Source organism: Nocardia neocaledoniensis, assembly GCF_003182135.1.
Classification (GTDB): domain Bacteria; phylum Actinomycetota; class Actinomycetes; order Mycobacteriales; family Mycobacteriaceae; genus Nocardia; species Nocardia neocaledoniensis.
Map to the genome: position 1 here is coordinate 166,096 of NZ_QGTL01000012.1, position 55,135 is coordinate 221,230.

General features: G+C 70.1%; 59 protein-coding genes (2 of these 59 running past the window's edge). 25 read left to right on the plus strand and 34 right to left on the minus strand.

From position 1 onward, the window contains the following. Window positions 1-357 carry the 5' portion of an SDR family oxidoreductase gene (locus DFR69_RS27180; protein WP_110040483.1) on the minus strand. The gene continues 345 nt to the left of window position 1, outside the view, so only the first 357 of its 702 coding nucleotides appear in the window; the start codon lies at window positions 355-357; its stop codon lies beyond the left edge, outside the window. Between the two features lie 125 nt (window positions 358-482). Between DFR69_RS27180 and DFR69_RS27185 the strand changes: the two genes are divergently transcribed. After that, the gene (locus DFR69_RS27185) at window positions 483-1,106 is read left to right on the plus strand and encodes a TetR/AcrR family transcriptional regulator (protein ID WP_110040484.1); all 624 of its coding nucleotides are present in this window, start codon (window positions 483-485) and stop codon (window positions 1,104-1,106) included. On the opposite strand, the gene DFR69_RS27190 is transcribed toward DFR69_RS27185, so the two are convergent. Continuing rightward, window positions 1,061-1,267, minus strand: coding sequence for a LuxR C-terminal-related transcriptional regulator (locus tag DFR69_RS27190; RefSeq protein WP_110040485.1), 207 nt, complete (start codon window positions 1,265-1,267; stop codon window positions 1,061-1,063). The genes DFR69_RS27185 and DFR69_RS27190 overlap by 46 nt on opposite strands. 82 nt (window positions 1,268-1,349) lie before the next feature. Beyond that, on the minus strand, window positions 1,350-2,327 hold the full coding sequence (locus DFR69_RS27195) for a helix-turn-helix transcriptional regulator (protein ID WP_167456416.1): 978 nt from the start codon (window positions 2,325-2,327) through the stop codon (window positions 1,350-1,352). 62 nt (window positions 2,328-2,389) lie between these two features. On the opposite strand from DFR69_RS27195, the gene DFR69_RS27200 reads away from it, so the two are divergent. Next, window positions 2,390-2,881 carry a pyridoxamine 5'-phosphate oxidase family protein gene (locus DFR69_RS27200; RefSeq protein WP_110040487.1) on the plus strand — a complete coding sequence of 164 codons (492 nt, stop codon included), beginning with the start codon at window positions 2,390-2,392 and terminating at the stop codon, window positions 2,879-2,881. Between the two features lie 78 nt (window positions 2,882-2,959). Here DFR69_RS27200 and DFR69_RS27205 read toward each other — a convergent pair whose 3' ends face one another. Together DFR69_RS27205 and DFR69_RS34640 are read right to left on the minus strand one after the other, a co-directional pair. Then, window positions 2,960-3,769 (minus strand): isocitrate lyase/PEP mutase family protein, encoded by an 810-nt coding sequence (locus tag DFR69_RS27205; RefSeq protein WP_110040488.1) that lies wholly within the window; start codon window positions 3,767-3,769, stop codon window positions 2,960-2,962. A 29-nt stretch (window positions 3,770-3,798) separates the two neighbouring features. Further along, entirely contained in the window at window positions 3,799-4,704 is a 906-nt protein-coding gene (locus tag DFR69_RS34640; protein ID WP_167456417.1) for a hypothetical protein, read from the minus strand. 65 nt (window positions 4,705-4,769) lie between these two features. On the opposite strand from DFR69_RS34640, the gene DFR69_RS35610 reads away from it, so the two are divergent. After that, a complete protein-coding gene (locus DFR69_RS35610) occupies window positions 4,770-5,504 on the plus strand; it encodes an ArsR/SmtB family transcription factor (RefSeq protein WP_110040491.1) in 735 nt (244 codons plus the stop codon). A gap of 77 nt (window positions 5,505-5,581) precedes the next feature. On the opposite strand, the gene DFR69_RS27225 is transcribed toward DFR69_RS35610, so the two are convergent. The 3 genes from DFR69_RS27225 to DFR69_RS27235 are packed head-to-tail and all read right to left on the minus strand — an operon-like array spanning window position 5,582 to window position 7,385. Then, on the minus strand, window positions 5,582-5,818 hold the full coding sequence (locus tag DFR69_RS27225) for a hypothetical protein (protein WP_146229435.1): 237 nt from the start codon (window positions 5,816-5,818) through the stop codon (window positions 5,582-5,584). 24 nt (window positions 5,819-5,842) lie between these two features. After that, entirely contained in the window at window positions 5,843-7,042 is a 1,200-nt protein-coding gene (locus DFR69_RS27230; RefSeq protein WP_110040493.1) for an RNA polymerase sigma factor, read from the minus strand. Between the two features lie 4 nt (window positions 7,043-7,046). After that, the gene (locus tag DFR69_RS27235) at window positions 7,047-7,385 is read right to left on the minus strand and encodes a YciI family protein (protein WP_110040557.1); all 339 of its coding nucleotides are present in this window, start codon (window positions 7,383-7,385) and stop codon (window positions 7,047-7,049) included. A 153-nt stretch (window positions 7,386-7,538) separates the two neighbouring features. Between DFR69_RS27235 and DFR69_RS27240 the strand changes: the two genes are divergently transcribed. From DFR69_RS27240 to DFR69_RS27275, 8 genes are all read left to right on the plus strand, one after another. Beyond that, window positions 7,539-8,765: a cation:proton antiporter gene (locus DFR69_RS27240; RefSeq protein WP_110040494.1), complete on the plus strand. Its 1,227-nt coding sequence runs from the start codon at window positions 7,539-7,541 to the stop codon at window positions 8,763-8,765. Between the two features lie 27 nt (window positions 8,766-8,792). Next, window positions 8,793-9,851, plus strand: a complete 1,059-nt coding sequence (argC, locus tag DFR69_RS27245; RefSeq protein WP_110040495.1) for an N-acetyl-gamma-glutamyl-phosphate reductase — start codon at window positions 8,793-8,795, stop codon at window positions 9,849-9,851. Continuing rightward, a complete protein-coding gene (gene argJ / locus DFR69_RS27250; protein WP_110040496.1) occupies window positions 9,848-11,074 on the plus strand; it encodes a bifunctional glutamate N-acetyltransferase/amino-acid acetyltransferase ArgJ in 1,227 nt (408 codons plus the stop codon). Before argC ends, argJ begins: the two co-directional genes overlap by 4 nt. Continuing rightward, entirely contained in the window at window positions 11,071-11,958 is an 888-nt protein-coding gene (argB, locus tag DFR69_RS27255) for an acetylglutamate kinase (RefSeq protein ID WP_110040497.1), read from the plus strand. Before argJ ends, argB begins: the two co-directional genes overlap by 4 nt. Further along, window positions 11,955-13,157 (plus strand): acetylornithine transaminase, encoded by a 1,203-nt coding sequence (locus DFR69_RS27260; RefSeq protein WP_110040498.1) that lies wholly within the window; start codon window positions 11,955-11,957, stop codon window positions 13,155-13,157. Before argB ends, DFR69_RS27260 begins: the two co-directional genes overlap by 4 nt. Continuing rightward, on the plus strand, window positions 13,154-14,086 hold the full coding sequence (gene argF, locus DFR69_RS27265; RefSeq protein ID WP_110040499.1) for an ornithine carbamoyltransferase: 933 nt from the start codon (window positions 13,154-13,156) through the stop codon (window positions 14,084-14,086). The genes DFR69_RS27260 and argF overlap by 4 nt, the downstream gene beginning before the upstream one ends. A gap of 34 nt (window positions 14,087-14,120) precedes the next feature. Further along, a complete protein-coding gene (locus tag DFR69_RS27270) occupies window positions 14,121-14,627 on the plus strand; it encodes an arginine repressor (protein WP_110040500.1) in 507 nt (168 codons plus the stop codon). A gap of 109 nt (window positions 14,628-14,736) precedes the next feature. After that, window positions 14,737-15,945: a Fic family protein gene (locus DFR69_RS27275; protein WP_110040501.1), complete on the plus strand. Its 1,209-nt coding sequence runs from the start codon at window positions 14,737-14,739 to the stop codon at window positions 15,943-15,945. A gap of 186 nt (window positions 15,946-16,131) precedes the next feature. On the opposite strand, the gene DFR69_RS27280 is transcribed toward DFR69_RS27275, so the two are convergent. Genes DFR69_RS27280 through DFR69_RS27325 form a run of 10 tightly spaced genes read right to left on the minus strand, consistent with a single transcriptional unit; the run spans window position 16,132 to window position 25,602 of the window. Beyond that, window positions 16,132-16,488: a hypothetical protein gene (locus DFR69_RS27280; RefSeq protein ID WP_146229436.1), complete on the minus strand. Its 357-nt coding sequence runs from the start codon at window positions 16,486-16,488 to the stop codon at window positions 16,132-16,134. 19 nt (window positions 16,489-16,507) lie between these two features. Then, window positions 16,508-17,113, minus strand: coding sequence for a hypothetical protein (locus tag DFR69_RS27285; protein ID WP_146229437.1), 606 nt, complete (start codon window positions 17,111-17,113; stop codon window positions 16,508-16,510). Between the two features lie 23 nt (window positions 17,114-17,136). Continuing rightward, window positions 17,137-18,333 (minus strand): MCE family protein, encoded by a 1,197-nt coding sequence (locus DFR69_RS27290; protein WP_110040504.1) that lies wholly within the window; start codon window positions 18,331-18,333, stop codon window positions 17,137-17,139. Next, the gene (locus tag DFR69_RS27295) at window positions 18,330-19,406 is read right to left on the minus strand and encodes an MCE family protein (protein WP_110040505.1); all 1,077 of its coding nucleotides are present in this window, start codon (window positions 19,404-19,406) and stop codon (window positions 18,330-18,332) included. The genes DFR69_RS27290 and DFR69_RS27295 overlap by 4 nt, the downstream gene beginning before the upstream one ends. Beyond that, window positions 19,403-20,479 (minus strand): MCE family protein, encoded by a 1,077-nt coding sequence (locus DFR69_RS27300; RefSeq protein ID WP_110040558.1) that lies wholly within the window; start codon window positions 20,477-20,479, stop codon window positions 19,403-19,405. Before DFR69_RS27300 ends, DFR69_RS27295 begins: the two co-directional genes overlap by 4 nt. After that, window positions 20,476-21,495 carry an MCE family protein gene (locus DFR69_RS27305; protein WP_110040559.1) on the minus strand — a complete coding sequence of 340 codons (1,020 nt, stop codon included), beginning with the start codon at window positions 21,493-21,495 and terminating at the stop codon, window positions 20,476-20,478. Before DFR69_RS27305 ends, DFR69_RS27300 begins: the two co-directional genes overlap by 4 nt. Further along, window positions 21,492-22,514: an MCE family protein gene (locus DFR69_RS27310; protein WP_110040506.1), complete on the minus strand. Its 1,023-nt coding sequence runs from the start codon at window positions 22,512-22,514 to the stop codon at window positions 21,492-21,494. The genes DFR69_RS27305 and DFR69_RS27310 overlap by 4 nt, the downstream gene beginning before the upstream one ends. 1 nt (window position 22,515) lies before the next feature. Further along, window positions 22,516-23,880, minus strand: coding sequence for an MCE family protein (locus DFR69_RS27315; protein ID WP_110040560.1), 1,365 nt, complete (start codon window positions 23,878-23,880; stop codon window positions 22,516-22,518). 9 nt (window positions 23,881-23,889) lie between these two features. Beyond that, window positions 23,890-24,750, minus strand: a complete 861-nt coding sequence (locus DFR69_RS27320; protein WP_110040507.1) for an ABC transporter permease — start codon at window positions 24,748-24,750, stop codon at window positions 23,890-23,892. Further along, window positions 24,751-25,602 carry an MlaE family ABC transporter permease gene (locus tag DFR69_RS27325; RefSeq protein WP_110040561.1) on the minus strand — a complete coding sequence of 284 codons (852 nt, stop codon included), beginning with the start codon at window positions 25,600-25,602 and terminating at the stop codon, window positions 24,751-24,753. Between the two features lie 167 nt (window positions 25,603-25,769). On the opposite strand from DFR69_RS27325, the gene DFR69_RS27330 reads away from it, so the two are divergent. Next, a complete protein-coding gene (locus DFR69_RS27330; protein ID WP_244198483.1) occupies window positions 25,770-26,447 on the plus strand; it encodes a TetR/AcrR family transcriptional regulator in 678 nt (225 codons plus the stop codon). A gap of 10 nt (window positions 26,448-26,457) precedes the next feature. Here the strand turns inward: DFR69_RS27330 and DFR69_RS27335 are convergent, their stop codons facing one another. The 4 genes from DFR69_RS27335 to DFR69_RS34655 form a co-directional block, all read right to left on the minus strand. Next, the gene (locus DFR69_RS27335) at window positions 26,458-27,261 is read right to left on the minus strand and encodes an aldose epimerase family protein (RefSeq protein WP_110040509.1); all 804 of its coding nucleotides are present in this window, start codon (window positions 27,259-27,261) and stop codon (window positions 26,458-26,460) included. Between the two features lie 49 nt (window positions 27,262-27,310). Beyond that, on the minus strand, window positions 27,311-27,466 hold the full coding sequence (locus tag DFR69_RS34645; RefSeq protein ID WP_167456418.1) for a hypothetical protein: 156 nt from the start codon (window positions 27,464-27,466) through the stop codon (window positions 27,311-27,313). 76 nt (window positions 27,467-27,542) lie between these two features. Then, on the minus strand, window positions 27,543-27,680 hold the full coding sequence (locus DFR69_RS34650) for a hypothetical protein (protein ID WP_167456419.1): 138 nt from the start codon (window positions 27,678-27,680) through the stop codon (window positions 27,543-27,545). Window positions 27,681-27,711: 31 nt separating this feature from the next. Continuing rightward, window positions 27,712-27,852: a hypothetical protein gene (locus DFR69_RS34655; RefSeq protein WP_167456420.1), complete on the minus strand. Its 141-nt coding sequence runs from the start codon at window positions 27,850-27,852 to the stop codon at window positions 27,712-27,714. Between the two features lie 279 nt (window positions 27,853-28,131). Here DFR69_RS34655 and DFR69_RS27340 point away from each other — a divergent pair, with 279 nt between their 5' ends. From DFR69_RS27340 to DFR69_RS27350, 3 genes are all read left to right on the plus strand, one after another. Beyond that, on the plus strand, window positions 28,132-29,334 hold the full coding sequence (locus DFR69_RS27340; RefSeq protein ID WP_110040510.1) for an argininosuccinate synthase: 1,203 nt from the start codon (window positions 28,132-28,134) through the stop codon (window positions 29,332-29,334). A gap of 160 nt (window positions 29,335-29,494) precedes the next feature. Next, window positions 29,495-30,916 carry an argininosuccinate lyase gene (argH, locus tag DFR69_RS27345; protein ID WP_110040511.1) on the plus strand — a complete coding sequence of 474 codons (1,422 nt, stop codon included), beginning with the start codon at window positions 29,495-29,497 and terminating at the stop codon, window positions 30,914-30,916. A gap of 58 nt (window positions 30,917-30,974) precedes the next feature. Beyond that, window positions 30,975-31,298, plus strand: a complete 324-nt coding sequence (locus DFR69_RS27350) for a DMT family transporter (protein WP_110040512.1) — start codon at window positions 30,975-30,977, stop codon at window positions 31,296-31,298. Window positions 31,299-31,304: 6 nt separating this feature from the next. Here DFR69_RS27350 and ilvA read toward each other — a convergent pair whose 3' ends face one another. Together ilvA and DFR69_RS27360 are read right to left on the minus strand one after the other, a co-directional pair. Beyond that, window positions 31,305-32,525: a threonine ammonia-lyase gene (ilvA, locus tag DFR69_RS27355; RefSeq protein ID WP_110040562.1), complete on the minus strand. Its 1,221-nt coding sequence runs from the start codon at window positions 32,523-32,525 to the stop codon at window positions 31,305-31,307. A gap of 98 nt (window positions 32,526-32,623) precedes the next feature. Continuing rightward, a complete protein-coding gene (locus tag DFR69_RS27360; RefSeq protein ID WP_110040513.1) occupies window positions 32,624-33,802 on the minus strand; it encodes a serine hydrolase domain-containing protein in 1,179 nt (392 codons plus the stop codon). A 107-nt stretch (window positions 33,803-33,909) separates the two neighbouring features. Here DFR69_RS27360 and DFR69_RS27365 point away from each other — a divergent pair, with 107 nt between their 5' ends. The 3 genes from DFR69_RS27365 (at window position 33,910) to DFR69_RS27375 (ending at window position 36,936) form a co-directional block, all read left to right on the plus strand. After that, entirely contained in the window at window positions 33,910-34,632 is a 723-nt protein-coding gene (locus tag DFR69_RS27365; RefSeq protein WP_110040514.1) for a GntR family transcriptional regulator, read from the plus strand. Window positions 34,633-34,717: 85 nt separating this feature from the next. Further along, window positions 34,718-36,208: an NCS1 family nucleobase:cation symporter-1 gene (locus DFR69_RS27370; RefSeq protein WP_110040515.1), complete on the plus strand. Its 1,491-nt coding sequence runs from the start codon at window positions 34,718-34,720 to the stop codon at window positions 36,206-36,208. Further along, window positions 36,208-36,936, plus strand: coding sequence for an aspartate/glutamate racemase family protein (locus tag DFR69_RS27375; protein ID WP_110040516.1), 729 nt, complete (start codon window positions 36,208-36,210; stop codon window positions 36,934-36,936). Before DFR69_RS27370 ends, DFR69_RS27375 begins: the two co-directional genes overlap by 1 nt. 3 nt (window positions 36,937-36,939) lie before the next feature. On the opposite strand, the gene DFR69_RS27380 is transcribed toward DFR69_RS27375, so the two are convergent. The 5 genes from DFR69_RS27380 to DFR69_RS27400 form a co-directional block, all read right to left on the minus strand. Then, window positions 36,940-37,308: a hypothetical protein gene (locus DFR69_RS27380; RefSeq protein WP_244198484.1), complete on the minus strand. Its 369-nt coding sequence runs from the start codon at window positions 37,306-37,308 to the stop codon at window positions 36,940-36,942. 181 nt (window positions 37,309-37,489) lie between these two features. After that, entirely contained in the window at window positions 37,490-38,047 is a 558-nt protein-coding gene (gene idi, locus DFR69_RS27385) for an isopentenyl-diphosphate Delta-isomerase (RefSeq protein WP_110040564.1), read from the minus strand. 5 nt (window positions 38,048-38,052) lie between these two features. Continuing rightward, a complete protein-coding gene (locus tag DFR69_RS27390) occupies window positions 38,053-38,928 on the minus strand; it encodes a geranyl diphosphate 2-C-methyltransferase (RefSeq protein ID WP_110040517.1) in 876 nt (291 codons plus the stop codon). Beyond that, entirely contained in the window at window positions 38,925-40,175 is a 1,251-nt protein-coding gene (locus DFR69_RS27395; RefSeq protein WP_244198485.1) for a family 2 encapsulin nanocompartment cargo protein terpene cyclase, read from the minus strand. Before DFR69_RS27395 ends, DFR69_RS27390 begins: the two co-directional genes overlap by 4 nt. Before the next feature lie 30 nt (window positions 40,176-40,205). Next, the gene (locus DFR69_RS27400) at window positions 40,206-41,612 is read right to left on the minus strand and encodes a family 2B encapsulin nanocompartment shell protein (protein ID WP_110040519.1); all 1,407 of its coding nucleotides are present in this window, start codon (window positions 41,610-41,612) and stop codon (window positions 40,206-40,208) included. 338 nt (window positions 41,613-41,950) lie between these two features. Here DFR69_RS27400 and DFR69_RS27405 point away from each other — a divergent pair, with 338 nt between their 5' ends. Both DFR69_RS27405 and DFR69_RS27410 read left to right on the plus strand, forming a co-directional pair. Next, a complete protein-coding gene (locus DFR69_RS27405; protein WP_110040520.1) occupies window positions 41,951-42,736 on the plus strand; it encodes a bestrophin-like domain in 786 nt (261 codons plus the stop codon). Between the two features lie 129 nt (window positions 42,737-42,865). After that, the gene (locus DFR69_RS27410) at window positions 42,866-45,826 is read left to right on the plus strand and encodes an AMP-binding protein (protein WP_110040521.1); all 2,961 of its coding nucleotides are present in this window, start codon (window positions 42,866-42,868) and stop codon (window positions 45,824-45,826) included. Between the two features lie 42 nt (window positions 45,827-45,868). Here the strand turns inward: DFR69_RS27410 and rffA are convergent, their stop codons facing one another. Both rffA and DFR69_RS27420 read right to left on the minus strand, forming a co-directional pair. Next, a complete protein-coding gene (gene rffA, locus DFR69_RS27415; RefSeq protein WP_110040522.1) occupies window positions 45,869-47,005 on the minus strand; it encodes a dTDP-4-amino-4,6-dideoxygalactose transaminase in 1,137 nt (378 codons plus the stop codon). Continuing rightward, window positions 47,002-48,012: a glycosyltransferase gene (locus DFR69_RS27420; RefSeq protein ID WP_110040565.1), complete on the minus strand. Its 1,011-nt coding sequence runs from the start codon at window positions 48,010-48,012 to the stop codon at window positions 47,002-47,004. Before DFR69_RS27420 ends, rffA begins: the two co-directional genes overlap by 4 nt. Window positions 48,013-48,268: 256 nt before the next feature. On the opposite strand from DFR69_RS27420, the gene DFR69_RS27425 reads away from it, so the two are divergent. Genes DFR69_RS27425 through DFR69_RS27435 form a run of 3 tightly spaced genes read left to right on the plus strand, consistent with a single transcriptional unit; the run spans window position 48,269 to window position 51,153 of the window. Then, window positions 48,269-50,479: a glycosyltransferase family protein gene (locus tag DFR69_RS27425; protein ID WP_110040523.1), complete on the plus strand. Its 2,211-nt coding sequence runs from the start codon at window positions 48,269-48,271 to the stop codon at window positions 50,477-50,479. Continuing rightward, the gene (locus tag DFR69_RS27430) at window positions 50,476-50,919 is read left to right on the plus strand and encodes a GtrA family protein (RefSeq protein ID WP_110040524.1); all 444 of its coding nucleotides are present in this window, start codon (window positions 50,476-50,478) and stop codon (window positions 50,917-50,919) included. The genes DFR69_RS27425 and DFR69_RS27430 overlap by 4 nt, the downstream gene beginning before the upstream one ends. A gap of 9 nt (window positions 50,920-50,928) precedes the next feature. Beyond that, window positions 50,929-51,153, plus strand: coding sequence for a Trm112 family protein (locus DFR69_RS27435; protein WP_110040525.1), 225 nt, complete (start codon window positions 50,929-50,931; stop codon window positions 51,151-51,153). Here the strand turns inward: DFR69_RS27435 and DFR69_RS27440 are convergent. Continuing rightward, the gene (locus DFR69_RS27440) at window positions 51,137-52,345 is read right to left on the minus strand and encodes an MFS transporter (protein ID WP_110040526.1); all 1,209 of its coding nucleotides are present in this window, start codon (window positions 52,343-52,345) and stop codon (window positions 51,137-51,139) included. The two genes, DFR69_RS27435 and DFR69_RS27440, sit on opposite strands and share 17 nt — an antisense overlap. Before the next feature lie 98 nt (window positions 52,346-52,443). On the opposite strand from DFR69_RS27440, the gene DFR69_RS27445 reads away from it, so the two are divergent. Next, complete coding sequence (locus DFR69_RS27445; RefSeq protein WP_110040527.1) at window positions 52,444-53,364, plus strand: LysR family transcriptional regulator; 921 nt, start codon at window positions 52,444-52,446, stop codon at window positions 53,362-53,364. A gap of 69 nt (window positions 53,365-53,433) precedes the next feature. Then, window positions 53,434-54,240, plus strand: coding sequence for a class I SAM-dependent methyltransferase (locus DFR69_RS27450; protein ID WP_110040528.1), 807 nt, complete (start codon window positions 53,434-53,436; stop codon window positions 54,238-54,240). A gap of 4 nt (window positions 54,241-54,244) precedes the next feature. Here the strand turns inward: DFR69_RS27450 and DFR69_RS27455 are convergent, their stop codons facing one another. Together DFR69_RS27455 and DFR69_RS27460 are read right to left on the minus strand one after the other, a co-directional pair. Next, entirely contained in the window at window positions 54,245-54,880 is a 636-nt protein-coding gene (locus tag DFR69_RS27455) for a TetR/AcrR family transcriptional regulator (protein ID WP_110040529.1), read from the minus strand. Window positions 54,881-54,895: 15 nt separating this feature from the next. After that, window positions 54,896-55,135: the 3' portion of an ABC transporter permease gene (locus DFR69_RS27460; protein ID WP_110040530.1), read on the minus strand. The gene runs 525 nt beyond the window's last position; only the last 240 of its 765 coding nucleotides appear in the window; its start codon lies off the right edge, out of view; its stop codon occupies window positions 54,896-54,898.

The window sequence follows — 55,135 nt, forward strand, 5'->3', positions numbered from 1 at the left end:
CGCGGCCAGGATCGGCGCGAAGGCCTGGATCACCCGCAGCGGCCCGAAGACGTTGGTGTCGAAAGTGGCGATCACGTCGGCGATGTCGCCGCTCAGCAGGGGCGCGGGCAGGAGCACGCCCGCGTTGTTGATCAGGATGTCGACATCGCCCGCGGTCGCGGCGAGCGCGGTGACCGAGGCGGGGTCGGTCACGTCGAGCGGTACCGGGACGATCCGGGAATCGCTGTCGGGTTGTGGGTTTCGCGCGGTCGCGTACACCTTGGCGGCGCCGCGCCGGAGCAGCTCCTCGGCGAACGCGCGCCCGAGTCCCCGTTGTCCGCCCGTCACCAGCGCGACCGATCCGGCGATCGTGGTCATGGAATTCCCTTCGTAGACCTGTCCGAGATTTAGATTATGGACATCATCTATTCGGATGCGCAAGACTTGTCCGTACCGATCGCATGCCGCGCCAGGCGGGTGCGAGCCGTCCGGAAGGAGACCTCATGGCGCGGGCGTCCCGTGCGCAAGCCGAGTCGCATCGGCGCGAGATCGTCGACGCGGCGGCGGCCCGGGTGCGCGAGTGCGGGGTCGACGGCCTCACGGTTCCGGAGATGATGGCCGCCGCCGGACTCACCCACGGCGGCTTCTACCGGCACTTCAGCTCCAAATCCGACCTGGTCGTGCAGGCCTGCGCGGCGGCCTACGCCGAGAAGATCCGCGACATGGACGAGATCCGCGCGGAGAGTCCCGACGGTCCGTCGGCGCGGGAGACGTTCATCGAGCGCTACCTGTCGACCATGCACCGTGATCACCCCGGACGCGGCTGCGGCATCGCGGCCACCGCCGCGGACGCCGCGCGCGCACCGGCAGGCAGCCCGCTGCGCGGCGCCTACCTCGAGGGACTCGAGAACATGGTCGCGAAACTGGCCGAGTTCGGCGCGGACCCCGGCGCCGACGACACGGCGGCACTGCTCGAGGTCTCCCTGATGGTGGGCGCGTTGACCCTGGCCAGAGCGGGAGCCGACGACGAGGCGCGCTCGGCGCGAATTCTCCAGGTGGCCAAGGACTTCCTCCTCGGCGATCAGTCCGGCGCCGCAGCGTCTCCCCGGGTCGACCCGGCCTCGTAGGCCACGATCGCCGCCTGGACCCTGTTGTCCGGATCCAGGCGCCGCAGGATCGCGCCGACGTGGAACTTCACCGTCGCCTCCGCGAGAAACAGTGCGACCGATGTGGCGTTGGACAGCCCGCGCCCTGCGACAGCGGCTGCCGCGAGGAGGGCGCGATGCATGGTGTCGACCGTAGGAGGCGCGGCGACGGTCGCGGATCCGCCGAACGAACGGGGCTGACCTCGAGAAAAGTCGGGCCGCGGGTCACGCGGGTGGGTTCGTGTAGCGTGCGTGCATCGCCGCCGCGGTGGCCGCCATCGCGGCGCGGAGTTCGGGAGGGTCGAGGACCTCGACGGAGGCGCCCAGGGGGAGCAGGGCGTGGGTGAGGATCTCGTAGGTCTCGCCGGGGATGGTGATCTCGGCCCAGCCCTCGGCATCGGGCGGGCCCAGCGAGGCGCGGGCCTGGCGCACCGCGGCGGGGTCGTTCAGCAGGCGGAGCAGGCCGAGGTGCGCGGTCGCGATCCGGCAGCGGGCCTGGACGCGCAGGATGGATCGGGCGAACTCATCGGCCGACCGCCGCCAGTACTCCGGGAGTTCGAAATCGGCTGGGCGGGTGAAGGTTTCGCCGGTGGGCGCGGCCGCTTCGACGCGGCTCACCCGGTAGGAGCGGAGGTCGGCGCGCTCGCGCGCGATCAGGTACCAGGTGCCCGCTTTCATGACCAGCCCCAGCGGATCGATGGTTCGGGTGACCGTCGTGTCGCTGCGGCGATAGTCGATCGTCAGCCGCCGGTCGTGCCAGAGCGCGTCGGCGACCGTGGCCAGAGTCGGTGTCTCGTCGGGGCGGTGGAACCAGCCGGGCATATCGATGTGCACGCGCTCGGCGATGCGGGTCGCGCGGCCGCGCAGTTCCGGCGGCAGGGCGGCGAGCATCTTGAGCTGTGCGGTGGCCAGCACGGTGCCCAGGCCAAGGTCGGCGGCCGCGCCGGGCAGTCCGGCCAGCAGGACCGCGTCGGCCTCGTCGGAGGTCAGGCCGGTGAGGCGGGTGCGGTAGCCGTCGATCAGCCGCACCCCGCCGCCGCGACCCGGCTCGCTGTACACCGGCACCCCGGCCGCCGACAGCGCCTCCACGTCGCGGTACACCGTGCGCACCGACACCTCCAGCTCCCGCGCCAGCTCGCCCGCCGTCGCCCCGCCGTTGGCCTGCAACAACAGCAGCAACTGCACCAATCTGCTCGCTCGCACGACTGCGACACTAGCCGCGAAACCTGACAGCAGATGACAAGGTTCGGTCGTACCGTACGGGTATGACCACATGGAGCCAGTTCACCGAGGAAGCGCCGACCATCGCCGCCCTGTTCCTGCGCAGGCACCAGGCCACCGGCAACCTGTGCATGCTCGCCACCCTGCGGGCCGACGGGTCCCCACGGATCAGCCCGATCGAGCCGATGGTCTTCGAGGACCTGCTCGTGCTGGCGGGCATGCCCAACACCCGCAAATTCGACGACCTCGCCCGCGATCCCCGATTCTGCCTGCACACCGCCACCGTCGACACGAACGTCTCCGAGGGCGACGCCAAGCTGTTCGGTGCCGTCACCGATCTCGCCGACGAGGGCGTCCACGCCCGCTTCGCCCAGATGCTGTTCGACACGAGCGGCATGGACATCCGCGGGCAGAAGTTCGACCATTTCTACGTCGCCGATCTCACCGGCGCGTCGACGGTCGAGGTCGAGGACGACCACCTGAACATCACGGTGTGGAAGCCGGGCGCGGGGGAGCGGGTCGTCCGCAAGGACTGAGCTCTTCCGCGATCCGGGTGCGCGGGACGCGAGGGGGATTCAGCGGGCACGGCCGGGAGGTTCCGGTGCAGGCCAGGCTCACGTCGACGAATTCGGGCAGGTGCGGCCGACGGCCGGTGAGGAACCTGTGAGGAGGGACTGGATGTCGCGGTAGCCGGGTACGGCCGGGGACTGTGCGGTGTCGCCGCGCACGGTCCGGGCCAGGTCGAGCGCGGCGCCCAGGGCCGCGCGGTAGAGGGCCGAGCCGGTGCTGATCCGGCGGACGCCGAGCGCTGCCGAGGCGTCGATGTCGGGTCCGGCGGGGGAGTAGAGCGTGTTGAGCGGCAGGGGCGTCGCCTCGACCAGGGCGGTGATGACGGCCGGGTCGGTGACGCCGGGGACGAACAGCCCGTCGGCGCCTGCCGCGGCGTACTCTCTCGCGCGCAGCAAGGTCGAGGACTGGTCGACGCCGAACCAGTACGTGTCGATGCGGGCGTTGACGAACAAATGCGGAACGCGCGTTCTGACGGCGTGCAGAAGCTCGGCCTGTCGCTCGGGTGGCGCGAGCGCCGCGTTGTCCCGCCCGTCCTCGAGGTTGATCCCTGCCACCCCGAGATCCGCCAGCCGGGCCACATAGTCGGCCACGGACTCCGGGTCCGCCGCGAACCCGGCCTCGACGTCGATGCTCACCGGCACGGGCAGGCGAACCAATCGCCGTGCGAGAGCGAGGGTTTCCTCGGCCGAGGCCGCCGCACCGTCGGGCAGACCCGCCGCCGCGGCGACGCCGAGACTGGTGGTGGCGATCGCCGGGAACCCCGCCTCCACGAGCAACGCGCCGGAGGCGAAATCCCAGGCGTTGGGCAGGATCAGCGGGCGGTCGCCGCGGTGGAGTTCATGAAAGGTCGTCATACAGCGCTCCTCGGGTCGTCTCGGTGCGGTCATTGATCGGTCCCCGCTTCCCCTTCGAGCACACCGGAAGCGATGGCCAGCGCGTGCTCGGCGCCAGGGCAGCGATGCGGGCCGGCCCCGAATCCCAGCCCCGGATGCCGCAGATCGAGCTCGGTCGCCACACCGTTCACCATGCGCCGGGTGGATCGCAACGGCGGTGCGTCGGCCATGATCCGAGCGGGCCGCTCAGCGATGGGCGCCCGGTCGAAAGCTCGTGCGGCCGCGATCAATTCCGCAGTCGCCCCGCAGGCTTGCACCAGAACACAGATCAGCGCGACAACTCCGCCGTCGCTATGGCTGTCGCTGTCGGGGCTTGTGCCGGAGCAGTCACAATCTCCGATGCTGTCGCTGTCAGTGCGGCTGGCGCGGTTGCCGTGGTCGGGGCTGGTGCTGTCACAGGCAGGGTGGTGGTGGCTGTGGGTGGTGGCGGGGCCGGCTCTGTGTGGGTGACTGTCGCGGGTGTCGTTGGCTTGCCCCGGGGTGTCGGCGCTGTTGCCGTATTCGCGGCGAATCGCTGTGCGGCACAGGGTGACGAGTTCGGTGACGGCGGCGTCCGCGGCCTCGGTGATCGGTTGGTGCGGTTGATAGGCCGCGGCGACTAGTGCCACGCTGTCGGCGGCGCTCTCGGGCAGGTCCAGTGCGGCGAGCAGGGTGCGGACGTGGGCGAGGGGGCGGCCTGCCCTGGCGCGGGCGCTCGTACGGAGAAGCTCGGGGTCCAAGCGATCGAGTTCGCGCTGAACCGCGGCACGTCGGCGGTGGTGTTCGGCGCCGTCGCGGAACCGGGGGACCTGACTGCGCAGCCACCGGATGTCCGTCTCGCCGGGAACGGCCTCGGGGACCGGCGGCATCGGTGCCGTCTGGAGGAGCGTGCGGACACGCTCGGGATCGCTGATCACGCCCCTGACCGTAGGACCGCGGCAGTTCGGTGGCCGCCGAACGATTGCCGTCGCATGATGGACGGATGCCCACCCGCGCCGCCGCCCTCGCCGACTGGGCGGCCGTCCTCGCCGACCGGACCAGAGCCCAGATGTGCCTGGCCCTGCTCGACGGCCGCGCCTGGACCGCGGGCGAACTGGCCCGGCTCACCGGCGTCGCCCCGTCCACCGCGACCGGCCACCTGCACCGGCTGAGCGGCGTGGGCCTGATCACCGAGCGGCGCCAGGGCAGGCACCGCTACGTCGAGCTCGCGAGCCCGGCCATCGCCCAGCTGCTGGAATCCCTCCTGGCGGAACTCGACCCGGTTCCGACGCCCCCGACCACGCTGCGCGCCGCGACCGCCGACGCCGCCCTGGCCCGCGGCCGCACCTGCTACAACCACCTCGCCGGCCGCCTCGGCGTGACCATCACCGACGCCATGACCGCCCGCGGCCTCCTCGACGCCGACAACGCCCACGCCCTCACCACCGCGGGCACCACCTGGCTCACCGCCACCCTCGGCGTCGAAGAAGCCGCCCTCACCCGCGCCCGCCGCCCCCTGACCCGCCCTTGCCTGGACTGGACCGAACGCCGCACCCACCTCGCCGGCCCCGCCGCGACCCTGCTGCACCGCCGCCTGCTCACCCTCGGCTGGACCACCCGATCCGGCACCGGCCGCGCGATCCGCCTCACCCCCACCGGCACGACCGCCCTCGCCGAAGCACTCGCCCTCGACCCCACCGCCCTCGCCGAAACCCTCGACCCCTCCGCCCACACCTGATCGACCGTCACGCCGATGCCGACGCCACCCGTGTGGTCGGCCCCGGTGACAGGCCACGATCCGGCGCGACCGAACCCTCAGTCGTCACTGGCGAGGATCAGCGCCACCTCCCGACCCGTGCGATCAACGGTGAGGAACTCGTTGAACTCGTCGTGGATCCGGCCGTGGTCGCACACCGCGTCGTCCCCGAGATCGCGCAGGAAGTACACCGCGTCCGCGGCTCGCAGCCGTCGATGGACGACCTCGGCGAGGATCTCCGTGAACTCGGTCGACACGGTGAGATCGACATCGACCCATCGATCGAACCGCTCCACCGCGACCGCCGTCGCCAACGGTTCTCAGAGGGAATCCGTTCTGCGGCGGAGGAATTCGCGCTCGATCTCGTTCGGGCTCGAGGACGCGGCCCGGTCGTAGGCGTTCGCGGCTTCCGCCAGGCGACCCGTGCGCCGCAGGAGATCGGCCCGAATCGCGTGGTAGAGGCGGTGATCGGGCAGATCGATCATGTCCAGCTCGCGCAGGGCGGCAGCGGGCCCGCGGACCTCGGCGACGGCCACGGTGCGATGCAGGGCGACGACGGGGGACGGGGTGAGCGCGCAGAGGTGGTCGTAGAGGCTCAGGATCTGGGGCCAGTCGGTGTCGGCGGCGGTGGCGGCGTCGGTGTGGACGGCGTTGATCGCGGCCTGGAGCTGGTACGGCCCGGGGTCGCCGCGCCGCAGACACTCCCGCACCAGCGCGTGCCCTTCGGCGATCAGGGCCCGGTCCCAGCGGGAGCGATCCTGCTCGGGCAGCGGAACGAGCACATCACCGTCGGTCCTGGCGGCGCGCCGCGACTCGGTGAGCAGCATCAACGCCAACAGCCCGAGAACCTCGGGCTCTCCTGGCATCAGCTCGGTGAGCAGCCGCCCGAGCAGGATCGCCTCCGCGCACAGGTCGCCCCGCGTGAGACTCGGGCCCGAGGTCGCCGAATACCCTTCGGTGAACACCAGATACACCACGGCGAGCACGGCGGGCAGCCGTTCGGGCACCTCCGTGTCGGTCGGCACTCGATACGGAATGCGGGCGTCCCGGATCTTGCCCTTGGCGCGCACGAGCCGTTGCGCCATCGTCGATTCCGACACCAGGAAGGCCCGCGCGATCTCGGCGGTGGTGAGCCCGCACAGCAGCTTCAGCGCCAGCGCCACCCGCGCGGTGGGCGCGAGCGCCGGATGACAGCAGGTGAAGATCAGCCGCAACCGGTCGTCGGAAAAGCTGTCGACGGGCAGGTCCGGATCGGCGTGCAGCAGCGCCGCTTCGGCGTGCCGGTCGGCGCGGGTGGCCTCGCGGCGCAGCCGATCGATCGCGCGGTTGCGGGCGGTGGTGATGATCCAGCCCGCCGGGCTCGGCGGCACCCCGTCGGCGGGCCAGCGGGCGAGCGCGGCGGCGAACGCCTCCTGCACCGCGTCCTCGGCGAGCCCGATGTCGCCGAAGACGCGGATCAGGGACGCGACCGCGCGGCCGTAGTGCTCGGCGAACAGGGCCTCGATCGTCGCGGTGTCCATCTATCTATCCGTGGGCCACCGGACGCACCTCGATCGGCAAGGTGAGGACCGCGGCGAGCTTGCCCGCCCAGCCCAGCGCCTCGTCCAGATCCTCGACCTCGATGAGCGTGAACCCGCCCACGTGCTCGGTGCCCTCGGCGAACGGCCCGTCGGTCATCAGCAGCTCGCCCTCTTTCGCGCGCACGACGGTCGCGGTGCTCGCGGCGTGCAGCCCGACCGCGAACACCCAGACCCCGGCGGCGCGCATCTCGTCATTGAGCGCACCGAGCTCGTCCATGATGGCGTCGATGTTCTCGGGCGCCGGACCGTCGGGCTGATAGATGGACAGCAGGTACTGGGTCATGATCGTCCTCTCGTCGATACCTCCGGCGTGAAACCGGTTCATCTCCTACACGAACGCGACGCCGCCGAATCGACAGCCCGACCACCCCGATTCTCGTCCGCCCACCCAGCGAGGTGCCCCGGATCGCCGGATCCGCTGTGCCACGATGAGGCGATGGAGCTGCTCGCGTCCGCCGCCGGGGGCGGTCCGTCGCCGATCGTGTCGCTGTTCTGGATCGCGCTGGTCGCGGTGGTGGCGCCGCTGCTCTCGCGCGCCCTGCGCGGGTACGTGCCCGACGTGGTGATCCTGCTCGTGGCGGGGACGGTCCTCGGGCCCTTCGCGCTGGGCTGGGCGACCGAGGACGGCGGGGTCGACCTCATCAAGGAACTCGGCCTCGGCATGCTGTTCCTGCTGGCGGGCTACGAGCTGGATCCGAAACTGCTCGGCGGCCGGTCGGGGCGGGTGGCCTGGCTGGTGTGGGTGGCGGGGCTGGTCTTCGCGTTCGGGTTGATGACGGTGCTGGCGAGCGACGAGTCGACCACCAACCACATCGCGGTCGCCATCGCGATGACCTCCACCGCGCTGGGCACCCTGCTGCCGATCATCAAGCAGGCCGGGCTGCTCGACACCCCACTGGGACGCGCGGTCCTCGCGCACGGCGCGGTCGGCGAGCTCGGGCCGATCGTGGCCATGTCGGTGCTGCTGAGCAGCCACAATGTCGGCGCCGCCCTCGTCGTGCTCGTCCTGTTCGTGGTGGCGGCGCTGCTGGTGGGGCTGATCCCGTTGCGCCTGTTCGGCCGCATCCCCGATCTCGGCGCGGCGCTGGCGCGGATGGACGGCGGCACCTCCCAGCTGCCGGTGCGCGGGTCGATCCTGTTGCTGCTGGTCCTCATGGTGGTGGCCGAACGCTTCGATCTGGACGTGGTACTCGGCGCGTTCGCGGCGGGCATGGTGCTGCGCAGGCTCATCGCCGCCGGGCATCCGCGCGTCGACGAACAGCTCGAGACCATCGGCTACGGACTGCTGATCCCGGTGTTCTTCGTGGTCTCGGGCATGGGCATCGACATGGCGGCGGTCGCGGGGCAGCCGCTGCTGTGGGTGTCGTTCGTGCTGGCCATCGCCGTCGCTCGCGGTCTGCCGGTCTGGTTGAGTGAACGGTTCGTCCCGCACGGACGCAACCTCGAGACGCCCCGCGAGCGCGCCCAGCTCGCGTTGTTCGCCGCCACCGGCCTGCCGATCATCGTCGCCGTCACCCAGGTCGCCGTGTCGACGGAGTTGATGACGGCCGACACCGCCTCGGTTCTCGTCGCCGCCGGTGCGACGACCGTGCTGGTGTTTCCCCTGGTAGCAAGGCTGATCGGCGGCAAGACGCCGGTTGTCACCGCACCTGCCCATGAATGAGCTTGCATAGTCGTGCATAATCATCACATGGTTGATTCGTCGGGAGGACCCGTGTTGCGGGTGGCGGTTGCCGGTGCGAGTGGATACGCCGGTGGCGAGGTGCTGCGTCTACTGCTGGCCCACCCGGAGTACCGAGCCGGGCGCCTCGAGATCGGGGCGCTGACCGCCGGATCCAACGCGGGCACCGCGCTGGGCGCGCTCCAGCCGCATCTGCTGCCGCTGGCCGACCGGATCCTGCAGGAGACGACCCCCGAGACCCTGGCCGGGCACGACATCGTGTTCCTCGGCCTGCCGCACGGGCAGTCCGGCGCCATCGCGCAGGCGCTGCCCGAGTCGACCGTGATCATCGACTGCGGCGCCGACTTCCGGCTCACCGATGCCGCCGCCTGGGAGAAATACTACGGCGGCACCCACGCCGGCAGCTGGCCCTACGGTCTGCCCGAACTGCCCGGCGGCCGGGAACGGCTCACCGGCGCGCGGCGCATCGCCGTGCCCGGCTGCTACCCGACCGTGTCGAGCGTCGCGCTGGCCCCGGCCATCGCCGCGGGCATCATCGAGCCCACCGTGCACGTCGTCGCCGTGAGCGGCACCTCGGGCGCGGGCCGCAAGCTCGACATCGGCCTGCTCGGCTCGGAGGTGATGGGCAGCGTGCGCGCCTACAGCGTCGCGGGCGCCCACCGGCACACCCCTGAGATCGCGCAGAACCTGAAGGCCGCGGGCGGCGTCGATGTCACGGTGTCGTTCACCCCCGTGCTGGCGCCGATGCCGCGCGGCATCCTCGCCACCTGCACCGCCCCGGTGAAGGTGGACGCCGCCGAAGCCCGCGCCGTCTACGAGAAGGCCTACGCCGACGAACCGTTCGTGCACCTGCTGCCCGAAGGGCTGCTGCCGCAGACGGGTTCGGTGCTCGGCTCCAACGCCATCACCCTGCAGGTCGCCGTCGACGCCGACGCGGGACAGCTCGTGGTGATCGGCGCGGTCGACAACCTGACCAAGGGCACCGCGGGCGCCGCGGTGCAATCGATGAACCTGGCCGTCGGCTTCGACGAGACCGCAGGACTTTCCACCGTAGGAGTGGCACCGTGACGACCCCTGATCCGCACACGACGGACCACGGCAACCTGATCCACACCCAGGGCGTCACCGCCCCGCTCGGCTTCCGCGCCGCGGGCATCGCGGCCGGCATCAAGGCCAGTGGCAAGCCCGACCTCGCGCTGGTGCTCAACGAGGGCCCCGAATACGCCGCGGCCGGGGTGTTCACCAGCAACAAGGTCAAGGCCGCGCCGGTGCTGTGGTCGCAGCAGGTGCTGAAGTCGGGCCGCGTGCGCGCGGTCATCCTGAACTCCGGCGGCGCCAACGCCTGCACCGGACCCGGCGGCTTCCAGGACACCCACAAGACCGCCGAGGAACTCGCCGCCGCACTGAGCAATTGGGGCACCGAGACCGGCGCGGGCGAGGTCGCGGTGTGCTCCACCGGGCTCATCGGCGACCGGCTCCCGATGGACAAGCTGATCCCCGCGATCACCGAGATCGTGCACGAGATGGGCGGCGGCATGTCGGGCGGCTCCGACGCCGCGCACGCCATCATGACCACCGACACGGTGCCCAAGGAATCGGCCTTCCACCACGAGGACAAGTGGAACGTCGGTGGCATGGCCAAGGGCGCGGGCATGCTCGCCCCGTCGTTGGCCACCATGCTCGTCGTGCTCACCACCGACGCGGTGGCCACCCCGGCCCAGCTCGACGAGGCGCTGCGCAAGGCCACGAAGTACACCTTCGACCGGCTCGACGTCGACGGCTCCTGCTCCACCAACGACACGGTGCTGCTGCTGGCCAACGGCGCGAGCGGTGTCGCGCCCTCGCAGCAGGACCTCGACGACGCCGTCTTCACCGTCTGCGACGACCTGGCCGCCCAGCTCATGGCCGACGCCGAGGGCGTCACCAAGCGGGTCCGGGTCACCGTCAGCGGCGCGGCCACCGAGGACGAGGCGCTCGTCGCCGCGCGCGCCGTGGCCCGCGACAGTCTGGTCAAGACCGCGCTGTTCGGTTCCGACCCCAACTGGGGCCGGGTGCTCGCCGCCGTCGGCATCGCCCCGGTGACGTTGGACCCCGACCGGATCGCGGTGTCGTTCAACGGGAATCCGGTCTGTGTCGACAGCGTCGGCGCGCCCGGCGCCCGCGAGGTCGACCTGTCCGGCGCCGACATCGACGTGCTGATCGAGCTGAATGTCGGCGAGGGCACCGCGACGGTGCGCACCACCGACCTCTCGCACGCCTATGTCGAAGAGAACTCGGCGTACAGCTCATGAACGCCGGTGTGCTGCACAGTCTCTCGGCCCTGGACAAGGCGCATGTGCTGGCCGGCGCGCTGCCCTGGCTGCAGAAGTTCCGGGACAAGATCGTCGTCGTGAAGTACGGCGGCAACGCCATGATCGACGACGAGCTCAAGGCCGCCTTCGCCGCCGACATGGCGTTCCTGCGCACCGTCGGCGTGCACCCGGTGGTCGTGCACGGCGGTGGCCCGCAGATCAACGCCATGCTGAAGAAGCTCGGCATGGAAGGCGAGTTCCGCGGCGGCTTCCGCGTCACCACCCCCGAGGTGATGGACGTGGTGCGGATGGTGCTGTTCGGCCAGGTCGGGCGCGAGCTCGTCGGGCTGATCAACGCGCACGGCCCGTACGCGGTCGGCATCTCGGGCGAGGACGCGCACCTGTTCACCGCGACCCGCCGCACCGTCACCGTCGAGGGCGTCGCCACCGACATCGGCCTGGTCGGTGACGTCACCGAGGTGAACCCGGGCGCCGTGCTCGACCTGATCGACGCGGGCCGCATCCCGGTGGTCTCGACCATCGCCCCCGACGCCGACGGCGTGGTCCACAACATCAACGCCGACACCGCCGCCGCCGCGCTGGCCGAGGGCATCGGCGCGGAGAAGCTCGTGGTGCTCACCGATGTCGAGGGCCTCTACACCGACTGGCCCGACCGCTCGTCACTGACCAGCGAGATCGACGCGAAGGCGTTGACGGAGTTGCTGCCACGCCTGGATGCGGGCATGGTGCCCAAGATGGAAGCCTGCCTGCGCGCCGTGCAGGGCGGGGTGCCCAGCGCACACGTGATCGACGGCCGGGTACCGCATTCGGTGCTCCTGGAGTTGTTCACCGGCGAAGGAATCGGAACGATGGTGACCGCATGAGTGAAGTAGAGAAGCTGCAGCAGCGGTGGTCGGCCGCGATGATGAACAACTACGGCACCCCCGCGGTCGCGTTGGTGCGCGGCGCGGGCGCGGTGCTCTACGACGCCGACGGCAAGCGCTACGTCGATTTCCTCGGCGGCATCGCGGTCAACAGCCTCGGTCACGCCCATCCCGCCATCCTGGAGGCGGTCACCCAGCAGCTGGGCACGCTCGGCCACGTGTCGAACCTGTACGCCAGCGAGCCGGTGATCGAGCTGGCCGAGAAGCTGCTCGCGCACTTCGGTGACGGCGAGGGCAAGGCGTTCTTCTGCAACTCGGGCACCGAGGCCAACGAGGCGGCGTTCAAGATCGCCCGGCTCACCGGCCGCACCAAGATCGTCGCCGCGGAGGAGGCCTTCCACGGCCGGACCATGGGCGCGCTCGCCCTCACCGGCCAGCCGGCCAAGCGGGAACCGTTCGAGCCCATGCCGCCCGGCGTGGTGCACGTGCCCTACGGTGACGCCGCCGCGCTGGAAGCCGCCGTCGACACCGACACCGCCGCGGTGTTCCTGGAGCCGATGATGGGGGAGAGCGGTGTGGTCGTCCCGCCGTTCGACTACCTGGCGCGGGCGCGCGAGATCACCTCGCGAGCGGGCGCCCTGCTGATCCTCGACGAGGTGCAGACCGGAATCGGCCGCACCGGAACGTTTTTCGCGCACCAGGCGGCGGGCATCGTGCCCGACGCGATCACCCTGGCCAAGGGGCTGGGCGGTGGCCTGCCGATCGGCGCCGTGCTGGCGCAGGGCCGGGCCGCCGAACTGCTGACCCCGGGTCTGCACGGCACCACCTTCGGCGGCAACCCCGTCTGCGCCGCCGCCGCGCTGGCGGTGCTGCGCACGATCGACACCGAAGATCTGCTCTCCCATGTGGAATGGGTCGGCAAGAAGCTCAGCGACGGCATCGCGCTGCTCGGCCACCCGGAGATCGACCACGTGCGCGGCGCCGGTCTGCTGATCGGCATCGTGCTGCGCCACGACATCTCCGCGCACGTGGACGTGCGGGCGCGGGAGGCGGGCTACCTGATCAACCCCGCCAAGCCCAACGTGATCCGGTTGGCGCCGCCCCTGGTGCTCACCGAAACCCAGGCCGACAACTTCGTCGCCGACCTGCCCGAGATCCTCGACAAGGCCGCCGCCGATGCGAAGGGAGCGACCAAGTGAGCCTGCGCCACTTTCTGCGCGACGACGACGTGACCCAGGCCGAACAGGCCGAAATCCTCGCCATCGCCGCGGAATTGAAGCAGAACCCGTTCGCGCACCGGCCGCTGGACGGCCCGCGCGGGGTCGGGGTGATCTTCGAGAAGAACTCCACCCGCACCCGGTTCTCGTTCGAGCTCGGCATCGCCCAGCTCGGTGGGCACGCGGTCGTCGTCGACGGCCGTGACACCCAGCTGGGCCGCGAGGAGACCCTCGGCGACACCGGCAGCGTGCTGTCGCGCTACGTCGAGGCCATCGTGTGGCGGACCTTCGAGCAGTCCCGGCTCGACGAGATGTCGGCCACCGCGACGGTTCCCGTGGTGAACGCGCTGTCCAACGAGTTCCATCCGTGCCAGGTACTCGCCGATCTGCAGACGATCAGCGAACGCAAGGGCGCCCTGGCCGGGCTGAATCTCACCTACTTCGGCGACGGCGCCAACAACATGGCGCATTCGCTGCTGCTGGGCGGGGTGACGGCGGGGATGAACGTCACCGTCGCCGCGCCCGCCGGGTTCGAGCCGCTGCCGTGGATTCTCGAGGCCGCCGCCAAGCGGGCCGCCGAGACCGGCGCCACGGTGACGGTCACCAACGACCCGGTCGCCGGTGCCACGGGCGCGGACGTGCTAGTCACCGACACCTGGACCTCCATGGGACAGGAGAACGACGGCCTGGACCGGGTCGGCCCGTTCCGTCCGTTCCAGGTCAACGGCGAACTGCTCGCCGCCGCCGATCCGGAAGCCATTGTGATGCACTGCCTTCCGGCGCACCGCGGCGAGGAGATCACCGACGAGGTGCTCGACGGCCCGCACAGTGTGGTCTGGGACGAGGCCGAGAACCGCCTGCACGCCCAGAAGGCGCTGCTGGTGTGGCTGCTCGCGAAAGCCGCCGCGTGAGACCGCGAACCGGGGCCGGCGCGGAGGTCCGGCGATGAGCGCGGCGCCCGAGAAGGGCTCACCCGCCATCGCCCGCACCCGCGCCGGCCGCCAGTCCCGCATCGTCGAACTGCTGTCCGCGCACGCGGTCCGCAGCCAGACCGAACTCGCGGCCCTGCTCGCCGCCGAGGGCATCGAGACCACCCAGGCCACCCTCTCGCGTGACCTGGACGAACTTGGCGCGGTGAAGCTGCGCGCCGCCGACGGCGGCGCCGGTGTGTACGTGGTCCCCGAGGACGGCAGCCCCGTCCGCGGCGTCACCGGCGGCACCGGCCGCCTCTCCAAACTCCTCGGCGACCTGCTGGTCTCCACCGACGCCAGCGGCAACCTCGCGGTCCTGCGCACCCCACCCGGCGCCGCCCACTTCCTGGCCAGCGCCCTCGACCGCGCCGCCCTACCCTTCATCGTCGGCACCATCGCCGGCGACGACACCATCGCGGTCATCGCCCGCGAACCCCTCACCGGCGCCGAACTCGCCGCGAAAATCGAGGGATTGGCCTAGCGGATCACGGTTTCGAAACCCGCCCCGTTACCCAACGATGTGCAAATAAGGTTAAGTAAAGATGCTGCTTACTTAACGCTAATGGCTCAGCCGTAGGTAAGATCGGCTGATGACGAACGATCCGGCCGGGTGGCCCGCCGTTCGATATGAGCAGCACCCCTGGGTGGTGCGCGACACTTACGCGTCGCGCACTCAGCTCCGCCGGCACGCGGGGCCCTACTCCGCGGCGGTGCTGTCCGACATCGCCGAACAAACGGTGACGCTGCCGGTCGGCCTGCTGGCCGAAGCCGACGAGGCCGCGCAGGAACTGGTGCGGTTCGATGCGCACCTGTCGACCGAGCTCGGAACCGACTGCGAACTCGGACCGATGAGCTCCGTGCTGCTGCGCACCGAGAGCTCCGCGTCGTCGCAGATCGAGAACCTCACCGTAGGTGCCCGGCAACTCGCGATGGCCGAGCTCGGAGAGCACACCAACCGGAACGCGCGCATCGTCACCGCCAACGTGCGCGCTATGGAAGCGGCGCTCGAACTCGGCCGGGCAGTCGACGCCGACTCGATCCTGGCGATGCATCGTGCGCTGCTCGGTGAGTCCGATCCCGACCGGGCCGGACGGTGGCGCGACCAGCAGGTGTGGATCGGTGGTGGCAATATCGGCCCCCATCTCGCTGATTTCGTTCCCCCGCACCATGATCGGGTTCCCGCCGCCATCGCCGACCTCATCCATTTCGTGCAGCGGACAGACGTGCCCGCCCTGGTGCACATCGCGCTCGCGCACGCACAATTCGAGACGATCCATCCCTTCACTGACGGCAACGGCAGAACCGGCCGCGCTCTCGTCCACGCGATGCTGAGCAGCCGGCAGCTGACCAATCACGTCACTGTGCCGATCTCGGCCGGCCTGTTGGTGAACACCGGAAGCTACTTCGATGCCCTGACCCGATTCCGATCCGGCGACCCCGAACCGATCGTGCGCCAGTTCGTCGACGCCGCGTTCTACGCCATCGGCAGCGGGCGCCGACTTGTCGGCGAGCTCAGATCCGTCCGTGCCGCCTACCGGGAACAGACCACCGCGCGTGCGGATTCCACGGCCTGGAAACTGATCGATCGGCTCGTGGCGCAACCGGTGGTCAACAGCGGCTATGTCGTGGAGGCCTTCGGCATCAGTGGGGTCGCGGCACAGCGGGCCATCGATCGACTGGTGGAATCCGGAGTGCTGCGCGAGGTTACACAGCGCGCCCGCAATCGGGTCTGGCAAGCCGACGCAATACTCACCGCCCTCGACGATTTCGCGGCGGGGATTCGCCGAGTACGCGGCTGAGCGACGCGCACCCGGTCGGATTCAGCTCGGTGGCAACCGGTGCCAGTTCCAGTCGAACCGGACATCGAGCGGCGCGTCGACGGTGACCATACGGTAGTCGGGTATCGAGGCATCCGGCGGGCCCGCGCCGCCGGCGGCATCGCGGTGCTGACGTTCGTCGTCGCCCTCACGTTCCGTGGCCTCCGGTCACCGAGGTGAGCCCGGAGTGACCCGCCGCAGCGCCACACGGATCGTCCATGCGCCGGCGCCCGCTGCCAGCGCCGCGCAGGCCAGGAGGAGGGCGGCGGTGACGCCGTAGGCCGCCCAGGTGGGCAGCACCTGTTCGAGCCCGCGCACCAGTGCGGCCAAGGCGAACGCGCCGGCGATCGCCGCGGCGCCCGCGGCGACGGTGAGGGCCAGGGCCGCGGTCGCGGCCAAGCGGAGTCGACCCGCGAGGACCGAGGCGACGGCGGTGGCTCGGCGACGTGCGCGGCGCACCGGCGGCGAGCGCAGCACCGTGTGGAGTGCGGAATCCCGTTGTTTCGGCGTGGTTTGGTGAGTCATGGCGAAAGTCCTGTGTCGTTCAGTGGACGAGCAGTGGGGAACCGACTTCGCTGACCAGCCAGCGGTCGGCGTCCTTGCGCAGCGACAGGGTGACCGCGAGTTGACCGGGGGTGGGAGTGCCCTGGGTGCCGAGGCTGGTGATCGTCTGGTTGATGACCGCGACGGCGCGTGCGCTGGTCTCGTCGGCGGATTCGAGGGCGCAACGCACCGTGCCGACGGTCGAAACCACCTGACCCTGGGTCAGGACGGCACGCAGATCCTTGCTGGTGGCGTCGAATTCGGTCTTCCAGTCGCCGGTGGCGCCCGCGAGGACCGCGGCGAAATAGGTGTCGAGATCCTTGGCGTCGTAGCGGGCCAGGACCGGGGCGTAGGCGCAGGCCGCCTGCTGGGCGGCGGCGCGTGCGTCCTCGCGGGCACGGATCCTGTGGTTGTCCACGGCCGCGTAGGCGGCGACGCCGACCGCGGCCAGCGCGACCACCGCGATCGCGGTCACGGCACGACCCGAGGTGAGTCGACGGGTGATGCCCGCCTGATCGGTTCTCGCGCCGGCAACCGGCGCCGCGGCGGCCAGCGGGTCGATGTCCTCGCGTGCGGTGTCGGCCTTCGGCCCGTCGTCGGTGGTCATCGGTACGTCCTCGTGTCGTGAGTTCATTTGGCGGGCAGGGGAACCGACAGCTCGTCGCCGGTGACGCCGGGCGGCGGACCGGAGCCGTTGTCGGGGACGGCGGGCCGCGGTGCGTTGGCCGACCCGCGGATCTGCAGTTCCGTGCGGCTGGTGACGCAGTAGTTGTAGAGCCTGGTGCGACCGTCGGAGACCTCGACCGGCGAGACCGGAACGGTGTCGTATTCGCAGGTCGGCCGCGGCCAGGCCTCGGCCAACGTGTGAAAGGCGTTGTCGTGCGCGGGCACACCGACCGCGACGACACCGGTGCGCAGCGCCGGAAACAGCGCCGCCATCGCCGGCGTGCGCAGCCGGGCCGCCCTGGTGATCGCGACGAAGTTGGTCACCAGGTTCGTCAGCGGATCAGTGGTCTCGGCGAGCACCCCGCCCAGCGCGGCGAGCCGGCCAGGGCCGAGGTCGAGCAGCTCGCGCACCTCCTGATCGGCGGCGCTGAGCTGGTCGAACAGCCTGCCGGAACCGTGCACGAGCGTGCCGAGATCGGGTTGCGCGTGACTGGTCGTCTCCGCGATGACCTGCAGATTCCGGATCAGCTCGGTGGTCTGTGGCAGCAACCCGGTGAGCCCGGCCATCGCCTGGCTGAGTCCGCTGATGACGGTGCGCAGCACCTCGGGCCCGCCGCCGAGCGCGCGATCGAGCTCGTCGACGATCACGGTGAGCCGCTGCGGATTCATCCCGGCGACCAGCGCCCCGGTGTTGGACAGGAACGAGTCGATGGTCACCGGGGTGCCCGCCTGATCCGGTGCCACGACGGCGCCGTCGGCGAGATACGGGCCGTCGCCTGTGGTGGGCCGGAAGTCGAGATACTGCTCGCCTGCCGCCGACAGCCGGCCCACTGCCACGGGCGAGCCGACGGGAATCCGTGCGGCACTGTCGATGTCGGCGTCGGCGCGAATTCCGGCGCCGTCGATGGCGATCGCGCGCACAGACCCCACTTTCACGCCGCGGACGGTGACGGTGCTGTGCGGAAGCAGCCCACCGGAGCGGTCCAGGTGCACCCGCACCGTGTACGTCGTGCGCAACGGCCGCACCCCCACCACGTCGACGGCGATGTACCCGGACCCGACGACGAGCAGCCCGACCATCCCGAGCAGGGCGAACGCCGTTCGATGGCCGTATCCCCACCGAGCCAGGCGGACAACGAGTCCTGCGCCACGGTCGATCATCGATGGCCTCCCTGCAGCCGGCCGAGCACCCGCGCCAGCACCTGCGACAGACTGCCGATGAATGCCGTCACATCGGTGCCGTCGGGCAGTCTGCTGCCCGAGGGATCGGTGAGCGCGCCCACGTCGAGGAACGACACCGTCGCCGCGACCGCGAGACTCGTCCCCTCGGTGCTCGCCTTCACCGCCGGGGCGAGGGCGTTGAACTGGTCGAGAGTGCCCGCGAGATCGTCGCCCATCCGGGTGAATCCCGCCATCAGGCGCTGCACGCTGTCGAACAGGCTGAGGAATTCCGGTCCCGTGGTATCGGTGAAGTCACCGAGCGCGGCCGTCACGGTGGACACCTTGGTCGTGAGATCGGTGATCGCCCTGTTGTTCTCGGCGATCACCGCGATCAGATCGGGGAAGGTGTCGGCCGCCTGACCGAGTTCGGTCTTGCGGGCGCGCAGGGTGGTGGTGAGACCGTCGAGGCCGTGCAGGACCGAATCTATCTGTCCTGTGCGCTGATTCAGCGCCGTGAGGACGGCGGTGAGTTCGGTGAGCAGGTGGGAAAGCTGGGGGCCGCGGCCACCGACGATCGCGTTGAGCTCCGAGGTGATCCGGGCGACCTGATTCATCGCCCCACCGTCGAGCAGCATCGACATCGCCAGCATGAGCTCCTCCACCGAGGCGCCCGCGGAGGTGTGCGCCCGGTCGATGACGTCACCGTCGCCGAGCAAGGACGCGTCGGCGCGGTGCTCGGGCAGGGTGACGGCCACGTGGATGTCGCCCAGCGGCGTCGACTGCCGCAGTTCGGCGCGGGTGCCGCGCGGCAGGGCGATGTCGCGGCGGACCTCGAGCTCGACCTCGGCCACGAAGTCCGTGGTGTCGATCCCGGTCACGACGCCGATGTCGATGCCGCCGATCTTCACCCGCGCCCGCTCCGGGAGATTGAGCGCGTTGTCGAACTCCGCGCGCAGCCGATACGACGCGCCGTCCACGCCGGGCCTCGGCAGCGGCACGGTGTCGACGGTGCACGCGGCCAGACTCAGCGTGGCCAGCACCGTCGCGGCGGCGCGGGCGGGGCGGCCGGTCATTCGGTGAGTCCCAGCAACGCGGCGGTCAGGCCGAAATCCGGGCCGAAGTCCATCAGCTTGCCGGTGCGGCAGCCGTCGGCGCGCAGGGCGAGCCGCGCGCACAGGGTCGAGAGGATCTCGTTGTCCAGCAACGATTTGTCGGTGAGCAGATGCAGCCGCATCGCCTGATGTTCGGTGCTGACCGACCGGCTCAGGTTCTCGAACAGCAGCGGCGCCACGTCGACGATCTCGGTCAGTCCGCGCGCGTTGTCGCGCATCTGCGCGGTGATGCCGACCAGCCGGCGCACCGCGTCGGTCAGCGGGGCACGGTTCTCGGTGAGGACGGTCGAGGTGTTGGCGACGAAATCGTTGATCTGGGCGAGCGCCGCCGCCAGTCCGGGCGCCTGCTCGGCGAGCAATGTCACCAATTCGGTGAGGCGGGCACTGAAGCCGCGCACGGTCTGATCGTTGCTCGCCACCATCGCGGTGAGTTCGTTCAATTCGACGATGGTGCTGGTGATCTGGTCGCGATTGGCCAGCGTCACCTCGAAGGCGCCCGCCAGCGCGTCGAGGGTCTCGCGGATGCGGTCTCCGTTGCCGGCGAGCATCGGGAACAGGACGCGGCTGGCCATCGGGCCGTCGGTGTCGTCGCCCTTCAGCGAGGCGCCGAGCTGCTCGAAATTGCGCAGGATGCGGTCGAGCTCGACGGGAGTCCTGGTGCGTGCCAGCGGGATATGGGCGCCGTCGGTCAGGGTGGGTCCTTCGCCGGTGTAGGCGGGGGTGAGCTCCACGTGCCGGTTGGTGATGAGCTGCGGGGAGACCAGCGCGGCCATCGCCTCGGCCGGCAGCTCGGTGCCTTCCTCGACGGTCATCCGCACCTCGACGAAGGCGCCCCGCTGTTCGATCGCGTCGACCCGGCCCACCGGCACGCCGAGCACCGCGACCTCGTTGCCCACGAAAAGACCGGCGGCGCTCTCGAAATCGGCGCTGATCCGCATCGTGTCCGGCCGCAGCGACATCGGGATCGACGAGCAGCCGGACCCGGCCACTGTCAGTGCCACCAGAACAGCGGCTCGAAACCCGCCGCGCCTCATCGGCATCCCTCGACGACCTGAACCAGACACAGCCAGTTGTCCGGGAACAACCACGGCATATAGACCTCCCCGTACGGACCTTGGCCGAAGCCGTTGTTGAACTGGCGCATCGTCACCGGCATGACCTGGTAGAGCGCGTCGAGGTTGGCCCGGTTCTTCTCCAGGCCCTGCGCCATGGTGTTCAGACTGTGGATTAGCGGGCCGAGCCGGCCGCCGTTGTCGACGCCCATCTCCTGCAGGATCTTCGACGCGGCGGCGACGTTGTCGAGCAGGTCGCGGATCAGGTCCCGGCGGCGGATCACCGCGTCACCGATGGCCTGTCCCCTGGTGAGGAGCAGGAGCACACTGTTCTGGTTGTCGGCGATCAGCCCCGACACCTGATCCATGCTGTCGAGCAACCGGTCGACCTCGTCGCGGCGGGTGGCGACGACCTTCGCCAGCGCGCCGACACTGTCGAGCGCCTGCGCGGTGAGGTGCGGTGAATCGCCCATCTGCGTGCTGACCGCGTCCAGGCTCGCGCGCAGGGCGTTCGGGTCGAGCCGTTCGAGATGCTCGAAGGAGTTGCGGTACTTCGGATCGTTCACCACCTTCGCCAGGTTGTAGGGAACGGTCGTGGCCGACAACGGGATTCGGGCACCGTCTAGATCGGTTCCCCGGCCGGGATCGAGCTCGACGTGCATCTTGCCGAGAATCGTCGACATCTTGATCGCCGCCGTGGCATCGCGTCCCAGCCGCACCTCCGAGCGCAGGCTCATCGCCACCACCACGCGATCACGTTCCAGCCGCACCGATTTCACGGTGCCCACCTCGATTCCCGCGATGTCGACACTGTTGCCCGTCCGCAGGCCCGCGGCCTGGGCGAACTCGGCGTGCACCGTCGACTTGCCGAGTTCGGCCCGGGCGAGCACGCCGGAGCCGAGGACCAGCGCCACCACGGCGGCGCCCGCGGCGAGACCGAGCCACAGGTTCCGGTTGCGGGTCGACGCGCGAATTCGCGCGACCAGGGACTCGATCATCGGCACACCTCCGTGTGAGAATTGCCGCCGACCTGCGAGAACAGTCCGCGCGGGAACAGCACGCCCCACAGCGACACATCCAGGCTGCAGACGTGGGCGTTGATGTAGGTGCCGTTGCCCGCGATCCGGGCGAGCCCGGCCAGCACCAGCGGCAGCTCGATCGCCGAACGGTCGAGACGCTCGCCGTTGGACAGCAGCAGCTCGACTCCGGTGCTCGCCTGCTGCTGGGCCAGCGCCATGCCCGGTGCGGCGCGGCTTATCAGGTCGGTCAGCGCGGTTGTGGACTCGGCGATGCCGGTGACCGCGTCGCCGAGTACCGTGCCCTGCTCGTACAGGCCCGTCACCAGGGCGCGGGACTGGGTGATGAGAGTCTCCAGCTCGCCGCTGCGGTGGGCCAGGCTCGCGATGACGTCGCTCAGATTGCTGATCACCGCGCCGAGGATCTGATCGCGTTCCCCGAAGGTGGCGGCCAGCGCGGCGGCCTGGGTGATCAACGCCGACAGCGAGACCCCGTCACCCTGCAACGCCTGGACGAGGGTCTCCGACAGCGAGTTCACCTCGTCGGGTTGCAACAGGCTGAACAGCGGCTCGAAGCCGGAGAGCAGCGTCGAGACGTCGAACGAGGATTCGGTGCGTTCCAGGGGAATCGAGCCACCGGGCGGCAGCGGGTCACCCGCCGATTCGCCGACCGCGAGTGCGACATAGCGCTGACCGATCAGATTCTGATAGCGGATGAGCGCCCTTGTGGTGGTGCTCAGGTGCTGGCGGGACTGCACCGACAGAGTCACTCTGGCGTGGCGGCGATCGACCAGATCGATCGCGTCGACCCGGCCGACGCGCACGCCGGCGATGCGCACGTCGTCGCCTTCGCGCAGGCCGAGCACATCGGTGAAGGTGGCGCTGTAGCGATGGGTGTCGCCGGGGACGGAGCGCTGCAGGGTCGACCAGATCGTGGCGGTCGCGACGAGGGAGAGCGCGACGAACACGGCGAGCCCGAGCGGGATGGTGCGCGAACGCATGTCAGCGGCCTCCCGTCGGGGCGTCGAGGGTGACGGTCGCACCGGTCAACACGGTGCCGAGCAGCAGCAGCTCGGTGAGGTTCGGCCTGCCGCCGAGGATCGCGGCGACGGCGTCCGGCCCGGTCAGCTCGATCGGCTCGGTGGCGCTCGCCGGTGCGGTGATCCCCGGGATGACCAGTCCGGGCAGGGTGGGCAGCGTGGGCAGCGACAGTGTGGGCAGTCCGGGGAGCGGGGCGGGGCCCGCGGTGGCGAGCCATCCCGGCAGCAGCTGGGCCGGATAGGTCTGTGGCGCGGCCTCTTCGGGCACCGAGGGCCCGTCGCAGCGAGGACCGCGCTGTTCGCCGTAGCGCGGGCAATCGGCCGCGGTGTACTGCCGGAACGGGGTGAACGACACCGTGATGTCCCAGCGCATCTGCTTGCTCGGCCCCCAGTCGAACACGGTGGCGAGGCGGTTCAGCGACGCACCGAGCCCGGTGACGGTGTCGGTGAGCGCCGAGGGATCCGCCGCCAGCGCGCCGAACGTCTCGTCCAGGCCGACCACGAGTTCCTTCCCCGCGTCGGGATTCCGGGCGAACAGGACCTGGGTCGCGTCGGTGGCGGCGCCCGCGGCGGTGAGCAGCTCGACGACCTGGGCGCGGCGCTCGGTGACGGTGCGCGCCGTCCGCACCGAGCGGCCGAGAGCATCGACCAGTTCGGGCGCCGAGTGATTCACCGCGGCCGCCGCCGTGCCGAGATCGCCGAGCAGCGTGCCGATCCCGGGCAGCGCGCGGACCTCGGTGATCCACTGGTCGAGTCGTTCGATGGTCGAACCGGGCAGGCGGGTGTCGCCGTCCAGCGCGTCCGCGAGGGTGGCCAGCACGCGCGCCAGCTTGGCGGGCTGAATGCGGTCGAGGACGTCGCGCAGGGTGGTCAGCGTGGTCTGCAGGGCGACCGTGGCGCCGCTGGTGTCCTGTTCGACGACCGCGCCGGGGCCGAGGGCCGAGGCGGCGGCGCCGTTGTCGACCAGTTCGATCGCGGTGACGCCGAAGATGTTGGCGGGCACGACGCGAGCGGTGACCGTGGCCGGAATCGATGCCGCCGCAGCGGGTTCCAGCCGGAGATCGACCCGCTGCCGCAGTCCCTTGTCGGCGATCTCCACGTCCGCGACCGCGCCGACCAGCATGCCGCGAAACCGGACATCCGCCCGTGCGGGCAGGCCGTCGCCGGTGCTGGTCAGCAGGGCCGTCACCGCGACGGTGTCCTCGAAATGGCCGCCGTAGCGCAGCCCGAGCAGGGCCACCACGGTCGACACGCTCGCCGTCATCGCCACCCCGGCCAGTCCGAGACGCCTGCGCGACCAGCCGCGCCCACTGGGATCCGGATACACGCCGACCACCTATCCCGAGATCCGGATGCCGGGGTCGACGCCCCAGACAGCCATGGTGAGAAGCAGATTGAGGAAGACGACCACGATGATCGTCATCTTGATGGCCCGGCCCGCCGCCACCCCGACACCCTCCGGTCCGCCCGCGGCGATGTAGCCGTAGTGGCACTGGATGAAGGTCGCGACGAGCACGAACGCCACCGCTTTGAGTACCGAGTACACGATGTCGCCGGGATCGAGGAACTGGTGGAAGTAGTGGTCGTAGGTGCCGATTCCGCTGCCGCCGAGGAAGAACACCGTCACCTTCGTGGACAGGTAGGCCGTGGCCATGCCGACGCTGTAGAGCGGCAGGATCGCCACCGCCGCGGCGAGCATGCGCGTGGTGATCAGATAGGGGAGTGGTCGGATCGCCATCGACTCCAGCGCGTCGATCTCCTCCGCGATCCGCATCGAGCCGATCCGTGCGGTGAACCGGCACCCGGCCTGGGCGGCGAAGGCGATCGTCGCCAGCAGCGGGGCCAGCTCGCGGGTGGTGGCGAAGCCCGAGATCGCCCCGGTGAGCGGGCTCATGGTGAGCAGGTCCAGCGCGGTGTGCGATTCCATCCCGACGGTGACGCCGCCGAACCCGCACAGGATGAGGACCACGCCCACCGTGCCGCCGCCGACGATCAGGGCGCCGTTGCCCCAGGTGACGTCGATGATCAGCCGCACGACCTCCTTGCGGTAGTGCCGGACGGCGAACGGGATCGCGAGCAGCGCTTCGGCGAACACCAAGCCCTGGTGTCCCAGACGGATATTGGCGTCCGCGATCGGCCGCGTCGCCCGCTGGAGGGCGCGCCACGGCCGCAGCGCGGGCGGTGCGTAGTTCGCCATCTAGAGCACCTTCGACGGGAACACGGTGTTGTAGATCTGGGTGAGCGCGATGTTGGCGGCGAACAGCACGATCGCCGAGCTGACGACCGCCGAGTTCACCGCGTCGGCGACGCCGCCGGGTCCGCCCCTCGTGTGCAGTCCCGCGTCGCAGGCGATGATCGCGGTGAGCGCGCCGAACACCGCCGCCTTCACGATGGCCACCAGCAGATCGCTCGCGACCGCGAACGAGGCGAAGGTGCTGACGTACGAGCCCGGGGTGCCGTCCTGGACGAAGACGTTGAACACGTATCCCGTGGCGAAACCGATGAACACGACGAATCCGCACAGCAGCATGCTCACCGACACGGCCGCCAGCAGGCGTGGCGCGACCAGCCTGCGCACCGGGTCGACGCCCATCACCCGCATCGCGTCGATCTCCTCGCGGATGGTGCGCGAGCCGAGGTCCGCGCAGATCGAGGAGCCGACCGCGCCGGCGATCATCAGCGAGGTGACCAGGGGTGCGCCCTGCCGGATGATGCCGAGCCCGTTGACGGCGCCGATGAAGGTGGTCGCGCCGACCTGCCCGACCAGCGAGCCGATCTGGATCGAGACCACCACTGCGACGGGGATGGCGACCAGCAGCGTCGGTGTGGCTGAGACACCGGCCATGAAGGAGCACTGCCGGAGGAATTCCCGCAGCGGAAAGCGGCGATTCGCCAGCGCCAGGACCAATTCGACGCTGGCCCGCCAGCCCATCGTCACCTGCCGGCCCGCGGTCTCGATCGATCGCTGGGGGTGTGTGCGCAACCAGCGTGAACCGAACTCGGTGACGAGCTCGCGATCCGTTGGTGCACTGGTGGTTTCGGATGTCATGACGATGGCGATCACCCCGGGTTAGGTGTGGCCGCCTGCGTGTGCGACCGGATCTGACTGACGAACTACGCGACCGTAGAAATCACTTTCTACGGTGGAGTAGTTATGTGTCTGAGACAGTAGCAACAACCTGCTCGGCTGTCAGCGAATTGAGGCATGATCGCTGCGTGAGTGTGCAGCGGAAATCGGCCGGGGTGTGGCAGGTCTCGGGCGCGGGCCGTCCCCGCGGACGCAATACGCCCAGGCTGCCGCCCGCGCAGCGCAGGGAACAGCTGCTCGACGCCGCCCTGCGCGTGGTCGCCCGGGACGGGCTCGCCCGGTTGACGATGCAGGCCGTCGCGCAGGAAGCGGGCGTCGCCAAGCCGGTGCTGTACGCGCTGTACCCCGCGGCGCCGGAACTGGTCGCGGCGTTGCTGCGCCGCGAGCACGCGGCCGGGATGGCGCAGGTGTTCGCGGCCATGCCCACCGACCTGCGCGACTCCGATCCCGACGCGGAGTTCGTCGCCGCGCTGATGGCGTTTCTCGACGCGGTGGCCGCCGATCCGGCGCGCTGGCGGTTGATCCTATTGCCCAGCGACGGTGCGCCCGTGGGCTATCGAGAACTCCTCGGCACGGCCAGAGACGAGATGGTGTCCCGTGGCACGGATCTGCTCGATCAGGGGCTGCGGCTACGTGGCGGCGCGGCCGAGGTGGACGTGGAACTGATCGGTCACGCGCTGTTCGGCTTCGCCGAAACCCTGGGCCGGATGGTGCTGTCCGACCCGCATCGATTTCCGCCGGATCGATTACGGCCCGTGGTGCGGTCCCTGTTGCGGACCGTGCCGAGACCGCCCCGCGACGGCTGAGCGCACGGGTTCAGCTGCTCGGCAACCGGCGCCAGGTCCAGTCGACCCGGATGTCGAGCGGCGCGTCCGCGGTGACCATGCGGGGCTGGGTGTTGAGGCCGTCGGGTGGGCCGGACTGGGCTTCGACCGACAGCGACTCCTCCGGCAACGTCCACACCACGACATCGGAAACCGGGCTGGTGATGGTGAATTCGAGGAAGCCGGGCCAGGTGAGGCGGGCGTGGACGCCGTCGGGCATGCCGAAGCAGTCGTCCCACGGCGGCGGGGTCGGCGGGATGTGGCGGCCGGTGGGGAGGTAGTCCTCGCCGCGCTCGTACTGCCAGGCCGGGTGGAAGTCGAGTTCGAGCGGGCCGGTGGCGGGGGCGAGTTCGCGCAGGAACCACGGATGCCAGCCGCCCTGCGCGGGGAACGCGTCGCCGTCGGTGGCGATGCGCATGGTCAGGGTGAGACCGGTGGCGGTGAGCGCGAAGGTCTGGGTGACGGTGCCCGCGAACGGCCACGGTTCGACCAGTCGGTACCGCAGTGTGGCCGCGGCGGGGGAAACGGCCACCACCTCCCACGCGCCGTCCCGCGCGGTGCCGTGGATGCTGTGCGGTCCGTTGTTGATCGGCATCCGGTAGGCGCGCCCGTCGACGGTGAAGGTGCCGTAGCCGAGCCTGCCCGCCCACGGCGCCATGACGAAACAGCCGGTGCCCGGGTCCTGCCGAAGCAGTTCGGTGTCGTCCACGGTGAGACTGCGCAGCGCCCCGCCGTCCGCGGGGGCGAGGGTGAGCGTGGCGGTGCCCGCGCGCAGCGTCACCTCGTCGGCGGTCATGCGCGGAGACTAGCGGTTCCGGCCGGACACCGGCCGGAACCCACGCCGGTCAGTTGAACGGGTACTGGCCCCCGCCGCCGCCACCGCCCTGATTGTTCGGTGTCGCAACGTCGATGATGTCCTGGACGAGCGAGACGATCGCCCGCCCGACCTCGAGTACCCCGTTGCCGAGAGTCGAGAATTCCTGCGCGATGTAATGGAGCATCTTGTTCGTCCTCACGTCTGGCGAGCCGAATAGTGCTCTCCCAGAGTGCCACACGACGCGGGCGGCGTGGGCTCGCTCAGGACGCGAGGAAGTTCAGGATGGCCAAGGCCAGGGGGGAACTCAGGTCGAAGAGGACCCGGCCGATGTGCAGGCCGAGGGTGGCGCCGGATTCGTAGTGGTCGGACAGGAACTGCAGGATCGCGTCCTCGGTCATGATGTGTTCCTCCTGGTCGGGTCGCCGCGGGCTAGGTGAAGAACGGCTGCAGCAGCGGCGCGCCCATGTCGATGACGACCTTCGCGACGGTGAGGCCGAGGTTGCCGAGACCGATCACGACGTGGCCGATCAGGTCGTAGTTGTCCTGGGCGAAATCTCGTAGCTGCTGCATGGCGACGTACTCCTTGATCCCGACCGATTCCGAAACTCGATGTGACCACCGTCTCATATTCGAGGTTTGCTGCCAAGATGCCAGGCGGAATAATTGCAGGTGATCGCGGTTTTCGGGGGATTCGTGGAGCGTGGACCACCCCCGGTGATGAATGAGATTGCATCATCGTGCATAATCATTTGCAGCAACGGCGCGAGCCGAATCGGCGGCCGGAGCATCCATACTGCTCAGGGCAGCCCGTGCAGCGGAACGACAACCACTTCGAGGAGCACAACAGACATGTCCGATCGCGTCGTACTCGCCTACTCCGGTGGGCTGGACACCTCCGTCGCCATCAGCTGGATCGCGAAGGAGACCGGTGCCGAGGTGGTGGCCGTGGCCATCGATCTGGGCCAGGGTGGCGAGGACATGAACGTGGTGCGCCAGCGCGCCCTGGACTGCGGCGCCGTCGAGGCGATCGTGGTCGACGCGCGCGACGAGTTCGCCGACGAGTACTGCCTGCCCACCATCCAGGCCAACGCCATGTACATGGGCCAGTACCCGCTCGTGTCGGCGATCAGCCGCCCGCTGATCGTCAAGCACCTGGTCGAGGCGGCGAAGTTCCACAATGCCACCACGGTCTCGCACGGCTGCACCGGCAAGGGCAACGACCAGGTCCGCTTCGAGGTCGGCATCGGCGCGCTCGCGCCCGACCTGGACGTCATCGCCCCGGTCCGTGACTACGCCTGGACCCGCGAGAAGGCCATCGCCTTCGCCGAGGAGAACAACCTCCCGATCAACGTCACCAAGAAGTCGCCGTTCTCCATCGACCAGAACGTGTGGGGCCGCGCGGTCGAGACCGGCTTCCTCGAGGACCTGTGGAACGCCCCGACCAAGGACGTCTACGACTACACCGCCGACCCGACGGTGAACTTCGAGGCGCCCGACGAGGTCATCATCACCTTCGACAAGGGTGTGCCGGTCGCCATCGACGGCCGCCAGGTCACCGTGCTGCAGGCCATCGAGGAGATGAACACCCGCGCCGGCCGGCAGGGTGTCGGCCGCCTCGACATGGTCGAGGACCGGCTCGTCGGCATCAAGAGCCGTGAGATCTACGAGGCGCCGGGCGCCATCGCGCTGATCACCGCGCACCAGGCGCTCGAGAACGTCACCATCGAGCGCGAGCTGGGCCGCTACAAGCGCCAGGTGGAGCAGCGTTGGGGCGAGCTGGCCTACGACGGCCTGTGGTTCTCCCCGCTCAAGCGCGCCCTGGACGCCTTCGTGCAGGACACCCAGCAGCAGGTCTCCGGCGACATCCGGATGGTGCTGCACGGTGGCTCCGCCGTGGTCAACGGCCGCCGCTCCGAGCAGTCGCTCTACGACTTCAACCTGGCCACCTACGACGAGGGCGACACCTTCGACCAGTCGCTGGCCAAGGGCTTCGTGCAGATCCACGGCCTGTCCTCGAAGGTCGCCGCCCGCCGCGACCTGAACCAGAAGTAGCACCGAGCCACCGCGTCCCCGGTTCCGACAGCTGACGGGCCGGGGACGTGGCATGCGCGCACCCGGGACCGGGCGGCCGGGTGGCATCGGCAACCCCGCGGCTGGTTACGGTGGTCACCGGCACACACCCACGCACATCGATCCGAGGAGACAGCAGGCCATGACCGACGGCGGCAGCACGAACACCGGTGCCCTCTGGGGTGGGCGCTTCGCGTCCGGGCCCGCCGAGGCGATGGCGGCGCTGAGCAAGTCGACGCACTTCGACTGGGCGCTGGCGCCGTACGACATCCGGGCCTCGCAGGCGCACGCGCGGGTCCTGCACAAGGCGGGCCTGCTCTCCGCGGAGGATCTGTCCGGCATGCTGGCCGGGCTGGACGCGCTGGCCGCCGACGTGGCCTCGGGCGCGTTCGGGCCTGCCGAGTCGGACGAGGACGTGCACGGCGCGCTGGAACGGGGGCTGATCGAGCGGGTCGGCGCCGAGCTCGGTGGCAGGCTGCGCGCGGGCCGCTCGCGCAACGACCAGGTGGCCACGCTGTTCCGGATGTGGCTGCGCGACGGCGTGCGCCGGGTCGCCGCGGGGGTGCTCGACGTGGTCGACGCGCTCGTCGCCCAGGCCGCCGCGCATCCGAACGCGGTGATGCCGGGCAAGACCCATCTGCAGGCCGCCCAGCCGGTGCTGCTCGCGCACCACCTGCTCGCGCACGCGCACCCGCTGCTGCGCGATCTGGAACGACTGCGCGACTTCGACAAGCGCGCCGCGATCTCGCCCTACGGTTCGGGCGCGCTCGCCGGCTCCTCGCTGGGCCTCGACCCCGAGCAGATCGCCGCCGAGCTGAATTTCACCGCCGCGGCGGCCAATTCGATCGATGCCACCTCCGCGCGGGACTTCGCCGCGGAGGCCGCGTTCGTCCTCGCCATGATCGGCGTCGACCTGAGCCGGATGGCCGAGGAGATCATCCTCTGGAGCACCCCGGAATTCGGTTACGTCACCCTCGCCGACGCGTGGTCGACCGGCTCGTCGATCATGCCGCAGAAGAAGAACCCCGATGTCTCCGAGCTCACCCGCGGCAAGGCGGGCCGCCTGATCGGCAACCTGACCGGCCTGCTCGCCACGTTGAAGGCCCAGCCGCTGGCCTACAACCGGGACCTGCAGGAGGACAAGGAGCCCCTGTTCGACTCGGTCGCCCAGCTCGAGCTGCTGCTGCCCGCCATCGCGGGCCTGGTCGGCACCCTGACCTTCCACACCGACCGGATGGCCGAACTCGCCCCCGCCGGTTTCACCCTGGCCACCGACATCGCCGAATGGATGGTGCGCCAAGGTGTTCCGTTCCGCGTGGCGCACGAGGCGGCCGGCGCGTGCGTGCGGGTCGCCGAGGGCCGTGGCGTCGGCCTGGACGAACTCACCGACGTGGAGTTCGCCGCCGTCGACCCGGCGCTGACCGCGGGTGTGCGCGAGGTCCTCACGGTCGAGGGCTCCATCGCCTCCCGCAACGCCCGCGGTGGTACGGCGGGCGTTCGCGTCGCCGAGCAGCTCGACGAGGTGCGCCGCGGCGCCGAGGACGCCCGCGCCTGGCTGAGCTGATCTGCGCGCGGCGGCGGCCACGGCGAATCCCCGTGCGCCGCCGGGCTACTCTGCGGCCATGACCTTGCTGTTCCTCGCGCTGGCCATCGCGTCCGAAGTCACTGCGACGGTGTCACTGAAGCTGTCCGAAGGGTTCTCCAAACTGGTGCCCTCGATCGTCGTGGTGCTCGGTTACGGCTCCGCGTTCTATTTCCTCTCCCAGGCGTTGAAGCGCGGGATGGGCATCGGTGTCGCGTACGGGATCTGGTCGGCCGTCGGAGTCGCGGCCATCGCGGCGATCGGCGTGCTGTTCCTGGGGGAGCGGCTCACGCTGGTGCAGGTCGGCGGGATCGGTCTGGTGATCCTCGGCGTTCTGGCCCTGGAACTCGGTGGCGCACACTGATCGCCGCTACAGCTCGGCGCGCACCCTGAATCCCGCGTCGCGCAAAGAGTCCAGGACTTCATCCCGGTGGGCGGGACCACGCGTTTCCACCGTGAGCGACACCTCGACCTCGTCGACCGCCAGCCACATCCCGGTGCGGGAGTGGGCGACGTCGACGACACTCGCGCCCGCCCGCCCGACGACACCGAGCAGCTCCGACAGCGCGCCGGGCCGGTCGGCGATGGTCACCCGCATCGCCAGATAGCGGCCCGCCGCGCTGAGCCCGTGCCCGATGACGCGGGTGAGCAGCAGCGGGTCGATGTTGCCGCCGGACAGGACCGTCACCACGGGGCCGGTCAGGTCGCGGTCGCGCAGGGCGGGGGTGAGCAGGGCGGCGACGCCGGCGGCGCCCGCGGGTTCGACGATGAGCTTGGCGCGCTCCAGGCACAGCAGCAGCGCCTTGGACAGCGCGTCCTCGTCGACCGTGACGATCTCGCGCACCAGTTCGGCGACGTGGGCGAAGGGCACCGCGCCCGGCAGCCCGACCGCGATGCCGTCGGCCATGGTCGCCATTCTCGGCACCCGCACCGGCCTGCCCGCGGTGAGCGAGTCCGGCCAGGCCGCCGCCTCGGCCGCCTGCACACCGATCACCTCGACGTGTGGGGCCAGCGCGTGCAGCGCGACCGCGATTCCGGCCAGCAGACCGCCGCCACCGGTCGGCACGACGACGGTGCCGACCTCGGGCACCTGCTCGAGGATCTCCAGCGCGACCGTCGCCTGGCCGGCGACGATGTCGGGATGGTCGAACGGATGGATCAGCGTGGCACCGGTGCGCTCGGCGAATTCCTGTGCGGCCAGCAGTGATTCGTCGATGGTGTCGCCCACGAGATGCACTTCGGCGCCGTAGGCGCGGGTCGCCACGAGTTTGGGCAGCGACGCGCCGATCGGCATGAACACCGTCGAGCTGATGCCAAGCTCGGCGGCCGACCACGCCACACCCTGCGCGTGATTGCCCGCGCTCGCGGCGACCACTCCGCGCGCCCGTTCGGCCGCGGGCAGATTCGCGATCCGGTTGTAGGCGCCCCGCGGTTTGAACGAGCCGGTCCGCTGCAGGTTCTCGCATTTGAGCAGCACCTGCGTCCCGACCCGCTCCGACAGCACACGCGACCCCACGGTCGGCGTGCGCCGGATCACCGGCGCGAGCAACCGCGCCGCCGCCTCGACCTGTTCGATCCCGACGCTGTCCATGGCCACATCGTGCCAGCTCGGCGCCGCGCGCTCGGGGAAACGATCCCGGACGCGCGGTCACCTGGCGGCGAGGCCGGAGCCGCGGTCGGTGCGATCGCTCAGGCGAGGGCGGCGGCTTTGGCGATGTTGTGCGCCCGGGTGCCGAGGCGGGTGAGGCGGGCGTCGCCGAGCGGGGTGAGTTTGCCGCCGAGCCGGTTGGTCACGAACGCCAGCGACAGCCCGGTCGACGGATCGGCGAAGGCGCCGGAGCCGCCGAGGCCGAAGTGCCCGAACGCCGAGATCGGGTCGGCCTTGGACGGTTTCATCGGCACGCCGTGGAATCCGAGCGCCCACGGAATGCGGAAGGCGAGCACGTAGTCGGGCGTGAACACCTGCCGGGTGGACATGCGCCGCACCGTCTCGGGCCGCAGCACCTGGGTGCCTTCGAGCTCGCCCTTGTTCGCGAGGGCGGCATAGACCTTGGCCAGCGCGCGCGCCGAGAACACCCCGTTCACGCCCGGCATCACCGAATCGTGGATGCGCGGATCGACGATGAGGTCGGCGAACCCGCGCGGCGTGGTCTCCGCGGCCGCGGCGAACCGGGTGCGGGTGAGCAGGTCCGAGCCGCGCTCCCACTCCATGCCCGCGGCGCGCAGCCGGGGGAAGGTGGTGGCGATGCGATGCCGTTCCTCCCGCGGCACCCGGAACCAGAGTTCTTCGGCGCCAAGGGGTTCGGCGAGTTCGGTGCGGACCACATCGACGAATTCCCGCCCGGTGGCCCGATGCACCAGTTCAGCGGCGAGGTGTCCGAAGCTGATTCCGTGATAGCCGCTGGTGACCCGGTGCCGCGGGTCGGGGGTGGCGGCGGCGAGGGCGGCGGTGACGGCCTCGTCGTCGAGGAACCGGTCGACCGGCCCGGGAAGCAGCCCGCGCAGCCGATGCAGTCCGGCCCGATGGGTGAGCACGTCGCGCACGGTGATGTGGGCCTTGCCCGCGGCCGCGAATTCCGGCCAGTACTCGGCGACCGCGGTGTCGTAGTCGAGCTGACCGCGTTCCGCGAGCTGGTGGATCACCGTGGATGCCACGCCTTTTCCGGTGGAGAAGGCCAGCGCCACCGAATCCGCGGACCACGGCACGCCGGGGGCGGAGTAGCCCGCCCACACATCGACCACCGGTTCACCGTGCAGGTACACGCACAGCGCGCCGCCGCCGTGCGCGGGCGTGCGGAACAGACTGTCGAACATGGTGACCAGGCTGACGAAACGGCGATCCACCGACTGCGTTGTCGAAACTCCCATCCCCCGAGCATGCCACCCCCCTTTCGGGGACCGAGCGGTACGGTGATCGTTTCCTGACCGTCACACAGGAGACCGCGCGCGCAACAGATCGTCCATAGCATGAGTCGATGACCCAGAGACGACGATCGGCGCTGCTCGCCCGGCTGGTGGTCGACGAGCCGGGCCGCCCGCAGGTGATCCTCGGCGAACTACGCAGGGTGATCCTCGACGGCGCGGTGCCGCCGTGCACGGTGATTCCGCTGCGTGAGGTGGCCGAACTGTTCGGTGTGAGCCACATCCCGGTGCGCGAGGCGCTCAAGACCCTGATCGGCGAGGGACTGGTCACGCACCGACAGCAACGCGGATATCAGGTGGCCCAGCTCACCGCGCGCGAACTGCGGGAGATGTACATCGTGCGCGACACCCTGGAAACGGCCTCGCTCGCGGCGGCGGCCGCCAACGCCGACGATGCCGAACGCGCGCATCTGCTCGCCGTGAACGAGCTGCTCGAGCGCGCCATCCTCGACGACGATCCGGCGGCGTATCAGCGGCAGTCGCGCAGCTTCCACGTCGCGCTGACCCGCCCGTCGCGGATGTTCCGGCTGCTGCACATGCTGGAGGCGGCCTGGAACATCACCGAACCCGCGCAGCCGATGGTCCACATCGACCGGTGCGACCGGGAACGGCTGCACATCGACCACATCGCGATGCTCGACGCGTTCCTCGCCCGCGATGTCGACCGATTGCTCGCGCACGCCGACGAACACCACCGCAGGCTGGAATCGGTCATCGCCACCCTGCCCACCGACACCGGCTTGCTCGCGCCGGAAGATATATCTTCGGTGCAATAGCGGGGAAACGGTCGGGAAACCGTGGGGCAACTGCTGATACTTACCGTCAGCGCAGCAGATTCACCCCTTTCGGACGGGAACGATCATGACCGACACCATCACCTCCGCCGCGGGTGTTCCCGCCGGTGATCCGCCGAAATACGACCCGCGGCTGACGAACGACGATCTGGCTCCGTTGCGCGAACAACGCTGGGGCACCTACAACATTTTCGCCTTCTGGATGTCGGACGTGCACAGCGTCGGCGGATATGTCACCGCCGGTAGCCTTTTCGCGCTCGGGCTGGCGAGCTGGCAGGTGCTGGCGGCCTTGCTCATCGGCATCACGATCGTCTATTTCTTCTGCAATCTGGTGGCGAAACCGAGCCAGGTGACCGGGGTGCCCTACCCGGTGATCTGCCGCAGTGCCTTCGGCGTGCTCGGCGCGAACATTCCGGCGATCATCCGCGGCTTGATCGCGGTGGCCTGGTACGGCATCCAGACCTTTCTCGCCTCGGCTGCGCTGGATGTCGTGCTGGTGAAACTGTTTCCGGGGTTGGCGCCCTACGCCGTCACCGCGGACTACGGCTTCCTCGGGTTGTCGCTGCTCGGGTGGGGCAGCTACCTGCTGCTGTGGGTGGTGCAGGCGTGTGTGTTCTGGCGCGGGATGGACTCCATCCGCAAATTCATCGACTTCTGCGGGCCTGCTGTCTATGTGGTGATGTTCGTCCTGTGCGGCTACTTGATCGCGAAAGCCGGCTGGGGCGCCATCGACCTGAGCCTGGGCGAGGTGAAGTACACCGGCTGGGCGTCGGTCCCGGTGATGCTCGGCGCGATCGCGCTGGTGGTCTCCTATTTCTCCGGACCGATGCTGAACTTCGGCGACTTCTCGCGCTACGGCAAGAGCTTTCGCGCCGTGAAGGCCGGAAATCTGCTCGGGCTGCCGGTGAATTTCCTGCTGTTCTCGCTGCTGGTGGTGATCACCGCGTCGCTGACGGTGCCGGTCTACGGTGAGTTGATCACCGATCCGGTCGCCACCGTGGCCAAGATCGATTCCACCTTCGCGATCGTGCTGGGCGCGCTCACCTTCACCATCGCCACGATCGGCATCAATATCGTCGCCAATTTCATCTCGCCCGCCTTCGATTTCTCGAATGTGAGCCCGCAGCGGATCAGCTGGCGCGCGGGCGGGATGATCGCCGCGGTCGGTTCGGTGCTGATCACGCCGTGGAATCTCTACAACAATCCCGACGTGATCCACTACACGCTCGAAGTGCTCGGCGCCTTCATCGGCCCGCTGTTCGGCGTGCTGATCTGTGACTACTACCTGGTGCGCAAGCAGAAGGTGATCGTCGACGACCTGTTCACCATGTCCGAGCGCGGAACGTATTGGTACCACAAGGGATATCACCCCGCCGCGGTCGTCGCGACGGCGGTCGGCGCCGCGGTCGCGGTGTTCCCGGTGCTGTTCAACAGTCTGCGGGGGATGCACACCGCCGCCCAGTACAGCTGGTTCATCGGCTGTGGCGTCGGATTCGCCACCTACTACGTGCTCACCGCGGCCAAGCGCGCGGCGGCCACCGAGGAGGCCGGCGCCTGATGCGGATCAGGGTGATCAACCCGAACACCACGCGGGCGATGACCGCGACGATCGAGCGGTGCGCGCTGGCCGTCGCCGGCCCGGACACGGTGCTCGACGCGGTCACCTCCGAGATGGGGCCCGCCTCCATCGAGAGCCACTACGACGAGGCCATGAGCGTGCCGGGGCTGCTGGCGGCGATCCGGCGCGGGGAGACCGAGGGTGTGGACGGCTACGTCATCGCCTGCTTCGGTGATCCGGGCCTGGACGCGGCCAGGGAGCTGGCGGCCGGTCCGGTGATCGGGATCGCGGAGGCGGCGATGCACACCGCCAGCCACCTCGGCCGCGGCTTCAGCGTGGTGACCACGCTGGGCCGGACCGCGGGACGAGCCGCCGATCTCGCCGAACGCTATGGGATGCAACGGTTCTGCCTGGGCATCCACGCCTGCGAACTGCCGGTGCTCGCGCTCGACACCGACCCGCACGCGCGCAAGATCGTCACCGAGGCCTGCCGGGCGGCGGTCGCTGCCGACGGATCCGACGCGGTCGTCCTCGGCTGTGCCGGCATGGCCGACCTCTGCGCGCATATCCGCGACGAGATCGGCGTGCCGGTGATCGACGGTGTCGCGGCGGCGACGCTGACCGTGCGGTCGCTGCTCACCCTCGGGCTGCGCAAGTCGGGCAGGGGAGAGTTCGCGGCGCCGCCGCCGAAGACCTACACCGGGCCGTTGGCGTCGTTCGGATCGTAGGAGTCAGGCGCTGACGGCGGCGGGGGAGAGGGCGCGCAGCACGCTGTCGAGGTCGTCGACATCGACGACCAGGCGGGTGAAATCGGGACCGTCCAGGTCGATCCGCACCGCGTTGCCGCCGAAAGTGGTGTCCCAGAACTCTTTCCGGCCCTTGCCGCGGTACACGCCGGCGGCGATCACGCCCGGGATGAAGGTGCCCGGCGCGCGCACCCACGGCGGGCGCAGATCCACCTCGGCCGGGGTGATGCCGGTGATGGCGGCGCGGTCGATCACGACCTGCTGCCGCAGGGCGAGCAGGCGATGTCCACCGAGTACGTTGACCGTCACCGTGTTGCCGTCGATCTCGACCTCGACCATCGCTACCTCGCTCACCTTCGCGGAAAATGTTCCCTGTCCAGGTTCGGCGCCGGGCCTGTTCTGCGACTGTGGCGACCCTGTGAGTTCGCCAAGAACAAATTCCATCGAGAAATGTAGATATGCGCATCTATCCGGTGTCCACCTTTCGAAGTCGGGTGGACACCGTGCGAACAAGAAAAGCGAAGGACGGCCGGGGCTAGGCCTGGGCCGCGAGATGGGCTCGTTCGGCGATCTCGAGCACCTCGGCCAGCCACGGGGTGTACTTCCCGGGCGTCGCGGCCAGATCCTCGCGCAGGGACAGGGGGGAGACCCAGGCCCAGCTGCCCACCTCGGCGGGGTCGGGGCGGGGGGCCGCATCGATCACGCCGATCAGGACGTGGTCGTATTCGTGCTCCACCCGGCCCGTGGATTCGTCGCCCGCGCGGTACGAGAAGGCGCCGACCTCGGTGAGCTCGGCGGCGAGGCCGAGCTCCTCGCCCAGCCGGATCGCGGCGGCCTCGACCACCGGTTGCCCGGGGGCCGGGTGCCCGCAGCAGGTGTTGGCCCACTGCAGCGGGAACCGGGTCTTGACCGCGGCGCGCTGCTGGATCAGCACCCGGCCGGCGCGGTCGAACAGCAGCACCGAGAAGGCGCGGTGGAGCGTGCCCGGTGGCCGATGGGCATCGGCCACCGAGCACGTTCCGATCGCGGCGCCGGTGTCGTCGACCAGCTCCACGGGCAGAGCTTCGCGGTCGGACGACGGGTCGGCGAGCATTTCGGTCACCTGGCCACCTTATCGGCGACGATCAGCAGGTACTGGAAGCTCCCCTCGCGATAGGCGGTGAGGAACGGTTGCTCGACGCCGGTGGCGAGCTCGGAGTGCGTGCGCAGCTCCCAGTACGGGATGGTGTCGGGCGTGAGGTCGACCACGGTGGTCGGCACCAGGCCGTTGTCCGACAGCGCCCGGAAGTACTCGCTGCGCGGATGGATCATGCAGCCGTAGTGCGCGTCGATCCAGCTGACCGAGGCCGAGCGCCCGCCGGTGACGTCGTTGGAGCAGCCGGTGATGCAGACGTACCGGCCGCCGGGCTCGAGCAGCCGGGTGAACTCGTCGTACAGATCGAACAGGTCGACGTACATGGTGGTCTCGTTGGTCCAGATCGCGCGTGCCGACTCGTCGGGAAAGCCGGTGTCGAGCATGTTCCGGAAGTGGAACCGCACCCGGTCGCCGACACCGCGGGACGCGGCCTGGTCATTGGCGAAGCCGACCTGGTACTCGGAGATGGACACACCGTCGACCTGGCAGCCGAAGCGCTCGGCGGCCATGAAGCTGGTGCCGCCCCGCCCGGAGCCGCCGTCCACGACCCGGTCCGCGGTCTGCACCGATCCGAGGTTGTCGAGCAGGAAGTCGGCCTGGGCGGTCTCGAGCCGGTGTAGTTCCCGCACGATCCGGTCCTGCCTGGTCTCGTCGGGGCCGTCGAGCACCGACCAGTCGGGTTCACCGATGCCGTAGTGGTGGTGGTAGAGCCCGTCGACCTCGCCCAGCTTGGTGTTGACCCGGTCGTCGTTGGGATTGTTGTTCCAGTAGGCGGCGACGGAACGCTGATAGGTGGTGCGCAGCACGGAGGTGTCGGTGTGCGGGTTCGCGATGGTCATCGGTCGTCCTCTCCTGGTGCGATGTCGTGGTAGCGGCGGCTGTCGGCGTGCCAGGCGCGGTTGCCGCCCATCCAGGCCCACAGGCCGGTCAGGAAGCGGCGCAGCTCGGGGGAGCCCGCGGCGGCGAGCGGGGCGGCCTCGCGTTCGAACCGGTGCATCAGCTCGTCGTGGATCTCCGCGGTCCGCAGCACCGCCTCGCCGCGACTGCAGTTGTCCTCGGCGGCCAGGACCGTCGGCAGGTTGAACTCCCTGCCGTCGGAAAGGTCCTCGCGCGCCATCGAATACAGGTCGTTCACCATCTGGGCGGCCAGCGCGGCGGTGGTGACCACCCGGCGGACCGGAGGGTCGGTGTACTCGGCGGCGCCGAGTTCGTAGCCGCCGACCGCGTCGATCGGTGCCATGCACGGCAGGAAGCTGTGCGGTTGCCGATTGGTCAGGTATTCCCAGACCGGCGGCATCCGGCCCGCGGTGCGCCAGCCCGCCTCGGCGCCGAGCGCGATGAACCAGCCGGCGATCTCGGTGCGTAACCGGGCCAGCTGCGCCGGGCCCGCGTACCCCGCCAGGTGCGCGAACGAGGTGCGGAACGCGCGCAGGATCGGATCGGACTGCATGGCCAGTTCGAGCCGGGGGGCGTACCGCGCGGGCAGGTGGGCGGGATCCATGGCGGCGGCCGCGAGTTCGAGTCGCGGCCCGAGTTCGGCCGCGGCGCTGGACGGGGTGCCGTCGGGTGCGGTGTCGCCAGGGGCGTCCTCCTCGCAGTAGTAGTCGTCGACCGACCATTCGGCCACCGCGCAGCGGGCGGCGGCGAGCAGGCGGTCGGGGTCGTCGCAGTCGGGGTGGGCGAGCATGATCAGGCGGCCGAAATCGGCCTTGCCGAGCTCGTCGAGCCTGCCCTCGTAGAGGCCGATCTGGGCGGCCCAGGCGAGCAGGCCGGTGTTGACGGCCTCGGCCAGCGCCGGGTCGTCCCGTTCTGGCGGTGGGCAGTAGAGCGTCGGAATCCGCTGTGGCGCTGCGGGGGTCGGGGCGGCGGCCACGCGCAAGGTCGGGCGAAGGGCGCTGGTGCCGATGCCCGCGGGCCCGAGCAGGTGCCGTGGGCCTGCTGCCGGCGTGCGGGCCGGTGAAACCCGCTGGGGGAGTACGGATGCCGACGTACCCCGCCGCGGAAACAGGTCGGCGGGAGCGCTCGCGCCGTGCAGCAGCGCGGCCACGGTGCCTGCGAGCTCGGTGTTCGCCCGCGGTGCCGCCACCCTGGTCAGGATCGACACGGTCCGCGCCGATCAGTCGGCCCGGCGCGCGACGAGGACGTCGTCGAGCACACCGAGCGCGTCGGGAACCAGGACGGCGGCCGAGTAGTAGCAGCTCACCAGGTAGGACATGATCGACTGGTCGTCGATCTGCTTGAACCGCACATTGAGGCTCGGCTCGTACTCGTCGGGAATGCCGGTCTGGTGCAGGCCGACCACGCCCTGGTCCTGTTCGCCGATGCGCATCGCCATGATGGAGGTGGTCTGGGTGCCGCTCACCGGGATCTTGCCGCACGGCAGCATCGGCACACCGCGCCAGCCCGGCACACGATGACCCTGGAATTCCACCGGATCCGGATACAGGCCACGTCGCGAACATTCGCGACCGAACGCGGCGATCGCCTTCGGGTGCGCGAGGAAGAACTTCGTCCCGCGCCGCATGCTCAGCAGTTCGTCCAGGTCGTCGGGGGTCGGCGGCCCGGATTCGGTGGTGATGCGCTGCTTGAGGTCGCAGTTGTGCAGCAGGCCGAATTCCGGATTGTTCACCAGGTCGTGCTCGCGCCGCTCGTAGAGCGCCTCGACGGTGAGCCGCAACTGCTGGTCGACCTGGTTCATCGGATCGTTGAACAGGTCGGCGACGCGGGTGTGGATGCGCAGCACGCTCTGCGCCAGGCTCAATTCGTACTGGCGGGGGCTGGCGTCGTAGTCGACGAAGGTGCCCTCGAGCAGGGGTTCCCCGGAGTGGCCGGAGGAGATCTCGATATCGGCCTCGCCTTTGGAATTCTGCGTCCGATCCGGCGTGTGCGCGGCCTCGGTGCGAATGCGGGCGAGCTCCGGATTCGTGTCCAGGAATTGTTCGAACGATTCCCTGGACAGGCAGAGAATGGTGGTTCTGGTGACCGTCTTGACGGTGTCCGGCCAGATCGCCGATTCGTCGCTGAGCATCTCCTCGCCGTAATAGTCGCCGCCGGACAGCATGCCGAGTTTCGTCGCCTCGCCGTATTCGCCGGAGCCGAGCCGGGCGAGCTTTCCGTGGACGACGAGAATCACCTGATCCATCGGATTACCGAATTCGGCGACGACGGCCCCCGGGTCGAGGTCGTATTGCACGAAATTGTCGGCGAGCGGGCGCAGCAGCGCATCGTCCTCCACCGCGCGCAGGGCCGGGAGTTCGCGCAATTCCTGCGGGATCACACGGGCACGGGAACCGTCGACGACGAATTCGACCTCGCCGTTGCCCACGGTGTGGGTGAGCCGGCGGTTGACGCGGTACACACCGCCCGCGACCTGCACCCAGGGCAGTGCGCGGGACAGCCAGCGCGAGCTGATGCCCTGCATCTGCGGTTCGGATTTGGTGGTGTGCGCCAGCTTCTGGGCGGCGCTGGTACTGAGACTCTTGCGAACGGAATTGTCTGTGGGCAGCGGCATTTCGATGGTCATGAGTTCCTCACCTCGAAGCGTTTTTCGGCACAGCCGATCGACCTGTGCGGCGCGACACTGCGCGACAGGTCGGGGGTGGGCAACGATGCGAATCGAATGGTCCTGCGCGGAGGGAAACCGGGCGTGTGAAACGGTGTTACACGAAATCGAATGCGTGTCAGTACGTTCCGGACGCCATCGATCGTAGGTCGCCGGGACCGTCGCGCGCTGCCGAATTCGGAAAACACGGCTGTGACCGGGAGATCCGTTGTGCGGGAGGTGATTGCGAGCCGACGAATGTCCTGGGATGAATCGCCGATAGGGGGCGGGATCGTGGGTTCGGCCGTTATCGTCGAAGCATGTTCACCTGGATATACGGGTTACCGGTCTGGCTGGACTTCCTCCTCATCACCGGCGTCGCGGTGGGCCTCACGGTCACCGCGATCCTCCTCAGCAGAAGCGCCGTCCAGCGCGCGTTCGGGCCCGAGCCCGGCTGGAACGAGACCGTCACGATGGTGCTCACCGTCGGCGGCGTGTTCTACGGGCTGCTGCTCGGGCTGATCGCGGCGGCCACCTACGAGTCCTACGACGCGGCGCAGGGCCGGGTCGCCGACGAGGCCGCCGCGATCGGCACCCTCTACCGGGAGGTCAGCGCCTACCCGGAGCCCGCGCGCGGGATCCTGCGCGCCGACCTCGTCGCCTACACCCGCGACGTGCGCGAGGTCGTCTGGCCCGCGCTCCAGCGCGGTGAGGAGCCCATGGGTGGCACCGCTCTGGTGACGCGGTTCCAGGGCCATCTGCTCGAGTTCCGGCCGGCCGACACCGCCCAGGAGATCGTGCACGCCGCCACCATCGACCAGTTCGCCCGCTTCGACTCCGACCGCAGGCACCGGATCAACGCCACCAAGGGCGGCATCCCCGACGTGCTGTGGTGCACCATCCTGGTCGGCGGCGTGGTGAACCTGGTGTTGCTGTGCCTGTTCTGCCTCGGCCGGCACGCCCATCTCGTGCTCGGCGGACTGTTCGCCTTCTTCCTCGGCGCCATGATCTTCCTGATCGCCGCGCTGGACTATCCCTTCCGCGGTGATCTGAGCGTCAGCAGCGAGCCCTTCGACAGCGTCTACGCCAATGTGATGAGCCCCTGACCGGCGGTTGTGAGGTGAATCGCCGCAACATGCGGCCTGTCACAGCCGACACATAATGGAGGTCCGGTGTGGTTAGCTCATATGAGCACATCGGGGTGTGTGAGGTGTGTCACTGTCAGCAAGGTGGGAATGGTGGATTTCAGTCCAAAAGGTGTGGTCGGTTCGGTGCAGCGGTTGCTGGCTACCGCGCAGAACGGGCTGGAGGTGATCCGCTTCGGCGGATTGGCGCACGATGTCGAGTCCTCGCCCTTCGAGGTCGTCGAGCGACGTCGCATGTACCGGCTGCGCCATTACTTCCCCGACGACAAGTCGGCGGGCCGTCCGGTGGCGCTGCTGGTGCCGCCGTTGATGGTGAACGCCGACATCTGGGACGTCAACGCGGCGGGCGGGGCCGTCGGCATCCTGCACGCCAGCGGAATCGATTGCTGGGTGGTCGATTTCGGTTCGCCCGCGACCGAGGAGGGCGGCTGGGAACGCGACCTGGCCGACCACGTGCTCGCGGTGAACTCGGCCATCGACACCGTCTGCGAGGCCACCGGCGCGCAGGTGCACCTGATGGGGTACTCGCAGGGCGGCATGTTCGCCTACCAGACCACGGCCTACCGCTACGGCAAGGGCGTCGCCTCCATCGTCACCTTCGGCAGCCCGGTCGACATCGTCGCGGGCATGCCGTTCGGGCTGCCCTACGGGATGGTGTCGGAGGTCGCCGACTTCCTGGCCGACCACGTGATGCACCGGCTGCCGATCACCGAGTCGATGGTGCGCATCGGATTCCAGATGCTCGACCCGGTCAAGACCGCGAAGTCGCGCATCGATTTCCTGCTGCAGCTGCACGACCGGGAAGCGTTGCTGCCCAAGGAACGTCAGCGTCGCTTCCTCAACAGCGACGGCTGGGTGGGGTACTCCGGTCCCGCGGTCGCCGACCTGCTCAAGCAGTTCGTCGCGCACAACCGGATGATGCTCGGCGGCTTCGTCATTCGCGATCACCCGATCTCGCTGGCCGAGCTGCGGTGCCCGATCCTGGCGTTCGTCGGCGAGGTCGACGACATCGGCCAGCCCGCCGCGGTGCGCGGCATCGTGCGCGCCGCGCCCAACGCCGAGGTCTACGAGGCCAGTCTGGTGGCGGGACACTTCGGGCTCGTCGCCGGATCGATGGCGACCAACCACACCTGGCCGATGGTGCGCGACTGGGTCACCTGGATGGAGGGCAACGGCACGCTGCCCGAGCAGATCGTGCCCATGCAGGAACACGTCGCCTCGAACGCGCCGCGCACCGCCGCGACCCGCGTGGTGCACACCGCCGCGACCCTGGCCGAGGCGGGCGCCGGGGTCGGCAAGGCGCTGGAGGGCATCGCCAGCAACACGATTCGCGGCTCCGTCGAGATCGCGGGGGAGGCCGCGCGCGCCCTGCCGCGCCTGACCCGGCTCGGCATGATCCAGCCGCACACCCGCATCTCGCTGGGCAAGCTGCTCAGCGAGCATGCCAAGCGGGCGCCGCAGAAGGATCTGTTCCTCTTCGACGACCGGGTGCACACCAATGCCGCGGTGGAGGTGCGCATCGACAACGTCGTGCGCGGGCTCATCTCCGTGGGCGTGCGGCCGGCCACCCGGGTCGGCGTGGTCATGGAGACCAGGCCCAGCGCCCTGGCCGCCGTCGCCGCGCTCTCGCGCCTCGGCGCTGTCGCGGTACTGCTCGCCCCGGGCGCCGAACTCGCCCACGGCATGGAACTGACCGGCGTGCGGACGCTGATCACCGATCCGGAGAACCTGGACATCGCGGCCGCAACCGGCGCGCGGGTGCTGGTGCTCGGCGGCGGCGCCACCAGGCCGCTGTCGGTGCCGACCGGTGACCGGGTGGTCGACCTGGAGCAGATCGACCCGTCCAAGGTCCGGGTGCCCGCCTGGTACCGGCCCAATCCCGGCCTGGCCCGCGAATTGGCCTTCATCCTGGTCCTCGGCGCCGGACCCAAGCTCGAGGCCAAGTACATCACCAACCACCGCTGGGCACTCTCGGCGTTCGGCACCGCGAGCGCGGCCGATCTCGACCGCCGCGACACCGTGTACTGCCTCGCGCCGCTGCACCATTCGTCCGGCCTGCTGGTGAGCCTCGGCGGCGCGATCGCCGGCGGCAGCCGGATCGCGCTGGCCAGGCCGACCGACATGGAACCGGGACGGTTCGCCGAGGAGGTGCACCGCTACGGCGTCACGGTGGTGACCTACACCTGGACGATGCTGCGCGACCTGCTCGACGCCCAGGTCTTCCCGGCCGGGCACAACCATCCGATCCGGCTGTTCATCGGCTCCGGCATGCCCGCCGGGCTGTGGCGGCGCACGGTCGAGCAGTTCGCGCCCGCCCGGGTGCTCGAGTTCTACGCCTCCATCGACGGTGACGTGGTGCTGGCCAATGTCACCGGCACCAAGATCGGCGCCAAGGGCCGGCCGGTGCCCGGCACCGCGCAGGTGGAGCTCGTCGCCTACGACCCGGTCACCGAGCAGATCCTGGTCGGCGACGACGGTTTCGCCCGCCGCTGCGTCGACAACGAGCCCGGCCTGCTGCTCGGCAAGTCCGTCGATGTCGGCGACCTGTCCGATGGTGGGTTGCGCGGCGTGTTCCGGGCGAACGACGCCTGGTGGCCGACGGAGAACATCTTCCGCCGCGACAGCGACGGCGACTACTGGCTGGTCGACCGCCGCGACACGGTGATCCGCACCCCGCGCGGCCCGGTGTTCACCCAGCCGATCGTCGACGTGCTCAACGACATCACCGCGGTCGACATGGAGGTGGCCTACAGCCTGCCGACCCCGTCGGGCAACCTGGCCGCGGCCGCGCTCTGCGTGCGGGCCGGCTTCAAGATCGAGCCGGGCGACGTCACCGAGGCGATGCGGGCGCTGCCCCTGGATCAGCGTCCCGATCTGGTCTACGTCGTCGACGACATCCCGCGCAGCCCCAGCTTCCGGCCCTCGGCCACGGCGGTCCAGGCGGCGGGTCTGCCCAAGCCCGGCCCGAGCACCTGGCTCTACGACCGCGAACGCGAGGCCTACGAGGTGCTCACCGACGCGGTGGCCGCCGAACTGTTCGGCGGGAACTGACCGTGCGCGGTGCGGGCCGGGCGCACCCGGCCCGCACCGCGGTCAGACCCGGTATTCGGTGACCGCGTCGACGACGCGGGAGAGCTGAGCCTCGCTCAGCAGCGGCCACAGCGGCAACCGCACGATGGTCGCCGAGAAGTTTGCCGAGCGGGTGCACGGCACCGGCGTGCGGCCGTACTTGAGGCCCGCCGGGCTCGAATCCAGCGGAATGTAGTGGAACGGCGCCACGATCCCGCGCTCGGCGAGATGGGCGATGAGGCCGTCGCGGCTGTCCTCGGTGGGCATCCGCAGGTAGAACAGGTGCGCGGTGTGACCGCGGTCGGCGGGCACCGTCATCGGGCGGATGTCGTTGCGGGCGGCCCAGTCCGGCAGCGCGGCGGCGTAGGTGTCCCACACGCGGTGCCGCTGGGTCTGGATGGTGTCGAACTCGGCCAGCTGCGCGTCGAGCACCGCGGCGTTGAGTTCGCTGGGCAGGTAGCTCGAGCCGATGTCCTGCCAGGAGTACTTGTCCACCTGGCCGCGCAGGAAGCGGGCCCGGTCGGTGCCCTTCTCCCGCATGATCTCCGCGCGGCCCATCAGGATCTCGTCGGAGAGCAGCAGCGCGCCGCCCTCGCCGCAGTGCACGTTCTTGGTGTCGTGGAAGCTCTGCGTGCCCAGCGTGCCAATGGTGCCGAGCTGCCTGCCGCGCCAGGTGCCGCCGAGGCCGTGCGCGTTGTCCTCGATGATCGCCACCCCGTGCTGGGCGGCCAGTTCGAGCAGCGGCGCCATGTCGGCGGCCACACCGCCGTAGTGCATGACCACGATCGCCTTGGTGCGGTCGGTGATCGCGGCCGCGGCGGCGGCCGGGTCGATGTTGCCGGTGGTGTCGTCGATGTCGACGAACACGCACGTCGACCCGCGCAGCGCCATCGCGGTGGCCGCGGACGTGAACGCGAAACTCGGGACGATGACCTCGTCCTCGGGGCCGAGTTCGAGCAGCAGCGCGCCCAGTTCCAGCGCGTGCGTGCAGGAGGTGGTGAGCAGCGCGTGCTCGGCGCCGGTGATGGCCTTGATCTTGGCGGTGGCCGACTTGGTGAACTGACCGTCACCGTGACTGTGATCGGAATCGAGCACGGTCAGCAGGTTGGCGCGTTCGGCGGCGGCGCGGAACGGCCTGCTGAAGATGATGCGGTCGCTCACTCGTGGTGACCCTTCTCCGTCGCGGCTGGAATCGGCGCGTGCATCGTATCCGGGCGCGGTGTCGGGCTGTCGACGGTGAGGTAGAGCGGCTTGCCGACCAGGATGTGCAGCGCCACACCGAGATACTCCGCGATCAGGCCGAGCGAGAACAAGGTGGCGCCCGAGCACAGCAGCAGCACGACGATGATCGAGGCCCAGCCCTCGGGATCGCTGTTGTCCTGCGTGAGCGCCTGCACGATCACCACCCCGGCCATGATCACCCCCGCCAGGGCCAGGGTCACCCCGAGCATGCTCACCAGGCGCAGACCGCGGGTGCCGCTGCACAGCACCATCTTCCAGAACAGCGAGAACAGGCGGCGATAGTTGTAGCCGGATTCCTCGCGCCCCTCGGCGCGCAGGGTCACCGGCACCTGGACCGCGTTGCCGACCACCCAGGTCAGCGCCACGTCCAGGTACACGCCGTTGGCGGCGACCTCGGCGAGCTGGCGGCCGATGTCACCGCGGATCAGCCGGAAGCTCTCGAACCGGGTGGAATCCGGGAAGGCGAACACCGTCGCGAGCACGATCTTCGCCCCGCGCGAGGTGAGGTTGCGCAGGAAGCCGTGCGGACGGGTGTTGCTCGGCTTGGAGTACACCAGGTCGGCGCGGGAGGCCAGCGCCGCGTCGAGGAAGTCGGCGATGAAGGCGGGATCGTGCTGGCCGTCCTCGTCCATCGTGACGATCCAGTCGCCGCGCGCCGCCGCCATGCCGGCGATCGTCGCCGCGTCCTGACCGAAGTTGCGGCTCAACCACACCGGACGCACCTGCGGGTAGGAGCCTGCCAGTTCCTGCAGCACCACATCGGAGCGGTCGGGGCCGTTGTCGTGGACGAGGATGATCTCCTCCACCGCGAAGCGGGCGCCCGCCGCCGAGGTCGACGGTCCGGTCAGCCGGTCCAGCTCGGCGACCAGCGCCGCGATCGTCTCCTCGCCCCGGTACACCGGGACCACCACCGACACCGAATGCACCGGGCGCGACCCATTGCGGTCGGGCGCCCCGGCGGGCAGCACGGCGCCGGGTCGGGACGAATGTGCGGAAGGAATCGGCATCGTCGACTTTCGGTGATGGGAGGCGGTGCGGTGCGGGCCCGACAGTGGGGGAACTTTAACACTGGGCGGTGGCGCCCGCTGGTGACGCAGGGCACCGTGCGACGGTGCCGTCGGTGCCGCTTACCTGTAGGGTCTGATCCTCGTGGTGGAAAGTAGAACCCCTCCCCGTCGTGCCGTGTACCTGTGGGGCTTGATCACCTCCCTCGGAGTGATCGCGGGCTACGGCGCGGTTCTGCTGGCGAACGCCCGGCACTTCTACACCGACGACACCGAATCCCAGTACGTCCCGCTGTGGGTGATGCTCGGCAGGCGGCTGCGCGACGGCGATCTGCCGGTGATGGTTCCCGAGCACTGGATGGCGGGCAACTACGCCATCGAGGAAGCGGGACTGCTGAATCCGCCGCAGCTGCTGATCGATCTGATCGCGCCCTCGGTCGGCAACCTGGTGCTGTACGCGACCGTGGTGAAGCTGATCTTCGCGATCATCCTCGGCCTCGGCGTCTACCGGATCTGCCTGGCCTACGGTTCGCGGGTGCAGTGGGCCGCGCTGGCCGGCGTCTCGATCCCGTTCACGGGCTGGCTGCTGTTCTTCGACGAGGCCAGCTGGATGACAGCGTTCACCGGCACCGCGTGGATGGTGCACGCGTGGGCCTCCGGCGTGCGATACGCGCGCGGTCGAGGCGGGCCGATTCCGGTGTTCGTCTATCTCTACCTGGCGATTTCGGTGCAGTACATCTTCCCCGCTGTCGAGGCCGGGATGATGATCGTCGCGGTCGCCGTGGGCGAGCTGATCTACCAGAAGACCTGGCGCCCGTCGCTGAAACTGCTGGTGGTGTCCGGGCTGGCCGCGCTGGCCGGGCTCGCGACCTATCTGCCGAGCATGCTCTCGGCCAAGGTGACCTGGCGCGGCACCGCCCAGATCAACAACGACCAGTTCCTCACCGTGCCGTGGTCGGAGTCGCTGAACGCCAGCCTGCCCACGACCCTGCCCGCGTTCACCTCCTGGTGGGGCTACGTGCAGCCGCTGCCGGTGGTCTACATCGCGTGGTTCCTCGTCCCGGCGCTCGCGTTCATCGATTGGGGCAAGGCGCGGGGCGCCTGGCGGGAGATCAGTGGGATCGCGCTGTTCGCGATCGCCGCCCTCATGTGGACCGCGGGGCCGGGCACCATCGGGCCGCTGCGCTGGCCCGCCCGGGTGCTGCCGATGGTGGCGCTGGGTCTGCTGCTGCTGGTGTGCGTGCTGCTCGGCCGCTTCGCGACGTTCAAGGACTGGCGGGCGCGCGGGATCGCGGCGGCCGTGCTGATCGGGTTGCTGTGGGTGCGGTCGTTCTCCGCCGACCCGCATCACTGGCTGTGGCACGTCGGCGCCGCGCTGGTGCTCGCGGCGCTCGGCGCGCTGGTGGTGTGGCTCGCGGTGAACAAGGGCACGACGGCGGCGGTGGCACTGGCCATCGTCGCGGTGTTCCCGATCGCCTATTTCCAGGTCGACCGGGCCCAGCCGACGCCGATGAGCTGGAACCTGCCCAGCGATCGCGGCGCGGCGATGGCGGCGTTCCCCGACTTCGCGGGCACCACCCTGCAACTGGGCGATCGCGGCCTGATCCAGCCGGGGGAGCGCACGCTCGACGGCGCCTACGGCTCGCTGGTGTTCGGCAACTACGCCAAGGACCTCGAACTCACCTACGTCAGCGGTTACACGCCGAACGGCCACTACTGGTTCGGTGACATGCTCTGCATGCGCTGGGACACCAGCGTCTGCCCCGACGCCTTCCGCCGCGCGTTCGCGGTCGAACCGTCGACCGGCAAGACGATCGTCGACCTGATGAACATCGACCGCGTCGTCCTGCAGAAAGCGCTCTATCCGGACGCGGGCACGCAGGAACCGCCCGCCGGCTGGCGCTGGGTCGCCTACCCGGGCCACGAGAAGTACATCGCGGTCCTGGAACGCGAGGACGGCCTGATCTCCACCCGCAACGGCCGGATCTCGGCGGTCCAGGGCGCAACCGCGGTCTCGGTGTCGGAATCCGACACGACCAGCCGGGTGAAGGTCAGCTCCGACAGCGGTGGCCGCGTGGTGTTCGCGCGCCTGGGCTGGCCGGGCTACCGCGTGAGCCTCGACGGCAAGGACGTGCCGTTCACGGTGGTGGCCAAGAGCTTCGTCGCGGTCGACATCCCCGCGGGCACCCGCGACGGCGATCTCGAGCTGACCTGGCGGCCGCCGGGCTGGAAGATCGGCGGCGCGGCGATCCTGGCCAGCCTGCTCGGGCTGGCGCTGTTCCAGTGGCTGTACCTGCGCGGGCGCAGGCCCGAGGACACCGAACCCGCGGTGCCCGCCGCCGAGACCATCCCCGACGGCGACGCCGAACTCGCGGACGCGGTGCGATGACCACCGAGGCGGCGCCGGTCGGCGGTGTGCTCGAGACGCCGGGCCCGCTGCTGCGGATCGTGAAGCGCCAGGAGCTGGCGTTCGCGATCGTCGGCGGGTTCAACACCCTGCTCGGCATGGCGCTGGCGGTGTTCTGGCTGGGCGTGCTCGGGGACGGCAGGCCCGGGCTCGCCGTCGTCGCCGCCTACGCGGTGAGCACGCTGGTCGCCTTCGTCCTGCACCGCACCCTGGTGTTCCGGGTGCGCGGGCGGCTGCTGCGCGATTTCGTCGCGTTCTGCGGAGTGAACGTCGGCGGGCTGGTGCTCAACGTCGTGCTCGTGGAGGTGGCGGTGACCGGTCTCGGGTTCCCGGCCGCGCCCGCCTCGGTGATCGTCATGGGTCTGGTCGCGGTGCTCAGCTTCTTCGGACACCGCTACATCTCGTTCCGGCGCGCGCGGTAGGTTGGGCGCATGGCGCACGAATCCACCCTCGACACAACCCTGCTCGGCCTGCTGGCCTGCCCGCAGGACAAAGGCCCCCTGCAGCTGGTCCGCACCGAAGCCGGCGCGAGCGTGCTCTACAACCCGCGCCTGCGCCGCGCCTACCCGATCGACAACGGCATTCCCGTGCTGCTCGTCGACGAGGCCCGCGACGTCGCCGACGCCGAGCACGAGTTCTTCACCGCCCAGTCCTGAGCGGGACCAGCGCGGCGGCACTGGCGAGCAGGCCGACCCCGGTCAGCAGCAGCGCCGCGCGCGCACCGCACACCTGGGCGAGAACGCCGATCCCCACGGTGGCCGCCGCGACGACCGCGCTGTTGGTCACCGTCCAGGTCGTGAGGACGCGGCGGGTGTCGGCCGGGTCGATCCGTTCGAGCCGGACGGTCGCGAACACCGGCCCGAACACCGCCATCGCCGCGACGATCGCGGTCTGCACCACCAGCACGACGATCAAGCCCGCGAATCCGGCCGGCGTCAACGCCAGGCCCAGCGACCAGGCGACTCGCGACACCCCGGCCCAGCGCAGCACCACCGGCGCGCCGAAACGGCGCACCAGCGGACCGGTCAGCCTGGTCGCGGCGAGCCCACCCAGGCACGGCACCCCGAGCACCACGCCGTACTGCCAGGTCGTGAATCCCAGATCGCGCACGAGCAGCACCGTCAGCACGGGCGCGCTGCCCATGATCAGCCCGTTGACCAGGCAGGTGTTCACAAACAACCACCGCAGCACCGGATCGGCCGCGATCAGCTCGCGGCCCGAGGCGCCGCGGTGGGCCGCAGCGGGCGGCGACCAGGTCTCGCGCGCCCGGATCCCCGCCAGCGCGCAGGCCGAGCCCAGATAGCTGACCGCGTCGATCGCCACCGTGATCACGGGCCCGAACAGCCCCAGCAGCAGCCCACCCACCGGCGGCCCCGACGCCGTCACCGCCCACTGCGTCGCCTCGAGCCTGCTGTTGGCCGTCAGCAGCAGCTCCGGTGGGGCGACCGCGCGCAGCAGTGCACCACGCGCGGCCGTGAACACGATCGTCGCGGCGGCGGTGAGCGCGGCGACGATCACCAGGTGCCCGTAGGTGAGCGCGCCGGCGAACCACGCCAGGGCCACTCCGGCCAGCAGCGCGCACCGCGTGAGGTCGGCGCCGAGCAGCGTCACGCGTTCGGGCGCCCGCTCGGCCCATGTCCCGAGCGGCACGGCCAGCACGGCGCCGACGGCCGGCCCCAGCGCGGCCAGTGCCGCGACCGCGAACGCGCCGGCGTGCAGTTGGGTGAGCGCCAGCAACGCGAAGGAGTCGAGCGCGATCCGGCTGCCCGCCGTGCTGACGGCGAACGACGTCCACAGGCGGGTGAAGTCTGGGCCGAGCCGGGGTGCCGAGGTGGCGGCGATGCGCATGCCGGACACCGAATCATCGGCAGGCGCCGGCGATCAAACAACGGCGTGGACCAGGGGAACAACGTCCGGTTGTGCGTCGACGTCCTAGGGTGGGAGCCGTGGATTTCCGAGCTGTCGCGACTTTCGTCGCCGTCGCCGACACGGGACAGTTCCAGGAGGCGGCCGTCGATCTCGGCATCACCCAGCAGGCGGTGTCCAAGCGCGTCGCCGCGCTCGAACGCGAGTACGGGGTGCGGCTGTTCCGCCGGACACCCCGCGGCGCCGAGCTCACCGCCCCGGGCCGGGATCTGCTGCCGCACGCCAGGGACATCCTGACGGCCTGCCGACGCGCCGAGGAGGCACTGCGGCCACCCGCGCGGCCCCTGCGCGTCGACGTGATCGCGACCAGGGGCGGCGCGGCCACCCTGCTGCGGCGCTTCCACCGCGCCCACCCCACGGTGGAGCTGGACGTGGTGACCCTGCGCGGCGAGGCGGCGATCGCGGCCGTCGCGGACGGCGCGATCGACGCCGCCCTGCTGGCGATCACCGGCGACGGGCTCCCCGGCACGGTCCGGACCCACCGGGTCCACGACGAACCGCTCCAACTGCTGGTCGGCGCGGAACATCCCCTGGCCGAACACCTTTCGCTGCGCACGGCGGAGCTGCGCGAGGTGCCGCTGTGGATGCCCGGCCTGACACCCGGTACCGAGTGGGCGGCCTACTACCGGCAGCTGAGCGCCGCGTTCACCCTCGACATCGACCGGTCCGGACCCAATTTCGGGATGGAACACCTGCTCGACACCATCGAGGCCAGCACGAGCATCGCCACGGTGATCGGCGTCGGCACGGTCATCGACCCGTCCTCGCGCCCGCGTCTGCACCGCATCGACCTGCGCGATCCCACGCCCTGCTATCCGTGGTCGGTCTGCGTGCGCACGTCCGACACGCACCCGGCGCTGCCGCTGTTGCTCGATCATTTCGCACGCGACCGTCCACCCGAGCCCACCGACCGCTGGCTCCCGACATGGGCGCGAACGTAGGTCCCCACCGAGAGAGCAAGCAGGGTTAGGCTCACCTCAGTTGTCGTCGAGCGCAAGAAGGTGTCGCCGATGTCCGACGAGGTAACCCTGAGCGGCATTCCGCTGACCATGCTCTGGACCCTGCACAACCGGGGATCGGAGGTGAAACGCGCCGACGCGGTCCTCACCGACCCGGATTGCGAACGGCTCTACGACGCCATCGATTTCGACTACGAAGGCACCTTCGGCCCACCGGACGGCACCCACGCGGTCCGCTCGGCCCGTTTCGACGCGGCGCTGCGCCCATGGCTGGCCGCGCACCCGGGCGGAACGGTGGTCGAACTCGCCGCAGGCCTGGAGACCCAGTTCCAGCGGTGCGACGACGGCGCGGTGCGGTGGCTGTGCGTCGACGTGCCCGAGGCGATCGAGATCCGCCGCCGCTTCCTCCCGCCGACCGAGCGCTGCCGATATCTGCCGATCAGCGCCCTCGACCTGACCTGGTTCGACCACGTCGACCCGGCGCACGGCGTCTTCGTCTCCGCCCAGGGGCTGTTCATGTACTTCACGCCGGAGGAGGTACGCGGCCTCGTCACCGCGATCCTCGAACGCTTTCCCGGCGTGGAGCTGATGTTCGACACCATCCCGCCGTGGTTCTCCCGCAAGACGATGCGTGGATTTCGCAAGACGCCGGGCTATCTCGCGCCACCCATGCCGTGGGGCGTCGAGCGGAGCCGGGTCGACGCCCTCCTGCGTTCGTGGAGTTCCGCCGTCGACACGGTGACCGTCGACTCGTACGGACCCTCGCACGGACCACTGGCCGCGTCGCTGCCGATCTTCGGCGCGTTGCCTCTCCTGCGCGACATCCCGCCCGCGATCGTCCGGGTGCGAGCGCGCTGAAAGGTCAACGGCCGCAGTCGATATCGCTGGTCAGATAGCGCTGCACCGCCGGGCCGACCGCCGCGACCACCGTCTCGATCGGCATCGAGGCCAGCGGCTCGATGCCGATGATCTTGCGCGCGGTGAGCACCCCGACCATCTGCGCGGCGACCAGCGACACCCGGGCGCGGCCGTCGTCGTCGGCGGTGGCGATCCGGCCGCGCACCCGCTCGAGCACGACCTGGAGCAGGAAGGAACGCGCCAGGCTCATCTCGCCGCCGCCGCCCAGCATGCTGCGCACCATGGCCACGATGCCCGGCCCGGCGGGGGAGTCCCACACGGTGACCACCGCGCGCACGATCGTCGCGCCGAGCTCGTCGAGCGGTGCGTTCTCGACCTGGCTCAGCGTCGAGTCGGGGTCGACCGGGAAGTCCACCGCGGCCGCGAACAACTGCTGCTTGGTCCCGAAATAGTGGTGCACGAGCGCGGGATCGACGTCGGCGTCGCCCGCGATCGCCCGGATCGAGGTCTTGTCGAAACCGGCGTCGGCGAACCGGATCCGGGCGGCCTCGAGAATCGCCGTCCTGGTGTCGGTGTTGCCGGGCCTGCGCCCGGTGCGACCGGACCTGGCTGTGCCCGAACCGGATTCGCCGTCGCTCATGTTCTCCTCGTTCCGTCAGGGTGTCCGTCGCCGCAGGGTGGCCGCGCCCAGACACAGGGCCACCACGGCGAACCCAGCGACCACCGCGATGTCGCGCCACATGACGCCGGTCGGCTCCGGGGAGACCGACACCTGCTGCAACGCGTCGACCGCGTAGCTCAACGGCATCACATTGCTGATCGCCTCCAGCCACCCGGGTAGGCGGTCGCGGGGAACGAGCAGGCCGCACAGGAAGATCTGCGGCGCCACGATCAC

Bases quoted from the DNA above. Each gene is read 5' to 3' on its own strand.
- DFR69_RS27240 (WP_110040494.1), top strand. From the start codon at position 7,539: ATGGAGCTGCTCGCGTCCGCCGCCGGGGGCGGTCCGTCGCCGATCGTG.
- DFR69_RS27405 (WP_110040520.1), top strand. From the start codon at position 41,951: ATGTTCACCTGGATATACGGGTTACCGGTCTGGCTGGACTTCCTCCTC.
- DFR69_RS27350 (WP_110040512.1), top strand. From the start codon at position 30,975: ATGACCTTGCTGTTCCTCGCGCTGGCCATCGCGTCCGAAGTCACTGCG.
- DFR69_RS27365 (WP_110040514.1), top strand. From the start codon at position 33,910: ATGACCCAGAGACGACGATCGGCGCTGCTCGCCCGGCTGGTGGTCGAC.
- DFR69_RS27320 (WP_110040507.1), bottom strand. From the start codon at position 24,750: ATGGCGAACTACGCACCGCCCGCGCTGCGGCCGTGGCGCGCCCTCCAG.
- DFR69_RS27335 (WP_110040509.1), bottom strand. From the start codon at position 27,261: ATGACCGCCGACGAGGTGACGCTGCGCGCGGGCACCGCCACGCTCACC.
- DFR69_RS27275 (WP_110040501.1), top strand. From the start codon at position 14,737: ATGACGAACGATCCGGCCGGGTGGCCCGCCGTTCGATATGAGCAGCAC.
- DFR69_RS27270 (WP_110040500.1), top strand. From the start codon at position 14,121: ATGAGCGCGGCGCCCGAGAAGGGCTCACCCGCCATCGCCCGCACCCGC.
- DFR69_RS27390 (WP_110040517.1), bottom strand. From the start codon at position 38,928: ATGACCATCGCGAACCCGCACACCGACACCTCCGTGCTGCGCACCACC.
- DFR69_RS27400 (WP_110040519.1), bottom strand. From the start codon at position 41,612: ATGACCATCGAAATGCCGCTGCCCACAGACAATTCCGTTCGCAAGAGT.
- DFR69_RS27280 (WP_146229436.1), bottom strand. From the start codon at position 16,488: ATGACTCACCAAACCACGCCGAAACAACGGGATTCCGCACTCCACACG.
- DFR69_RS27190 (WP_110040485.1), bottom strand. From the start codon at position 1,267: ATGCATCGCGCCCTCCTCGCGGCAGCCGCTGTCGCAGGGCGCGGGCTG.
- DFR69_RS35610 (WP_110040491.1), top strand. From the start codon at position 4,770: ATGCCCACCCGCGCCGCCGCCCTCGCCGACTGGGCGGCCGTCCTCGCC.
- DFR69_RS27340 (WP_110040510.1), top strand. From the start codon at position 28,132: ATGTCCGATCGCGTCGTACTCGCCTACTCCGGTGGGCTGGACACCTCC.
- argC (WP_110040495.1), top strand. From the start codon at position 8,793: ATGGTTGATTCGTCGGGAGGACCCGTGTTGCGGGTGGCGGTTGCCGGT.
- idi (WP_110040564.1), bottom strand. From the start codon at position 38,047: ATGCTCGCCGACCCGTCGTCCGACCGCGAAGCTCTGCCCGTGGAGCTG.
- argB (WP_110040497.1), top strand. From the start codon at position 11,071: ATGAACGCCGGTGTGCTGCACAGTCTCTCGGCCCTGGACAAGGCGCAT.
- DFR69_RS27290 (WP_110040504.1), bottom strand. From the start codon at position 18,333: ATGATCGACCGTGGCGCAGGACTCGTTGTCCGCCTGGCTCGGTGGGGA.
- DFR69_RS27440 (WP_110040526.1), bottom strand. From the start codon at position 52,345: ATGCGCATCGCCGCCACCTCGGCACCCCGGCTCGGCCCAGACTTCACC.
- DFR69_RS27305 (WP_110040559.1), bottom strand. From the start codon at position 21,495: ATGATCGAGTCCCTGGTCGCGCGAATTCGCGCGTCGACCCGCAACCGG.
- DFR69_RS27200 (WP_110040487.1), top strand. From the start codon at position 2,390: ATGACCACATGGAGCCAGTTCACCGAGGAAGCGCCGACCATCGCCGCC.
- DFR69_RS34650 (WP_167456419.1), bottom strand. From the start codon at position 27,680: ATGACCGAGGACGCGATCCTGCAGTTCCTGTCCGACCACTACGAATCC.
- DFR69_RS34655 (WP_167456420.1), bottom strand. From the start codon at position 27,852: ATGCAGCAGCTACGAGATTTCGCCCAGGACAACTACGACCTGATCGGC.
- DFR69_RS27230 (WP_110040493.1), bottom strand. From the start codon at position 7,042: ATGGACACCGCGACGATCGAGGCCCTGTTCGCCGAGCACTACGGCCGC.
- DFR69_RS27455 (WP_110040529.1), bottom strand. From the start codon at position 54,880: ATGAGCGACGGCGAATCCGGTTCGGGCACAGCCAGGTCCGGTCGCACC.
- DFR69_RS27235 (WP_110040557.1), bottom strand. From the start codon at position 7,385: ATGACCCAGTACCTGCTGTCCATCTATCAGCCCGACGGTCCGGCGCCC.
- ilvA (WP_110040562.1), bottom strand. From the start codon at position 32,525: ATGGACAGCGTCGGGATCGAACAGGTCGAGGCGGCGGCGCGGTTGCTC.
- DFR69_RS27370 (WP_110040515.1), top strand. From the start codon at position 34,718: ATGACCGACACCATCACCTCCGCCGCGGGTGTTCCCGCCGGTGATCCG.
- DFR69_RS27260 (WP_110040498.1), top strand. From the start codon at position 11,955: ATGAGTGAAGTAGAGAAGCTGCAGCAGCGGTGGTCGGCCGCGATGATG.
- DFR69_RS27295 (WP_110040505.1), bottom strand. From the start codon at position 19,406: ATGACCGGCCGCCCCGCCCGCGCCGCCGCGACGGTGCTGGCCACGCTG.
- DFR69_RS27375 (WP_110040516.1), top strand. From the start codon at position 36,208: ATGCGGATCAGGGTGATCAACCCGAACACCACGCGGGCGATGACCGCG.
- argH (WP_110040511.1), top strand. From the start codon at position 29,495: ATGACCGACGGCGGCAGCACGAACACCGGTGCCCTCTGGGGTGGGCGC.
- DFR69_RS27430 (WP_110040524.1), top strand. From the start codon at position 50,476: ATGACCACCGAGGCGGCGCCGGTCGGCGGTGTGCTCGAGACGCCGGGC.
- DFR69_RS27300 (WP_110040558.1), bottom strand. From the start codon at position 20,479: ATGAGGCGCGGCGGGTTTCGAGCCGCTGTTCTGGTGGCACTGACAGTG.
- DFR69_RS27205 (WP_110040488.1), bottom strand. From the start codon at position 3,769: ATGACGACCTTTCATGAACTCCACCGCGGCGACCGCCCGCTGATCCTG.
- DFR69_RS27310 (WP_110040506.1), bottom strand. From the start codon at position 22,514: ATGCGTTCGCGCACCATCCCGCTCGGGCTCGCCGTGTTCGTCGCGCTC.
- DFR69_RS27410 (WP_110040521.1), top strand. From the start codon at position 42,866: ATGGTGGATTTCAGTCCAAAAGGTGTGGTCGGTTCGGTGCAGCGGTTG.
- DFR69_RS27325 (WP_110040561.1), bottom strand. From the start codon at position 25,602: ATGACATCCGAAACCACCAGTGCACCAACGGATCGCGAGCTCGTCACC.
- DFR69_RS27435 (WP_110040525.1), top strand. From the start codon at position 50,929: ATGGCGCACGAATCCACCCTCGACACAACCCTGCTCGGCCTGCTGGCC.
- DFR69_RS27285 (WP_146229437.1), bottom strand. From the start codon at position 17,113: ATGACCACCGACGACGGGCCGAAGGCCGACACCGCACGCGAGGACATC.
- DFR69_RS27185 (WP_110040484.1), top strand. From the start codon at position 483: ATGGCGCGGGCGTCCCGTGCGCAAGCCGAGTCGCATCGGCGCGAGATC.
- DFR69_RS27450 (WP_110040528.1), top strand. From the start codon at position 53,434: ATGTCCGACGAGGTAACCCTGAGCGGCATTCCGCTGACCATGCTCTGG.
- DFR69_RS34645 (WP_167456418.1), bottom strand. From the start codon at position 27,466: ATGCTCCATTACATCGCGCAGGAATTCTCGACTCTCGGCAACGGGGTA.
- DFR69_RS27360 (WP_110040513.1), bottom strand. From the start codon at position 33,802: ATGGGAGTTTCGACAACGCAGTCGGTGGATCGCCGTTTCGTCAGCCTG.